Origin of the sequence: Pedobacter nutrimenti (assembly GCF_032678445.1) — a bacterium.
Classification (GTDB): Bacteria; Bacteroidota; Bacteroidia; order Sphingobacteriales; family Sphingobacteriaceae; genus Pedobacter; species Pedobacter nutrimenti_A.
In genome coordinates this window covers 1-57,671 of sequence record NZ_JAVTSQ010000023.1, presented here as the reverse complement: position 1 = coordinate 57,671, position 57,671 = coordinate 1, and the positions used below count along the sequence as shown (strand labels likewise).

Here is a 57,671-nt window from a genome sequence, read left to right as displayed (position 1 = left end):
GCCTTCGTCTTGGACTGTCCTAAAGCCAATCTGTTTGGTATAAGTGATTAAACTGTCATGAACGCCGCTCCAGGCAACATCAGGGCGGTTATTGGTGGGGTCTTTAATCCATTTTTTGTTGTCTTTAATATATGGTAAGCCCTCGGTTTTTACAATATCTTCAATAACAGAAAGCCCTAATTTATCGGGGCAAGCATATAATGCCACCGCCGAATTCATTAAATCAACACCTTCCAAACCATCAACTACCTGATGCTGTGGATCGGTTTGAAAAAGAAGTTCTGCCTCTACCGATTTAGAAATTGTATGTGCTTTTCTACGATCTCTCGAATGATAAACAATATATGAACCATAAGAAGGCTCTAATATTGCACCGTTTCCACAAGTCATTCGATAGTATTCTTCAGGATGTGAATAAAAGGCAACGTCATTTACGCCATCCCCTCCAATCCGAAATTTCTGCCCTTCTTTCAGATTAGCGGGAAGAGGATACTTAATAGGGTCGGGAGAGTGAATGTAATAGTGCATCATTTCGAGTCCATCACCGTTGTTTGGTAAGCCTGTAGTCGTATTATCGTTCAAACCAAACATTCCTATAGCAAAATCGTTATCGCGAACTACTCCTATAAGTTCGCCTATAGTTTTAGAAATATTTGTTTTGATTGGTCCCCAAATTAAGTTATCAACTTCGCCACGATTTTTCAAATCAACCAATTCAAATCGAATATATTGTGCTTTCGGATCAACTTTTACTGTTGCCTCCGAACCATTCGCATACTTCAAAACAAAAGTTTGTTTTTCTTTATTATATAAAGCAGACAAAGGTTCAAACGTCTGCTTTTTATACCAAATATGCAATGCCAATAAGGGCGAATTTTGCCCTTTTGCAGCGCATTCTTTACCATGTTTCAAATCTTTAAAACTAGTAATAAATCCTTTTTCATTAATTGAAACCGAAGCATACTTTGTTTTTAAGGTAATATCTTTCGAATACCCATATTGGAATAATCCCAAAAACATTAATACAACTAACTTTCTCATTACTTATTTTATACTTAAAAATTTATTTGCTAATACTTACGAAGCGTACATGTTTTAATAACAAAGAACTATATTTTCGGCCAGCAATTTTGCATGAAAATTGACTAATAACGATGGATTTTTCACCTTCATCTAAAGAAACTGAAACTTGTTTCCCATTAACATCTGGATAGGTAAAATTAATCTATACCAGAGCATTAGATTAAATTGAGGGGGAATGATCATCGTTCCCCTCTTTGGCTTTTGAAGACGCAGGAGAAATAGAAAATTTATTGTTGCTGCTGCTGTTGTTGCATAATAGCATCCATATATTGTTGGTAGCTGTTTTTCACAGCAATACTTGGGTTGGCTTTGCTGTAGTTGACCTCTTTCGGCTGAAAGTAATTTTCTACTTCCTGGCCGTCATCATCATCATGCCCTACCGATACCGTTACCTCAAGCACATGCCCGGATGTACCTTTAAAAACCCCTTTTACAGGAGAACAATCACAAAAATTACGGCCTACTGCAAGCCTTACATGATTCTCATTGGCAATGCAATTATTTGTAGGATCAAGACCCAACCAACCATATTCTGGGATATAAGCTTCGGCCCAGGCATGTGTTGCACCCTCGCCTCTCATTCCATCTCTGTTTGGACAGATATAGCCGCTCACGTATCGTGCTGGAATTTGTATAAATCTGAGCATTGTGGTTAAGATGTGGGCAAAATCCTGACAAACACCCGCCTTTAGCCTTAGAATCTCATCTATTGTAGTATCAACCGTTGTTAAGCCTTTAATATATTCAAAATGCGTAAATACATAATTACAGAACTTTACCGCCGTTTGATAGGGTGTGTCATTTTGGTTCCTAAGATCTGTGGCTGTTTGTTTTAACACCTCTCCATTTTCAAAATACTCCTGTTTAAGATAATCAATGAAGGGAACATCATATCTGATCGTATTTAGTGTGTTCCACTGTTCGCCTGCAAAAATATCGTCCAGAGGAACAGGCTTCGCAATGGTCTCCACAGAAATTTTCGAGAATATTTTCAGTTGATTGTGCGGTTCGCTCTGCGTAAAAATTCCCACCTCATTCCCATAATAATCTATAAAGATATCTACATCCGGGCTTCCGGAAATGTTAAGGTCGTGCTTGATTACTTTCTGATATGCATCTTTGATTGGGAACAGGATGATCTGATTGGCACTGTCACGAACTGGAGATTCATATTTATAGTTTGTGATATGTTTTATTTTGAAGATAGGCATGTTATATAGTTTAAAAGTTAAGAGTTGGCAAAATAGTATTCATCTAAAAGACTCCCGATACCGAAAAGTTCATTTCTGACTTTTACCAGGTAGTTATGCAAGCCTTCTTCCTTCATGCTGTAAACAGAGCTGTAGGTGATGTTACTGTTTAACCTGCCTATATTAAAGGAAAGATTACTGTAGTGTTCCAGATTTTTCTCGCTTTTCAGGCGTTCAAAATACCTTTGTATATTGTTTACGGAATAAATAGCGGATCTTGGAAAGTCCTGATTTAGCATAACAAGCTCGAGTATGTTCTCGGCAGGCAGAATGGAGAATCTAAAGGTAAAACCAGCTCCAAAAAATTAGAAGATATAAAATTAAAAAAAGGTGAAGATATTGGGGTTATAGCTCTTAACTAGCCTTCTATAACACCTCATTAAATATCTTTTTGCTGAAAGAACAGGAACGGCTGCTCGTTGAGCTGTTTCTGTTCTTTTAGTTTATATGGTAGTCGTCAGATGAGCCAATTTATTAAGCCATTAGATCGCTTCTTTTGAACAACTGTTTACCTTTTCCATTCCAAGTTCATTCCACTTTTAGCCAGTTTCAGGAAAGTCAACAGGTAGTTCTGCAGATTTCAAATCCCCCCCATTTTAAGACGAGTTCTCCCCTTTTTACATTTTCAATCTAGAAATAAACAATATAGCTAAATATCAGCCTTGTTTAATAAAGTTTAGGAGCGTTGGGATTCTTCATAATTAGGACCGTACATAGATGGCACTTTATTTCCTGTTGCCCTAAGGTGCGAGATAAGCTCCCCACGATGATGATATAAATGATTATAAAGAAATCCCCTGATCACCTGAATCTTCGGCATTGGTGACATAATTGGGTTACCTCCTGCAGACATTGTCCAAGTATTCATATACTGTGATTCATCTGAGTTTTCTATTACTCTGTAATTGACAGGGCCTGACAATTGAATAAAGACGTTGTTGATTACTATTTTTTTTAGTATTTTTACTTCTGTAAATTATCTATTAAGACAACCTATATAGAACTATGTCAGAAATTAGGCTTCGTTAAGGTAGTGGGTCATTCTACATTTAACATCCATTTCCACGCAGGCATTATTTTGATATGCACACCATCTATTGTTAATTCTTCTTCTTCTTCGAGCGTGATAATCCAGGCTTCTTTAACCTTACAATAACTGGTGGCCTTAAGCAATCCTTTTATTTCCCTATTCCTTGTCTCTGGATCAGCGAGTGTCCAGCTTACTTGTATAGGTAGGGCAGTTCCGCCTTCCGGATAGATTACAAAATCACATTCGCCGGAGGCTTCTGCATAATAGTAGATATTATTGGTATAAATACTTCCAAATCTCAGATAAAGCTCCTTAAATAGGAGATTCTCTAACAGCAAACCATTATTGCCTGTATACTGAGCCGTATTGGCATTTAATAGGCCATTATCGAGCCAGTAAATCTTTTTATCTGATTTTTCGCGCTTACTATCCGAATAATCAAAGCGGCTGATTCTTTTAAAAAGATAGGCTTGCTCGGCCATATCCATTGCTTCATAGACACTATTCACTCCAACACTATATTGCTGTGATTTGAGCTGATTATATAATCGTCTGTTACTTATTGTCTTACCTATAGTAGAGGCTGCCTGGCGATACAAGCTTCTTAAATAGGTATAATTGCTTAACTGGTTGTATTCTACAATATCACGGAGCAACATGGCATTATAATATTCCTGTAAATAGGCCAAGCCTACTTGCATGGAAGGAAGATTAATGGTCTCGGGATATCCTCCATGAACCAGATATTTAAGAAACAACGCCATTGTTTTGCTTTTACCCGAGCCGTATTCTGAAGGTTTAAAATTGTTGAATTCGCAATATTCTTTAAAAGAAAGAGGTAGCAATTCGATAGCAATACTCCGCCCCCGTAACACAGATTTAAGTTCTGTATGCAGAACCGAACTATTGCTACCGGTAAAGAATATTTTTTTAGACCATGTTTCGTTGATCCGGTTTAAAAAACGCTCCCAGCCCGGTGCGGCTTGTACTTCATCAAAGAAAAACCAGGCATCTTCCAATGTACTTTCCGGATAGAGTTCTTGCCATGCCTGGAGAATTAAATCGAGTTGATGAGGCTCAAATTGTATACGCTCGTCTTCAAAATTGAAATAGATAATCTGCGTTGGAGATATTCCACGGACGGTTTTCAATTCTTCAATAGCTAAAAGCATTGCTGAAGTTTTGCCTACACGACGAGGCCCGATAATAGCCTGTATCTTTTCAAGATCCAAAGACATTCCTGTGTTGCGCACTCTAAGCCCTCTGGAAAGGTTTCTTTCCTGATTTTGAATCAAAATCTCCTTTAAAATCTCTTTCATAATAAATCAAATATACACAATCGTCTTTATACGAAAGACAATTACAAACATAATCATCTTTCGCATAAAGACGATTTACACATCTCATCCTTCTCTTTTCCCATCCTTACCTGTCTGCTTCATGAAAAGGTTAAGTTAAAAAGCTCTGTAATTTGACGGAGCCTGGCGTTCGCATCATTCTGAGTAAAACCGCGTCATTCTGAGTAAAACGAAGAATCTAATAATATTGTTCAGATCGTGTCGTCGGTTCCTCCTCACGATGACGGGTAATGGCCAGCTATTTTCGATTATGCACAAACAGAAATTTTAAGAAGAAATGATGAAATGTTTAGCTTACCTATTTGAATGAATCTATTAATAATACCAATTCTTTAATAAGTGCTTCAAGTTCCATACGTTTGCCTTCGATTTCCTCACTCTTTAAAATTTCACGTATTTTTTCTATAATAGGAGCTGAAGCGCTAAGTAAGCCACTAACTTTTTTTAAGTTCTCTCTATCAGAAAAATTGGTTTGAAATAAAAGAACACTTATATCGATAATTTCATTAAGATGTACTTGCAACTTCTTTTGGGTTTCAAATGCGACATGGTACCTCGTAGCTTTTTTCATGCTATTTAATCAAAAAAAAGAAATCGGTATGACATCCATCATTTCCCATTTCATCGTTATTAAACAAAGTGTTGCGTTAATGAAAGGCTTCTTCATAGCAAATTCCTTTCTGGCACCTACCCCCCCGGTAAGGAAAAATCAGCTACTTTTTACAGGAATAGAAATCTTTAGTAGCGCCGCTACGTCACGTTGCTTCCATCCCTTTTTTTGACGGAGTTGCCTGATGTTATTTGAAACTGTTTTCATAATCTTTTTGTGTTAAATGAATAATCTGCCACCCTTAAAAATAGAGGCTTAAACCCAACTGTACATATTTACTTTTTAATTCTGCACCATTGAATTTTGTTGTTGCAATGCTCCCGTCGGTAAAATAGGCTTGATCCTTTCCGGCAAAACTTGCTCCGTAAGTAAAATTTAGAGCGCTGTTAACTTCTAATTGCTTGTTGATTGAATACGCCAAATGTAAGCTGCCACTATATTTGTAGGCATTTGCTTTGTGCTCAAAGCTTATCGGCTTTTCAAAATTCGGAATGAGGTTCCAGTTTGCACTGGCATAATACTTATAATATCCACTCCTTACTTTTCCGGTGATAGAAAATTTCCCCATCAGGTACTTTAAATTAAAACCAAGCTGTGCACCATACCAATGGTTTTTGTAATAAGAGTTCAAACCTTCAGTTGCTGGGTTTCCGGGGTCTTCCAGTACATAAAGTTCCTGGATTAGATTATCATAGCCGATTAACGCATTTAAGATAAGTTGATCACTTAAATCTTTTTTTAAAAGCAGGTTGAGGTTAATATGCTGAAAATGCCCTTTGTTACTTAGAAAAGTTTCATCAAATACAGATTGCTTCCTGTTGTCCTCTAAATAATCGGCGTCATTGGCTGTACCACTATTTATTTTTCCATATAAGAAATCCGCATTGATGGCTATTTTCGGTGTTAAAAAATATTCAGCAGTGATGTTGTATTGTGTGCCTTTCAGGTTGGTCCATATTAATTCGGATAAGACGTTCGGCGCTTTTCCCTCCATATTTCCTGCTATTGACCAGTTAAAATCTTCATTAAATAAACCCGATCCTAAAGAAATATTGAACTTTTGGTTTTGGGCCAAAGCCGTAACAACTATACAACTGAAGATGATTGATAAGAATATCTTTTTCAAAATCGAGTGTTTAAATAAAACCCCATACAGCAAGTACCCAACTGTATGGGGGTTTTAGTTTAGAATTTGATTAGGTTAAATCTTTGCGCCTGACTGGTGGTATTAGAAGTGCCTACTACCACATTTGTGGCATTCGAGGTACCTCCTCCACTCACTTCCAACCTTAATCCCGGGGCATGTTTTGGGGCAAAGCTGAACCCTTCATTACCCCTGTTATAGAGTTTGAATTTTTGATTGTCCGTATTTGCAATAGTTCTAAACTCCACCAGTGTTCCACTGGCTGTAGCCGCACCGCGTACGGTTAAAACCTTGTTGGTATCTAACAAAGATTTAATCTGATAATAACCATGCACATCTTTCCTGAAGACAAATTTCTGATTATTGTTCGAATGAGAAGGCCAGATGATAATCCTTGTTCCGTCAGCCGGGCTTCCACCAAAAATATCAAGCGATTTTGTACTGACATACACAGGACTGATCCTATAAATACCACTCACAACTACCGGGAAGTATAAACTCTTTAACCCGGCAATGTCTCCTGCAGAGATTCCAGCCCTTTGGCCCGAGAATGTAGTACCATCTAATTTCGTCATCGGGGGTTTTGTCCGGTCTTTAGCAAAATCCCCAGAGCTATAAAGCATCACAGACTGGAAGTCGAAAGTGCCATAACCGGCGTAAGTTGAAAGTATGTTATAATTAAGCTCGTATCCGGGTATCACTTTTGATACATCCACGATAACATACTGATCCCTGTCTGGCCTGCACTGCTCATGCATTACCCCCAGTGAGTGCATAATTTCATGCATGACAATACCAACCATATTGTAGTTATATAAATTAATTGCATTCACTCCACCTTTTCTCCAGCCAAGGGGTGAGTTATTGCCTCCCGATTTCACAAACCTGATATATTCAGGCTGAATAGTTCTTTTTACAAATTTAATTCCAGTAGCATTAGTCAACTTGTTAAATGCATTGTCAATTGTGGCAACAAACGAATTGTATTCGGCTGCCGTCATAGTCGTAGGATCGGGATACTGGTAATAAACCGTTGCATTTGGCCAGGTCGCGGCAAAGTCCTGCGCTATGGTACTTCTTTCCTGTGTAGACAGGTTATTGACCGTGAGCTTTTTCAGGGCATTAAATTGTTCTTGGCTGATGATCAGGTCATCTGAATAATAATATGTTCCGTTAACTTCGACCACATAATTAGGCTGTCCATCAACAACTAATTTATGGATGATCGAATCACCCTTTTTGACTGAACTGATCGCATCGTTTTGTGCGGGATCGGTGGTTTCGAGGTTCTTCTTGCAGGCATTCAGTGCCATAACGAAGCATAATGCCATAAAGGCTTTGAATAATGATTTCATAGAAATGATTTAGTTTTAGGGTAAATTTTATTTTGGTACTTATTAAAGGTGATGTAATAAAGTTTTGAGTTCAGACCGATGAATCTTACATCGTTATTCCGCAATTATATGTACACCTTTTATGTCACTGACAATGGTGTACAATTTCTTACGCCAGGAAACATGCTCTAATTTTCCATTAAACCCTCTTGGTGTATTTGGCAATAATAAAACTGGTTTATCTTTTGATAGATCTGGCCTAAAACCAAAAAAGGAACGAATGATAACTTCTGCAAATGCAGTACCACAGCCTTCATTGGCATCTTGCCCACCGCGATGGGCCACTCTAATGATTGGATCATAACCACGACCATCGGGGCCAAGAAATTCATGTGCCTGAGCCCATGAACCTTGTCTAGTTACCTCTTCGGTTGCACGAAGAAAAGAAATAGCTTTATCAAAATCCCCAAAGCGACACATTACATCCATTGTCATCGGCGGCCATGCATCATAACTACCCATTGGGCCATGATCAGGGCGGTCAGATTTCGCAGCAGCAGGGTCTTTAAGCGACATTGCTCTCATCCAGGTTCTGGTAAGTAATTCGGTTTCTACAAAATTATTCATCTCCGACTTTTGCTTAGATGACAAATCATTCTCGAGTGCCTGACCTATAGTTATATAATCATAACAGTGACGTATTGGAACTTTGTTACCAGTAGAATCCAATGCTTTCCAGACACCTTGCCCCGGCTCGTACAACGACATTACCTGTGGAAGAAGAGCTTTGGCTTTAGATTGAAGCTCTTGAGCCCGTCCATTTTTACCCGAGTTTTCATAATATTTTGCAGTTTTGCGAAGCATGTAGACATTGGCTGCGTTCAAAGATGGAACACCTTGGACGTAGCTTGGTGAACACTCAAGTAGGTTTTGAGGTCCGCCATAGTTGGCAAGTAAGGTTTCTTTTGTGAGCGGCCGGCTCTCATAAAAAGTTGCCAAATCATCAAGATGTTGAAGTATTGTTTTCCCATTGGACAAGCTGTTGAGAAAAGATTTATCTCCTGTTACATCAATATATGCCTCTATACACCGAAAGATAGACCAATCGTTGGCAGCATACCATGGTCCTGCGCCTTCACCAGAAATATAATCAACTGCATAATATTTATGATGATCTGTCGAAAACCATTTTAAGAGTTGTTCCTTCATGGATTTAGGTTCCAGCATGGCCCAGGTATTTGCCCACATTTCGGTATCCCAAAAATAGACCAGTGTATTTGCCCATTCTGGTCCAGCTGTTACGAACGAACGTTGGCTGTAAGGAAGATTTGTACGACAAAGCAGAAGTGGAACCAATGCCCCTTGATAATACACCCTACGTATCTTAGGATCATTTGTAACCAATTTTGGGTAATTTCCGGAAAAATGTTTGTTTCCTGGCTTGAATGAAGCCTGCCAGCGTTCCTCCCATTTTGATTTGGCCATATCAAATTCCATTTTAAAATTTGAAACCCATTTTTCTGCGGTACTAGCTACAGTCTCAACATTACTACCTACTGCATAAGCAAATTCAATAACTTCATTTTTTCCAGGGGCAAGAGTAATTGTCCATTTAATATCACCATGGTCTTCGTTCGCTATTAATGCGGAAGGTTTACGAGAGAAAGCATATACTGAAACAGCTGGAGATGATTTATCTGAAATAATTAACGTCTTTCCTTCCTTAGATACAGATGCAATAAAATTCGAGTCCGTTGGTCTCAAATTACCCCAAGTACGCCATTCCTGAGGGGAATACAACCGGATCCGACCAGTTCCATTCATGGAGAGGTTTAACGTGTGTGTTTTCTTTGTATCATTACTAATAGCAAACCGCAATAGAATACCTTGTCGCTCAAAGGGCATTCGTATTGTAGATTCCAGGTTAACTCCATCCACGCTTGATTTTCTGCGAACCTGATATGGATACCACATTGATTGCTCAGCATTTAATCGTTTGCCATCAAGTAGTAATTCAGCAGATAAGCCACCTTGAGCATATGGTGGAAGTGTTAAGTCTTGAAATGCGGTAAGATTTTGTGACGTTTTAATTCCTCCAACAAAATTCATTACAGAAGGAAAGTTAAGTAATGTATTTACCTCTGTCCATTCTGAAGACAATTCGTCAAGTGAAGGCACTGCGGATTGTTTTATATTTTGCAATTTATTTTTCGTAGTCCTTTGTCCAAATGTGCTAAGGCTATAGAAAAACAACAAAATTAAGGTGGTTTTTTTCATCAGTATATAATTTGATTTTTCGTATTATCTATATGTTTTTATTTGTACTCAAGAGGGCTTCGCCATTTTTAATGGTTATGAACTATCATGAGCATATTCATTGCGTTTTGCTAGCGTTTGCTCATGATGGTTTCATTATTTTATTTTTTGATTACCAGGTCTTGTAATTTCAAAAGATCCAGAAGAAAGAAGGGTTGCCGACGTTACCTTGATTTATAAATAGATTATTACGCAAATTTTAGGGATCGAGTTTACGAAAAAACTTCCTTAGTGAGCAGAATATCTTTGCTTCCATTGAGATTTTAAAATCTAAAAAATTATTTAACATTAATACTAATTTCCGTCCCTGCTTTGACTTCCACTTTTGGCCATTTTGCAAAAGCCACATAACTCATTGGAGTTTGTGCCTGTTTTGAAGTTTCGGCAAACACAGAAACCTTGGCATCGTATGCAGTATTGTTTTTTATCGTTAATACATTACCTTTTAAAGTAGCCTCAACATGGTCAAAAACATAGATTTTTTTGGTATCAGTTTGTACATAAACTCCAGGAAGTTCGAGTGCCATAAAAACACCATCTGTTACACACCAAATATTAAAGCCAGGGTAATAATTCCCAATAACAGATTTCCCTTCGGCATCCGAAAGTTGAATTCGCTCCATTTGTGCTCCAAAACCGGAATTGGTTGTTCTCTTTTCAGGCATATCCAAAGTCTCAACGTTGGCATGTTGAATATCGCGAATCAAATCGGCATATTTTTTATCACCAGTGGCTCGATACAATTTAAACAGATAATCTCCCGAAGTAGTACAAATACCTGGGGCTGCATGCTTGTTTTGTGTACTTGCCCAAACGGATCCTGCCATATTTGATTTATTTTTTCCAATCTGGCTTGCTGCTGGAAAAATTGGATCGTATGAAAATGCCCAAGTCGACCCCAAAGCCGCAGTAACTTTGGCTTTTTCCAACCACTGAACATCTTTAGTCACATTGTAAACCGCTATTAACGATTCCAAAAATCCGAAACAAGAGTCAGCATCAGCATCTTGTGAAATATCACCACTGTGCCCTGTTGTTAGCCCCTGTTTTTCAACATCTCTTTTGTAATAATAAGCTGCTGATGCTTTGGCTACTTCCAAAAATTCTTTGTTGCCAAAATAAAGGTAAGCCACTGCCAAACCAGCCGGTGCGATTGCCCCTGCCGTTGAGTTAAATACGGCAACTTCTCCTGTTTCCGGAACAATGTACTGACCAAATTGGCCATCTTTTTTCCAAGTATTTACAAATGCCTGAGCCAATTTTTTGGTAGCTTCTTCCCATTTTGGTTTGATCTCTTTTCCGTAACCCAGTTCTTTGTACAACATCAACTGTTTGGTCATCCAGAGCAAAACATCACAATTTTTACGAACCATTGCCTGAATTTGTGGATAATCTTTGTGTTGTCTTTCAGGGACAATTTTTCCAGCAGCTGTTATAATTCCATAGAAATAACCACTTTTCCCCTGTAGTTTATCTATAACAAAATCAAATTCAAGACCAACTCTTTCTCTTTCTTTGGCATCGTTCAAGGACAATATTGCAAAAGTATTCATCATACCGCCTACCCATCCTAACTGAAAATTATTTCCACCTTCTGGAGCGTAAAATTTTCCAAACGGAGCTTCAACCCAACGTGATGCTATAAGTCCAGTTCCTACTTCTACCTGCTTACTCATCGGAAGTAAATTTCGTGGATTATTTTCGCCTGATAATGATTTTCTGACTTCCATAAATTTCTTCAACAAATCGGGTATTGAATTGGCGGGAAAAGAAAATAATTTAAAATTCAAGGTTAGTTCATCTCCTGTTTTCCAATCGGCTGCTTTGTCACCGCTTGGCGAAAAATCACCAAATCCAGCTCGCAATTTTCGTACAGAAGGTGCGCTTACCTGAATAGAGGCTACTGAACGATCCGTATTTTCACTAACCGAAATTCCAGAATTCCCAAAGCGCGTTTGCTGTTCTGTCAATAAAATAAATCCTTTTTTTAGCTTCGGCGAATAGAAACAAACGGCCGGTGTGGCCATATTTCCGGTTTGCAAATCAATCAATGATGGTTTTGAAGGATCGGGTGATAATTGCGGATCGTTGGAAAATGTCAAAGGTACATTTGGATTGTAGTACATGTCCTTTGGATAATCTGGCATATAGCCGTTGCCTATCGTACGGTAACGGTTTCCATTGTAAATGATTGCCGGAATCATCACATAATTTTTGGTATTCCATTGACTGAAGTCGAAAGTCGCAGCAACCGCAGTTTCTTTGGCTGTTCCGCTTTGCAATTGGAATGCTACTTTCACGTCTATTACTTCAGGCTTACTATTTTTTTTGGTGGTCACGTTGCATTGCCAATCAGAACCGTTCACTTTCAAAGTACCCTTGTCAATAATTTGGGACTTTTTCAATTCCGTACCAGTATATTCATTTACAGCGGGCTTAAAGGATCCTTTTAATTCTTTAAGAAAATTATCGACTTCCTTGATCTGGTTTTGAGCCGATATTTGTCCTGCAAAAAGAAACAAGACCAAACATAACACTCCAATTTTTTTTCTCATCTTTTTTATTTTTTTTATTTGCCTATTTTTTCAATGGTAAATTTATATATCAACCACGGGTGCATTTATCTCCACCAAAGCCAAAAGACACATTTTCTACAGGAATGCCACTACTATGTACTGAGTCATGTCAACTTCCTGGTTTTCGGTATCTAGCAATTTTGAAAGTACATTAATGAAGGTATATTCGAAAGCGCTAAACTTATGTGCCTGGATCTTCCCATTTTTAAAAAGTTTGATCAGCTTTTCCGAGCCACTTACGATCCTTTTTGTCTATCCTTTATTTGGGGCTTAAAAAATTACTAGTACCCGGTTGCCCTTTTTAACTTCACAAACATTTTTTTATTCGAACCATCTCTACTTGTTTTATATAAATTCCAATGATTGACGTCAACACTTTCCAAATGAAATGATTGCGTAGGGTCTGATAGCTGATCTTTTACCCATCTTGGAAATGCATTGGCAGCTCTTGCATCTTCCCAGGTTCTGATTACTTTGAAAATAGCATCTTTCTGAGGGCAACTTTCAACATCCTTTTGATTTATTCTCAAACTATATGTTGTACCAACCCCTACTGAAATGGCTTGTATATGCTCATATTCTTCAACTTTAGATTTGGCATTGATTGGGAAATTTCCACCCATACCTACAGGAAAATAGTTAGCATAGGTTACATCGCGAAGATCTTTCCCTTGACTGGTCGTACTACCCCATTCGCGTGTTTCAGCATCATACAAATTCTTTCCACCACCAACATTCCAAATGCTTTGATAATGCCATGATCCTTCAGATAAAGTAGCACCTGTGAAGCGGATATAGGGAACGCCTAATTGCGTTGCTTTTTCGAACATTTTATGAAAGAAACGTTTGGCCGAATAATAGCCATGTCCATTATTAAACAAAAATTCCTGTCCATCAAAATCGTAATAAGCAAGGCCATTGATTTTACAAATCTCTGCAAAGTGCTCTGCTATTTTGTCCTGCAATTGCATGTTCGGGATAAGCCCATCGTAACCATAATTAACCGTAACCTGAAGTTTATAAATGGAATCTCTGTTCGCATGATTTGATGGCGTAGTCTTCCAGTATCCCCGCTTTACATTTAAAAGACGATATGGTTTCTCTTTCGACACCCCCATATAATAGATCAGTTCTTTACCGATTTTGATCATATTCAAATTGGCACAATGAGCTTCCCAACTGGAAATTTCATCAAGATGTGTTGGGTCATCAACCAGAATCACCGTATCTGTTGCACTGATACTTTTTACCAGCAAGCGTTTTTGCTGATAACACAAACTATCGCTTGGTATCGGACTGGCATCCATAGTACCCGGGGCCAAAGAATTAGTAATAGGCGTTCTGCCAATCATGATACCATACTTGGCTGCCATCTCTGAAAACTCCTTATGCGAAACATTTCCAGATGTTAATTTTATTGGTTTTTTCTCAAAATTCTTTCCGTCAATATAACCATTGTTGCCACGATCAGCTTTTAAAAAGCCCTGATCATATAAGCTTATTGTTTTAAAACCCAATCTCGAGGTATAAGAGATGATGCTATCGTTTAGATTGCCACTGGTAAGGGCGTCAGGAACAAAAGCCGCAGGATCTTTTATCCATTTTCCGTTAATGGTTGGGTGAGGAAGCTTTTCTGCTAAAACAATTTTTTGAATCACATCCATCAAAGCTGTGCTATCGGGACTTCCCCATAAGGCTACAGATGATCCGATGTAATCCACCGGCAATGGTTGCACTTGTATGTGGTTTGGTTTATTAATCTCCATAATCGGCATAAGTGAAAAATAGATTTCTCTTTCAAAAGACCTGTCTCTTGATTGATAAGCAATGGATATCTGTCCTTTTTTATCAACTAAAGCTGCATTCCCATACATAGTCCTATACCAGGGTTCTTTATGCGCGTAAAAAGCAACATCATTGATACCATTCCCACCCAGCGTAAAAATTTGCCCTTCATGAAGGTTTTTAGGCAAAGGAAAACGCTTGGCATCCGGTGTATGTATGATATATTGAAAAGGAGCCGCATCGCCAACAGTTTCAGCTAACCCGCTTAAGGTTTTGTCATTCAATGCAAGCATACCAATTGCATAGTTAACCGTTTTGCTGGTGTCGCGGGCAACTCCGATAATTTCACCCATTAAATTGGTAATATTGGTATGGTAATTCCCCCACTGGATAACATCGATCCCATTACGGGGCGAGAGTGATTGCAACGTGAGTTTAAAATATTTATTTTTGGGTACGATACTGACTTTGGCAACCGAGCCATTTGGATATTTAAGTACCATGGTCTGGCTGGCCTTGGTATAAGTTGCGCTGGTTGGCTGATAATAAACGTTCTTTTTACTATCGTATAAACTCATCACCGGCGAGGGCTTATCTGTAGGGCTAAATTCTCGGCTAGGCTTAACCGTGATGTTTTTCATACTTGTGATCCAGCCCTTGTTATTGATCTGGATTTTAAAATAATCGGTGCTAAAATTGTGCTGTGCAAAAACCGATATTGGAATTGTAGTAACAAGAAAGGCAAATGTGATTTTAATGAAGTTTAGTCTCATAATGGATTGGTTATTTCAGTTAAAATCATGACCAGAATTTCTTCCGGCCATGATTGGAATCCTAACCTATATTTTTTTTAATATGTTAACTATTTTAAAAAACCTATTGCAATGGATCAAAAGAGCCACCCCATTCCGTATTTTGCGGTAATCGATCAGGTTCAATAGAAATCTGCGCTGGGTTTAAAGAGTTAAACCAGTGATTAAGCGTCAGGTTATACATCTGATTAGTCGAGGCTGTTTTATCCAGATTTTCCACAATAACCGCAGAGAATTTAGTCCTTACAGAAGCCGTCATGATATTATCTGTGTTACCGGGCAGTGCCTGTCCTTTATTTAACATCAGTAATAATCCTCTTCTGGTTGTTTGGGCGTTCAGGATATCGTAACGTTTCCATCTTCTTAAATCATTAAATCTAAATCCTTCAAATGCAAACTCCACCTGACGCTCATTCATAATTGCCATACGAATATCGGATAGTCCAGTTGCGGTAACGCCATAATTTGTGCCTGCACCGGGAGCGATGCCTGCACGTTTGCGAATCGCGTATAAAGCAGTCAATGCCTCGTTACTACGACCTGTTTCATTTGCACATTCGGCAAGGTTTAAGAGTAGTTCGGCATAACGCATTGGTGAGAACCAACTTTTAGAGCCAGATGCTACCCCTACTAAGTTTGTTGAATTTAATGTGGTATCTAAGCCTTTACGTTGGAAAAAACCGGTTACACCATTTTCATCGCCATTTTGGACAATTGGCGAAATACCTGAAAACAGCGCATTACTTTTTGCCGGCACAATAGTGCTTGGCGTTGCTGCATCCTTCCATGTCCAGGCCTGCCAGTAAGTACGGGACCTTGGGCTTGTCATACCCAGCGTATTGACATCAGGTGTAGGGTATACCGTACCGCCACACCAAATCGTTGCATAAAAACGATCGTCGCGATTGGTGTAAAAATCTGTTAAAAACTGTTGATTGTAAGCTGGATTGGACAATTGGTTTTTATCAAACTGCATAGGGCTGCCGTCACGTTTTGGATAGGCGATCAATAATGGCAATATTGGCTGATCGTTATTGGTACTTCCGTTTGTAAACGCTATTGGCCTTATTGGAGCAAAATTCATATAACTATCTGGGTAATAGTACTGCCTGGTCATGATTTGCTCCTTATTTCTCGAATACCAAATTAACCTGTAGTTTTCAAACAGACCAAAACCTGCGGCATCTGCGGCTTGTACTGCAGCTTTAGCTGCGTTGTAGGCATTTTCCCATCTACTCTGATTGTTTGCTGCGTTAAACAATGGGCTTGCATACCATAAAAGAACTCTCGCTTTAAAACCAAGCGCTGCAGCGCGGTTAATTCTTCCGTAATCTGTCCCACTATAATTAGGGGGTAATACGGCGGCAGCTTCGTCCAGATCTTTTACAATTTGTGCAACACACTCAGAAGTTTTATTGCGTGCCACTTTTAATAAGCTCAGGTCGTTTCCATTTTGGGTGTGCAAGATCAATGGTACGCCACCAACCGAACTTACCATTCCCCAATAAGTCCAGGCACGCCAAAATTTGGCCTCGCCTACCAACCTATTTTTTGTACTTGGACTTAACACTGATTCCGATACATTAGCCAATTGATCCATAAAATAATTGGTTTTGTCTATATAGGTATAATTCAGATTAGTGAAATTTGTTGTCACATTGACTATACCCTGCTGAAAGTTGCCTAGGTTTCCTCCTGATCCGTTAATGCCCTCGTCTGCACTGGCTCCACTTCCAAGCGGCCATCCAGGCATAAGGCCACCATAAACATCGTTCAAATAGGCCTTAATTAAGACAGAATCGGTCCATACATTCTTTGGATTTATGGCTCCTGTATTTTCATAATCCAGTCCTTTTTTACAAGATGACCCTAATGCAATCAGGACGACACAAAGGATATAGATATATTTATTTAGATATTTCATTTTGATTTCCTTTTAATGTTAAAATTTAGAACGTTACGCTAACACCTGCATTGAATGATTTAACAATGGGGAATGCAACACCGCTACTCATTTCAGGATCATAGAATTTTTTATTGAATTTGCTGATCACAAAAAGGTTAGATCCAGATGCATAAAAACGGACGTTATTTAAATATTTTTTATACAATTTTTGTGGGAGATTATACCCAATATTCAAAAACTTCAGACGTAAAAAACTTGCGTCGGCCAACCAAAAATTGCTTGCACTGGTATTAACCACACTCGCATCATCAACTGCGCTATTGCGATAAGGTAACCAGGCATTGGGATTTTCCGGGCTCCAGGAGTCATTGGCCCAAGGGCGCCACATTCTGTTCCATTCAACACCTCCCGACAAATCACGGAAAGATTTTTTGTAACCAAATGAACCATTGAAATTAGCAGTAACACTTATCCCTTTCCACTCTGCATTTAAGTTTAGGCCCAATACTTTAGCATTATTGCTCTTATTCAGTACGGTGATATCGAAGTTATTGATGGTGTTGTCTCCATTAAAGTCTTTATAGGCAAATTGCCCAGGTTTGGGAGCAAAACCATTGAAATTATATCCTGGGTGGGCTGCCAGCAATGCATCAACATCAGCCTGTGATCTGAGCATATGATCTACTGTATAGCCTGTAATCATATTAGCAGATCGGCCATCTCCAATTATATTTTGATAATCGTAGGTAAGATTCTGATCCCTTAACACATACCAGGCATTACCATAAGTGACATTCAAACCGATATCATACTTAAATTCACCAACTTTATTGCTGTAGTTCAAACTCAAATCAATACCATTTGCTTTCATTTTGCCATAATTTACTGATGGTAAAGGGCGGCTAAAAGTTGGTGGTGTACTCTGGATCCTTGTACTTAAAATATCATAGGTAAGGGTATTCCAATATTCTGCAGTAGCAGTAAAGTGTTTTAAGAAACTGATATCGACACCGAAATTTTTATTCAGGTATTTTTCCCAGGTAATGTTCAGATTCGGAAATACATTGTATTGTATGCCTGGATTAAGAGAAGCCGTCTCGCCGAAAATTGCATTGTTTCCTGCAATATAATTATCTTCATATTGCCAGCGTTTGGCATTAGAATCATCTTTTGCACCATTTGGATCTATTGCAACAAAGTCATTACCCGTTAGTCCAACTGAAGCCCTTAATTTTAATGATTCAATGCCTTTTACATTTTTAAAGAAATTTTCTTTTGAAATGATCCAGGCTCCTGAGGCCGAAGGGAAGAACCCCCAACGTTTATCTGCTGGAAAATTTACCGAACCGTCGTAGCGATAAGTAAAAGTAGCCACATACTTATCTGAATAATCGTAGGCAAATTGTCCAATATAGGATTTACGACCTGTTGTAGGCAGGAAACCATAGGTGTTACTAATGCCTTTTGTAGGTGTACCATTTACAAGGCCAGCCCCTCCGGTAGACGCCCACCATTGATCGGTCATATAAATAGGGAAACCATTGATGTTGCCATCTATACCGTCATAACTCTTTTCCTGACGCTCGTACACCAATGCTGCATTTACGTGATGCTCACCAAAACTTCTGTCAAAATTTACCTGAAGGTTTAATTGCCCTTCCTGGTTCCAGGCTGATCGCTTTTCTAGGCTAGGCGTTTGGGAACTAAGACGCTGCCCGACAATGGTATTCAAGTCCCAAATTACAGGATCAATCTGTTTCAATTGATAATAGGTAAAAGGGTGCGTATATATTTTTTGATTACTATTTGAAAAAGTTTTTATATACCCAACCTTAGCATTTAATCCTTGCAAAAATGGGGCTTTATAAGTCAAATTTAAATTAGCAACAGATTTAAGGTCTTCTGAGTAGCTATAACCTGACAATCCATTTGCTTCAGCTGATTTATTGGAAATCCAAAAATAATCTACCGGTAAACCAGACGCGGTAAAGGAAGGCATGTAAGGTTGCCATACCAGGAGTTTACCATACATATCTCCTGACCAATCGCCCTGTGGCGCATTAAATTTATTATTATTTAAGCTAAGGCCAGCAAAAACCGTTACATCATTGGTCAGGTTAGCTGTTATATTTGCCCTGACATTGTATTTCTTTTCATCCGTATTCTTGATGAAAGTTTCCTGATTTACATACGAAGCGCCGATAAAATACTGAAGCTTATCTGTTCCTCCAGATGCACTTAAATTGTGTGTTGTAATGGAAGGATTTACATACACATCTTTTAAGAGATCAAAACCGTATCCTTTGCCGCCACCAAAATCGGTATCTTTAAAGTACGCTTTTGCGGCCGGGGTCCAGGGTGTATTTGCCGGCCCCCCAGCCTCACCCCAAATTCTGTTTTGAATAACTCCCCAGTCCATAATACTCGTTAAATCCATATTTTTTCCACGAACATCCCGCCCCGTGTTTATAGAGTAGTTAATACTTGCTTTACCTGCCTTCCCACGTTTGGTCGTAACTAATACTACCCCGGCGCCGGCACGGGCACCATAGGCGGCAGTAGTAGCTGCGTCTTTTAAAATGGTTACTTCTTCAATGTCATTAGGGCTTAAATTGTTGAATTCTGAAGCGTCACTGGTAACTTTTCCGTCCATAACATATAAAGTCGGAGCAGGATTCCACGAACTTGGTGTTCTTATGCTAATACCGGGCTGTGCGCCAGGTACGCCGTTAGGTGTAGAAACAGACAGCCCGGCCATTCTACCTGCCAATAAATTACCAACAGATGTAGTCGGAATCTCAGTGTCTGTTTCTGTAAATTTAACCGAAGCTACGGACCCACTGATAAGTGTTCTCTTCTGGTTTGTGTAACCAACAACCACTATTTCGTCCAACTTGGCATCACTTTGTTGCAGGACAATATTTCCTAAATCTTTACTGGCCTTTATCTCTACACTCGTATATCCTATAAAAGAAATCTCCAGCATTGCACCTTCATCAATCCCTTTCAATTGAAAACTTCCATCGGCAGCAGTAATAGCGGCCTTTTTGACACCTTTCACTTTTACAGATGCACCTGGAATAGGTCCACCTTTCGCATCTATAACTTTACCTCTTATGTCGATATCAGTATAAATATCCTCATTGTTGGGACTCGAAATCCTTTTGGCTTTTGTAACAATGATTGTTTTATTTTCGATTTCATAGAATAAGGGTTGATTTTCGAAAGATTTTTTCAGTACATCATTTAAAGGCGTATTGTTGAAATCGACGTCAATTTTTTTGAAGTTATCTGCTTCAATTCCGATCCACAGTACATTATAGCCCGTTTGTTTTCTTACTGCAGTAAACAGCTGCTCTAGGGAAATCTCTTTTTGTTTTAAGGTTACTTTCTGTGCAAAACCAGTTGCACTTACCTGCATAATAGTTACTATTATTAAAACCATCGTTAGTTTCATAATCAACAGGATTTTTGGTAATAGCCGGTCAGGCCAACATACATTATTGGTGTAATTTTTATACATTTGATTTTCTGTTTAGATTAAAAAAGGAATTCAACACTCATTTTCGGTTTAATCAGATATTTTGATCAGGAGCGCTTGCAACGCTCCTGATTCTTTATATGATCACCGTTCTAGTTGGCTCTAAGGTTCTTTTTTGGATTTTCTCATTTGGTTGGTTTAGTTTGGTCTATTATTAATTATAATCGTTCGCCCCTTTATGGTAAACTGTATATCTCCTGCTTTTTCGAAAAGGCGCAAAATTTCCGAAATTTTATCAAATCTGGAGATACTCCCTCCTACTCCTAACAGTTCAAGACTGCGATCCTGAAACTGGACTTCCACATTATACCAGCGTGCTATCTTATTCATGGCAGTTTTCAGAGACTCATTTTCAAAAACAAATAGACCATTTTTCCAGGCAACAGCACCTTCGGTATCTGCCTTACGAACAGTCAAAGTACCGGATTTGGCCAATACACCTTCTTCTCCTGGCTTGAGTACTACAAAATCATTGATTTTTACGGCTCCTTCCAATAAGGTGGTTTTTGTAATTGTTTCATCCGAATAGCTATTGACATTGAAATGTGTACCCAGTACCTCTACAGACTGTCGATTGGTTGTAACAATAAAGGGATGAGTCTTATCTTTTGCTACCTCGAAATAGGCTTCTCCATTTAATTCGACTCTACGCTCTTTAGTCAGGCCAAAAGAAGCAGGATATCTTAATGATGTAGCTGCGTTTAACCAAACTTTAGTTCCATCAGGTAAACTCACTTGATATTGCTCTCCATTTGCAGTAGAAAGCGTATTCATTCTATGATTATCCTGCTCGTTTTGAGCTTTAATTTCATAAACCAGCATCCCGTTAGCGGCTTTAGTAATTACAACTCCAGCCTCATGAGCAAGCTCTCCTTTTTTAGCCTCTGATAGAACAATCTTTTTTCCGTTCGCCAAGGTTAAAGTAGCTTTATTACTTCCCGGATTAATTTCGTTTTGCTTAGCCAGGTTGGTGGATGAAACTGCGTTCCTGGAATTATTTAAATAATACCCGCCAACTGTACAGATCAGCACTACAGAAGCTACAATAGCAATACGTATCCAAAGTGGTTCAATTTTTCTATCCTTAATTTCAGAGCTTTCAACAAATTTCAATTGCTGTTTCGTCCTGCTCAAAGCCAAATTCACATTTGCATTCGCATAAAGACGTCCCTGATTCACCAAACTGGACTCATCTAACACACTTTCAAATATCTCCATATGCTCAGTAGAGGCATTAGTCCATTCAACCAATTCTTGCAATTCTTTATCATTAAGCTCCTCTAAAAGGTAACCGCTGATTAGATTTGCTATGCGACTGCTTATATTCATATTTGGGAGATTCATCGTTAATATATTTGGTGAATATTTGTACAACCGGATACCCATACGGTTTGTCCAAAAGAATTTCTTTTTTTTTATTTTTATTTCGGGAATAAAATATAATAGTGCTTAAAAACACATGCGCAACAATTGGAGAGCTGCAATAATCAGATTGTTTTTACCTAGTCTTTATCGGATAGTTTTCTTCTCAATAAAATAAGACCTCTCATCTTTTGGCTATTTATTGTGCTTACAGTAAGCCCCAGTTCCTCCGAAATTTCTTTTGGTTTTTTATCTTCTTTGAAGGTCATATAAATAACTTTACGGCATTGTTCAGGCAAAGTATCTACCTGCGAAAAAATCCGGCTGATCACCTCAGCATGAATGATGTCTTTAAGGAGGCTTTGATCATCCAGTGGTTCATTCGTATCGAATGAGGATTCATATTTGCTCCTCACCTTCTCTTTATCTAATTGCTTTAAACATGCGTTACGGACACAAGTATAAAGAAATGCTTTAATTTTATATATACTATCAAAATCTGTCCTACGATTCCATACAGTAATAAGACTTTCCTGTACGAAATCTTGTCCGATATCAGGCTCGCGCAGAATCCGATTGGCATACACACATAATAAAGGATAGAAATGAGTGAAAACCTGATTAAAAGCACGCTCACTTCCCATCTGAAACTCACGTAGTAGCTCTGGATTATCCTCAATATGACAAGATTTCATTGATTTCCCTTTCTTTTTACACTAACTACGATTGTTCATACATAATTACATATAATCTCAATACAATCAAATAATTTAATAAAAAAATATCCATTTCCAATTAATCATTTCAACAATAGCAACGAGAATTATTAATGTAACTATTCAGCTTCAAAGCATCAATTTATTTTGAAAAGACACTTCCAAATCAGGTTTGGGGTATTCAATACACTTGTATTCAAACGGCACGTTGGGCAGCCGAGATATTCGGCCAGCTAAACCAGCATCATTGCGGCCTTCATATACCCTAAAGTATATGCCATTCCTGCAAACCATGCCCCCTCACAACTCATTTGAGGGGTATGATCCGGCATAAGTAAGCCATTAAAGTTTTTACTTTTCAGTATTTTAAGTACGCGAATCATATCTATATCGCCTTCATCGATAAAAACTTCTTTGTAATAAGGAACTTTCCCCTTTACATTTCTAAAATGAATATATGCGATCTGGTCGGCATAAAGGTCAGTTACTTCATACACATCGCCTTTAGTCATCTCCGCAATAGACCCTAAACAAAACTCAAGTGCATTACTTTTGCTCGGCTTTATATTTAGTAACCGGCTGTACATTTCAGGTTGATAAACCAGGCGGGGTGTATTTCTGACCACTGGCATTGGAGGATCATCGGGATGAGCTGCCAGTATAACTCCCGCTTCTTCTGCAACAGGAATAATTTCATTAAGAAAATATTCCAGACGTTGCCACAATGTTTCATGGGAGACATTTTCAACTGTCCCTGCAGGAGCATCCTGGTCATAAACCATATTCCAAACCATACCGTTTGGAATTGGGCAATCATCTACACCATCCATTCCCACCGAAGTCGCGCCGCCACGCGCAAAAGGACCTGAGATTCTGCTGCAAACGCCTGCCAAACTAAAATTGTATCCAATTATAGGGATTCCAGCTTGCCCGACATTTCGAATTAACCGTTTAATTTCTTCAATCTGACTTTCTTTGCGAGGCCCATCCAGCAGAATGTCATACCAGTCGGCAGGATCAAAGTTTTCTATTGCCTCAAGCTCAAGTCCCGCATTGTTGATCTCCATTTTTAGCTTTAACAATTCGTCAACTTCCCATAATTTTTTTGAGTTACCGGCAAGCCCCCATCCATCACCATCTCCCAAAGGTTGATCATTTTTGTTTTTTTGATTCCCTTTATTGAAATAATCTACAAGATGTACAACCACGTGCGTGCAACCGCATTGCTTAGCAAAATCAAAATGCTCTTTTGTAAGCATATGCTGGTATAGTCCTAATCCAAGTTTCATCCGATGCTCCCTAATTTTTTATAAAATACCGTATTTCAAAAATGCTTCCGTAGAGGACATTCCATTTTCTATTTCTTTTCTGACTACTTTTTCTCCTCTTGCTTTCTTTAAAGCGCTCATCACAACCTGCTGTTCAACTTTTTTGGGGATCACCAGTACACCGTCCATATCTCCAAAAACCAAATCACCAGGTGATACCCAAACCCCTTCAATTTCAATATCACATCTATAATCTGCCACTTGTGTTCTGACGCCCGAATCTTGTGCAAATCTTCCACGGCCGAAAACAGGCCAGTCTTGTTCCATTACCATTGGAGTATCCCTATAAAAGCCATTGATTACGGCACCGGCTGCTCCTCTCTTTTTTGCTGTCGCAGTTAGAATTTCCCCCCAATATGCACAACGCATGGCCCCACCACTTGCAATATAAACTTCACCAGGTTCTAGTTGGTCGAGCGCTTCTGTTAACTTACCAAATGGTTTTTTCTGTGGGCCATACACATCAATCATTAACACAGGCATTGCACGGCCAATAATTTTATCGGCAGTTCTCAAAGGTTGGATTGCCTGGGGAAGAAATTGATGATAGTAGCCTAAATCATCCAGAACATCACCCACAACAGGCGTATACAATTCCTTTCTAAGGATCTCAAACAACTCTGTATCATTAGCCCATGTTATGTCTTGTACTTTTATTATTTCTGATTGCATTGTATTTAATTAAAATGTTGATATCTCCTGTTATTATTACAATAATGAACTGATCTTCTTGACAAGATTTTCCTGTTCAGTTTTATCAAGGTGGCGATAGATAAAATCACCCAAATGTGTATTACTCTTTTCAACGATTATGACTTCAGCGTCTGTAGACATTGCAATGTTATGCCATGCATTTACCGGGACATTGTAAGTCACACCGGGCTCCATTTTTGTCAGTTGAAACTGGAGTTCTGTTGCAGTTTCAAGACCTATTATAAGCAGGGCAATGCCTTTAGTCAGTATAAAAATCTCATCTGTCTCCATATGCTTTTCCAGCTTTTCTATAGACCGGAACCCCAGCTCCGGCATATAGTTCAATTGGGCAACCTGCCAGTTATCCTTAATAAAAAAAGGATTGTAGCCGCCCCCTTTGTGATGGTATGTTTCTATAATCATTTGATTCATTTTATGCTCTTTTAGTACGGGGATCATAAGGAATTGTGCTTTCTTTATACCCACCATCAATATAAATTGTAGTTGCAGTAACGTAAGCGGCTTTGTCACTGGCAAGAAAAGCACAGGTCCAGGCTACTTCATCAACGATACCTATTTTCCTCAGCGGAATCCAACTATTAAACTTCTCTCTCCCGAACGTATTTATTTCCTCTTTATTCATTTCAGTTTCAATTGCACCGGGAGAGACTGCCAATACTCTGATGTTATGTTCAGCAAGCTCAAGTGCCAAACATTTGGTCATCATATTCATCGCGGCTTTTGATGCGCAATAGTGAACCAAACCTTTACGCGGTGTTTTATCATGAATGGATGAAATATTGATAATCACCCCTTCATTTATCGCTATCATTCTTTTCCCTGCCTCTTGTGAACAGATAAAAGCTCCTCTCAGGTTAACATTAAAAATCCTATCCCAATCCTCCAGCTTTAAATCAACAGCATGTTCAATAGTTTCGCAGCCGGCATTATTCACCAGAACATTTATACTACCTACAGCCGCATCAGCAAACGAAAACATCTGTAGTACTCTCTCCTGGCTTGAGATATCCGCCTCATATATCCATACCTGAACATGATAAGTTTCACGGATTTCCTCAGCCAGGACTGTAGCATTCAGCTCATCCTCAAAATGATTGATCATAACGTTGGCACCACATGCTGCCATTGTACGAGCTATGCCAGCACCGATACCCCGACTACCGCCGGTAATCAATACATTCTTATTCTTTAGGTTAATATTATTGTCCATAGAATCGTTTTATTTATTTTTGAAATAGCAATATGTGAGTTTATCAGTCGCCTTTCAAGCTTCTGGGGTAAGCAGATAATAACTCATAACCGTCTTTGGTAATTAAAACATTGTCCTCGATCCTCACACCTCCGTTCAGCTCAGCGCCATAAATGCCAGGTTCTATAGTTATTACCATCCCTTCCTGCAAAATCTCGGTAGAATTGGGAGATAGTGTTGCTCCCGGATCATGGTAGCGAAAGCCAACCTGATGTCCAAGGGCATGGTTAAAATATGCACCATACTCTGCCGCTTCAATGTAATTTCGTGATGCGGCATCCACCTCTTTCATTGCCACCCCTGGCTTTAGCATCTCTATGGCAATTCGTTGAGCGTTCTTCACCGTTTCAAAAATCTTGAGTTGTAAATCACTAGCCTCCCCACATATCGCCGTACGGGTAATATCGGCCCAATAGCCATTTACGCATATTGCCATTTCCAACATCACAAGATCTCCCGAGGCGATAATCTTACCGGTAGTCCTATTATATTTCCCACCATTAGCCGTGTTCTCACCAGATAGCACCATTGGCCAGGCCCTTGCGAAACTGATGTTGTGTTGTCCTATCATTTCCTGTACAGCGTACTCAATCAGGGCAGCCAGTTTCGATTCAGTAATTCCTGTATTTACCTGTTGGTAAAATACATGTACAGCGATCGCCGTCACCCTGTGGGTCAGTCTTAAAGCAACTATATCTGCAGCTGTTTTATATGAATACAAGCTTAGTATATCTGTTGTAGTATCTTTAAAACCAGTATCGCTCAGGTTGCATAAACGTTCTGTAAAATCCGCCGGCAATGGAGGCTGTTCTCCAGACATCCTGCAGGGGGCTGTACCCCCAATACTTTTAATAAATGAGACCGGCTTCTTTATCAAATGCTTTTGCTGCAGCAATTCTCTTATATCATTGTACAAAATACCCCAAGGATCCGCACAATCTTTTACACCCCAGGGAAATGTTTTTATGGTAATATTCGATGGCAATAAATCCTGAGGCTCCAACTCCGGAACAAACAGGACCGGTTCATGATCGGCCGAATAAACGAGTACGGACAAACCCCAGAGCGGCATATAACTGAGCATAAGTACAAGCTCATCCGGCCGCCAGAAAATAAGTGCAGAGAGATCATGAGCTTGAATGATACCAGATATCATTTCACTACGTTCCTTATACATAGACTTTCTATTTTATGTTTATATTAAATTGATTTTGGATGATCAGTAGCTGTCTGTTCATATGGCAGCGCGCTTTCCTCATTTTCATCTTTGTGCCTTCCTTCCCAGAAACGTTCAATATCTTCCAGCGACTTTCCTTTTGTTTCAGGCACCAATTTTTTCACAATCCATGCAGCGGGCAATAATGCCAGTCCGTAAAGCATAAATGTTATTCCAATCCCCAAAGACTCCCTTAAAATTGGATAGGTTTGGGTCACAAAAGTAGATCCCAAGAATAGCGAAAGTGTCCCTAAAGACATGGCTCTGCCTCTAATTTTTGTGGGATAAATCTCCGCGAGTATTACCCATATCCCAGGGCCCAGTGTTGCTGCAAAAATTGCGATATAGAAGATAAATGAACCCAATAAAAGAGAGGAACCACCATTAGTATAGAACAACCATCCAATTAACACCAGTGCCACACTGAGTCCCGTGAAGCCCCAGATGAGTAATGGTTTCCTCCCCCATTTGTCTATTTTAGAAATGGCAACGAAGGTAAATACCATGTTAAAAAAACCAATGACAGAGGCGCTACCCATAGCCCAACCCGACTGAAAACCGGCCTTTTCAAAGATTGCGGGTGCATAATACATTACAGTGGTAATTCCCGAAAGCTGGGAAAAAAAAGGAAGAGCCAGTCCAATGATCAATGCAATCCTCATCTTAGGTTCCAATAATTGCCGGAAGCTACCATTTTCAGTTGTGATCGTACTTTTAAGGCCCAGCAATTCAATTGCTGCTTCTACAGAGCCATTAATTCTTTCCAGTATTTTATAGGCCTTTTTGTTTTCGTTTTCCTTTACTAACCAACGTGGACTTTCCGGTATAAACAGAAGACAAAGGAAGAATAAAGCAGAAGGTATCATATTCGACCCTAACATTCCTCTCCATACCTCTTTGACGAGATAATAATTAAGGCCATCGCAATTTTCCAAAACATGTACTGAGGCATATTGTAACAAAAAAGTATTGGATAGGTAAGAGCATAGGATACCCAAGGTAATTGCAAGCTGATAAACAGAAACAAGTCTGCCTCTCCAGTTTGCAGGAGACAGTTCAGCGATAAACATGGGTGCGACCATTGCTGCGAATCCAACACCAATCCCTCCTACAATCCTTGCGACAACAAGGAAAGACGGTGTTCCTGCCACCATACATCCAATTGAAGAAACAATGAAAAGCAATGCAGACACCATTAATATCTTTTTTCTTCCATATTTATCAGCCAGATAACCGGCAAGTGCAGCACCCATTACACACCCCAATAATGCAGAGCTCATTACCCAGCCTTCCATCGCTGGACTTAATTGAAATTGTGTTCTTAAAAAATTGACGGCTCCTGAGATAACAGCAGTATCAAAACCAAAGAGGAAGCCCCCGAGTCCTGCTGTTACACAAATAAGTATTACATATGGTTTACCTTTTAATTTCATCGGGTTATAATTTTATAATTTATATTGGAGTTCTGCCAAATCGGCTACCTGATTGCCGCTGAAGATCAGGGACTAAATCTTGAATACAAAAAATAATCATAGAGGTGTGGTCTTGCAATTCGCTTCTATCATTCCACTTTATTAATAGTTTTTATTCCTTTTTCATTGGCCTGAAGACTTAGTTGTTTCCCTGAAAAATTGATATTAAGCAGCTCTGCTTTAAACGGACGAGGGATTTTAGGATCAATAAGAATTTCTGGACCCAAACTTCCTGGGTCAAAACCAAAAAAAGTATTAATAACCAAATCTGTAAAGGTGGCACCGCCAAGAGCTTCCCGCATATTACCACGGTCACTCGAAATGCGAACCGGGGCATCAAATTTTTCCCAGTTAGGGCCATAAAACTCGTGGGCTTGTGTAAAAGAGCCTTCTCGTGTCACAATTGCTATACGACGATAAAAATCAAAAGCAGCCGTTGGATCTCCCAGTCGCCACATGGTACGAATGGTCAATGCCGGCCAAACATCATAAGAGCCATTAGGCCCGTGATCGGCTCGCCTGGTGGTGGTTGCCGATTCATCACTAAGACTCATTGCCCGCATCCAGTCTCTGGCGAATAACTCACGTTTTACGAAAGCATTCATTTCGTTTTTTTGCACTGGATTTAAATCCTGCGTTAAAGCCATACCTGCATATATGTAATCCATAGCATGCCGTTGGGTTAGCTTTTTTCCATCAGGTTGATAGGAATACCATACGCCGTCCCCAGGCTTGTACAAACGCATTACTTTGGGCAGAAATGCATCAGCTTTTCCACGCAAGGATTTGGCACGAGCAGGGTTACCTTTTAGCGCTTGCCATTTAGCAATATTGCGCAACGTCCACACCACTTGGGCATTTATTGAAGCAACACAATGGGCGTATGCAGGAATACACTCCAGCAAACATTCGTTACCTCCGTAATCTACAAGGCCAAAAGGCCCCTTGGGCAACGTTTCCCAATCGGTGGCCATGGCATCCATACATTCTAGAACAGTTTTACCATTTTCAAGTTTTTCATCTAAAAAAGAGGTATCTCCGGTAATGCGCAGGTAAGCATCGGCAACCCATAAAAAGTTACAGGCATTGCTGGAATAACCGTACATGCGGTCATATTGCTTCGAATCGTACCCCTTGGTTTGTCTTAAGTCTAGCCAAGCAGAATTACGCGGATTTTGAACTAACCAGCGACGCAATGTTGCTTTCATATTACCGGGTTCGAGTAAGGCCCAAACGGTTGGTTCTACGGCAATATCACCATAAAACTGGGTACCATCATCCCGCTCACCATTGGTAACAAAACTTTTAGAATAAAGCGCAAATTGCGTACGTTCCAAAGATAAAATAGTAAAAGCACCCATGTAATAATTTCGCTTCAAAGCCAAATCTTCAGTTTTTAGCACTGGTAAATGACCAGAAAAATGACGATTTCCCGGCGTAAAAGCATCGGCCCAACGGTTTTCCCTGGTTTCTTTAATCTCAGCAAAAGCTTTATCGAAATCATTGGCCCAATCTGCTACACGAGCATCGACCTTATTACCTTTCTGATTGCCAATGTCGCCTTGAATAAAACCATCAGTTTTACCTATGGTTGTCGGTTCATCCCCAGCTGCAAAACCTAGATGACAAGATTCACCGGGGGACAGTGTAATATTCCATGTCCAATCCACAACAATGTAAGCATCAATATCTACTTTGTCGGGTTTACGTGTGGGGCGAATGATGGAAATAACTCCCGCACGCTGAAATTCATTAGCTACGCCAACATGGTCGGGCTGCAAACTACCCGGCATCCTTAATTTTACCCGAAAATTTCGGGGTAGTAATGTAGTATTGGTAAAAGTAATTTGAGAAAGTACACCCCGTTGTTCGTCTACCATTCGTGTATCCGTTTCAACTGCCAGGCCATTACAAGCTAAATTGCGACGAAGGGTACGATAACTACCTTGGCGAGCTTCCTGCGCCATATACTCTTTGTCATCTATAAATAATTTAACTGCAGGATATCCCCTGCGCCAGACACTGGGTTCCTTAGCATCGGCATAAGCCGCCAAATTATATAACCAACCATCAGGACTGAAAAAATAAGACGTAAGATCACGGTCCACGATCAGCATATTGTGACCGTTATGAAGGGATGGAGGATTCACGATATCTGCAAAGGGTATCCATTCACCTGCCATTTCATCCAAAGTTGGGATACCCAAGGTTTTAGCGCGCATTGTAGCTGAAGAAGACGATTCTTGTGCATACACGCTATGACTTGTTAACAGAACACTTACAGTGAACAGGTTAATTGCTAGTATCGAGAAAATCGATCTAAAAAGATTGGTTATAAATACTGTTTTCTGTTCGTTATATTTCATGTTTTCACAGCTTTTTAGTTTTACCAGAATTCCTTTTATTAGCTGGCTGGATCACCTGCCTTAAGCTTTATTGTTTCATTTATCCCTGTATTAAAAGATATCCTATCGCCTGCAACTAATTCGGCCTTTTTGCCATTTCGTATCAATTGAATTTTCTGACCTGGCCATGGATTGACGAGGATACAAGGCCTAGCTTGTTCACTATGTAATTGAACTTCAGAAACAATTCCATGTTTTAACTCCGCAGACACTAAAAATGCACCCCATGCTCTGATGTTTTTGAAACTGGCCGTTTGGTCCCCAGGGAAGCCACTGAATAATCTAATGACGTTTCCAGCACTCATGCAAAGCATTTCATTAAGTGCATTGGCTACGGTGCAGCTGTTTTCTATTCCATGTGGATTATTTAACTGGAAGCCATTTGGGTAGGTGTGCAAAGCATATTTATGCAGCTCATTAAGAACAACAGATGGATGGTACCCAACTCTAATGGCAGCCATAAAGAAACTATTGCTGGTGTTCGTATCCTGCCAGCGTTTCATTTCATCAATTGTATTAAGTGCTACCTGCAGCTCTTCCTCTTTACTATCTAAAGTAATAGCATTAGAAGGGTAAATTTGTTGAATGCCCAAACCGTTTCCATCCGCCCAATCCATGCCTTTTTCTGTATATCGGAAAACTTTTCTGCCATTTCGTATTTGAACGGGAAAATCACTGAGCTTGCTTAAAATATCTTTCCATTTTGTCTGCCTGTTCTTATCCACTTTTAGTGTAGAACTTAAATCAATGATCAGCTCGAAGGCATTCCGAACGAGTCCAAGGGATAAGATTGGGTTCATATCTTGTCCGGAACCTTCATGAATGGCATCTCCGTAAATAATATATCGGCCATTTTCTAACTTTAAGTAATCTTCCCAGAAATTAGCAATTGCCAGAGCATAAGGATAGATCTTTTTACCGTATGCTGGATCATACGTGCAGCGCCAATGCTGGGCGATGTTAATCAGCCCGTAAGAAGCATTGGACCGCTGCTGATAAAATAGCCCCCCAAGTTCAATGTCTGCCTGCTTTTGATAACCGCCCACAGCAAAATTCCGGGTAACTTCAATCCCCAGGGGGCCAATACCTACCGGATATAAAACACCCCGCGTATGGGTTACGTTTTTTGCGTACCATTCCCCTCTCGGCATAAAATCAATCAGCGGGCCATCATGAGGCGCGCCCTGTTGTAAACGATTGGCTGCATACAAAGCATAAAAAGGAGCTTGAAAATTGTAGTTCAAATGATAATCGCCATTCCATGCAGGTTTATCGGTAGTAGTCCAGCCAAATATTCCTGGAGGAAATTTAGGATCCCGGCTACAAGCGGCCATGGTATATAATCCCTGATAATAGGCTTTCATTAATACCGGATCTTCGACAGTAATATTCGATTTGCTCCAATACAATTTCCACCAATTGTTATGTTTGTTCATTAAAGCCGCAACCGATTTTTCGTCAAGTTTGCTTATTCTGTTTAATACAGCATCAAGAGGTTTCGTTTTTTTAAACCTGCTTTCAATAGAAAGTCCTACAATTACCTTCTTTCCTGGCTGTAATACCACAGAACTATCCTTATAATTAAATGTTTTTAAAGCGACAGACACTTCAGTAGGAATATCTACACTATCAGTAAAAGAACGCGTTTGCCAATAAACATTGCCTACCTTTCCGCTTTTTAATTTAGCTTGTCGATTTTCTGGAGCGGTTAGGCGAATCGTTACTTTTGCTGCTTTTCCTGACGTACTAAGTTCTAAAAAGATCAGATTTTCCGTTGCCGATACCCATGATCTTGCCATGATCTTTTGCTCATCCTTTTGCAACAAGCAGGAAGTAATCCCATTCTTAAGCGACTGTTCTGCAGAAAAATTTTCATCATTAAAACCGTTCACCTTTATATCTACAAAACCAACCACACGTGGGCCCGACAAACGATCAGCCTTTGATCGCAACCGCCAGAAATCATTCTTAGATAAATAATAACGTAATTGATCCCCTTTAAAACCCACACTCATGGTCACATCACCATTTCCCATTAATGGAGCATCAATTGAAACATCATTTGGAATGTGCGCTGGTGGCTTAGTCCAAATATTTTGTGACCAACCACTTACGTAACATAGGACTAAAAAAAAACTAAACTTTATTATCTTCATTACTTTTGTTCTACAATTTTGTTCCTATTTTTCTTAACTAATGGCTTAACTGCCAATCTATACTGACAGCTAAGCCAAAATTCAACCAAACTATTTACTGGTAATCAGGGTTCTGAATTAGGACTCCATGACTAATATCTATTTCGCTTTGGGGCAATGGAAGATGATAGTTCTTTTTCAAAAATGTTTTAGAAAATATCGCTTCGGAAGCAGGAATGGTCAAAGCCTGTTCGGCAATTTTCCAGCGTTTTAAGTCATCATACCTGAAACCTTCGAAGGCCAGTTCGATCCTTCTTTCATGGCGTATAGCTACCCTCATCTGATCCTTGCTAAGACCAGCAGGCAAGGCAGGCATATTGATGTCAGCTCTGTTCCTAATCTGATTAACGGCGCTATAAACAAGAGCTGTGGGACCATCAACTTCATTTGCTGCTTCTGCATACATTAAGAGGACTTCTGCATATCGCATGGCCGGCCAATCGCTCCCATCCTTATTTGCATATGGATCTTTTGCATCAGATCCCTGTATATGTTTGTAATAACTATAGCCGGTAGCAGATGGCAAAAGAGTTAATGTGAATCCATTCTCAAAAGTTACACTACCAGAAAAAATAGTTTTTGCCATTCTAGGATCTCTGTTTTTATAAATATTCGATGCATCATATAATGGATTGGTAACAGAAAATGAAGTGCCATTGTTAAATTCAAATTCGTTTGCGAAATTTTTTAATGGCAGCAAAGCCCCTCCCGGAGAACTGGCATCCATCAAATAGACTGCGGATTGACTCCAGCCAAAATTATTCGAATTAAAGTTATTCGGGGCCAAATATTTGACTGAAAAAATAAACTCAGGATTACCCTCTTGTTTACCTAAATCATCGCAAAAAAGGCCTCTGAAACTTGGAGCAATGCTATAGTAATTTTTGCTCATAATTTCGTTGGTTACCGTTTTCACTTGTGCCATCACTTCAGGTTTAGCTGTCCCTCCATCATTATATGCATCGAAAAGCAAAACCCTCGCTTTAAGTACTTGTGCTGAGGCCTTAACAAAATGTCCTCCATTGCTGGCATAAGATTTATCGGGCAGATTGTTGATGGCAAAATCAATATCTGCAAGTATTTGTGCCTGTACTTTGCTTGCGTCTACTTTTGGCTGATATTGATCTGCAATATTAACTTTTTCTAAAACCAGGGGTACTGATCCATAGAATTTGTATAAATCAAAATATTTAATCGCTCTTAATAACCTTGCTTCGGCTTCATAAGTCATTTTTAAAGTTGCATTTACATCTGGTTGATTATAATCAGCCAGTGTTTTAATAAAAATATTATAACGTGCAATCTTTTGGTATGAGCCCGAGTAAACTCCGGTTATATAACCGCCGGATAGTGATGTAATAGGCCCCTGCGAAAGCGTTTTGGTTCCATAGTTATTATTAAAATCGTATCCATTATCTGTCAAACAATCATAAACAGGGTTAGAACTCGTAAATATTTGATCCTGCATGGTTGCATAGCAAGATGCCAGGGCCATATCGATACTATTTTTGGTCGTGTAAAATACGGTTGCCGATAACTGATCGGTAGGGTTCTTGTCAAGAAATTCCTTGGAGCAAGAGCTCATAAAAATCATTAATGATGGTATAATGATGAATCGGATGTGATAAAATGTTGTTTTCATGGCAATTAAAATTTAGCACTTAAACCAAAAGAAATAACTCTGTTCTGAGGATAACTGACATACGTGCCGCTACCCGATCTTTCAGGATCAAGCCCACCATACGGTGTAAATGTAAACAGGTTGTCTCCAGCAAAATAAATTCTTACCGCCTGGAGTCCCAATTTACCAACCCATTTATTAGGCAAAGAGTATCCAACTTGAATAGCCTTTAATCTGAAATATGAATTATCTCGTAATAATAAAGTGGATGGGTGATTAAAAGAAACAGGGTCACCGAGCATCGGGAAGGTATTGGAATGATTTTCTGGAGTCCATGCTTCCGCTAGTTGTTCTTTTGTTGGTGCACTTCCCTGGCTAAAAGGCACTATACCCCAACTGTTGCTACCGCCATTCAACAATACTTTTGAGCCAGCCACTCCTTGGAAAAATCCATAAACATCAAAGTTTTTCCATTCTAAATTAAGATTAAAGCCATAGGTGAATTTAGGAAATACACCATCTTCCATAAGAACCCTATCATTATTATCTATTTTCCCATCCGGTTTTCCATCAGGACCACTTACATCTTTCCATTTCATCATGCCGGGTTTTGTGTTTTCACCAAATTGTTTTGGTGAATTGGCAACTTCTTCAGCGGTTTGGAATATGCCGTCGCTTTGAAGTAGATAAAATGTACCCCAAGGTCTGCCTTCTTCATAAACATTAGATCCATTATCCTGACGTACGCCAAATTTGACCAATTTGTTTTTGAAAGCACTTAATATAACTTTTGCATTTAACTTCAAGTCCTTAAATGGTCCAGATTCAACTTTGTCAGTATATTGCATTTCGAAATCGACACCGGTATTTTGCATTGCGCCACTATTAATAGTGGGTGCATCCAAACCTACAATTCCTGTAACCTGGGCACCTCTCAGTATATCTTTTGTGTATTTTTTATATACATCTGCGGATAATGACAGTTTATTAAAAAGAGTCAAATCTAATCCCAGATTAGAGGAAGTCGTTGTTTCCCATTTTATATCTTCATTGTTCAAAGCCGTCTGAGCTACCCCTTGTGTTAAAGAAGCGTTATCAAATGGATATACACCTGCATAAGTTAACAGTGCCTGATAAGGATAAGTACCAATATTTTGGTTACCCAATCTTCCCCAGGAAGCTCTAATTTTAGCATTTGATAACCACGATCTTGTTGACTGCATAAAAGATTCTTCACTTAATCGCCATGCTGCAGAAAAAGAAGGAAAGGAGCCCCATCTATTTGCAGAAGACAATCTTGAAGTACCGTCATACCTCAAGTTGGTTTCAATTAGATACTTTCCATTAAAATTATAAGAAAAGCGTCCGAAATAGGACTCTATTGCCCAGGCGGAACTGCTTCCTCCGTTGGTTTGACCAGTTTGCGAACCAGCATTTAATTCTGGAGTTGTTGTTGAGGCGAAATTAGAGCGGTAGGCGTCCATAAACTCATAATTATCTTTCTCATTATTGTATCCTGCCATCAAATTAAAATTGTGCAAGCCAATTTTTTTATCGTATGTCAAATAGCTATACAAATTTGTATAAACATCATAATTATCAGATTTAGATAAGCTGGCTATGGGATTTGTATAACCTGGTATAGAGGGATCAAGATAACTGAAGGTTAACATAGGCTTCTGAAAGACGCTTCCTTTGTTAATAATAACATTAGAAGCCGCCTTAACATTCCAGTGTAATCCCTTTAGAATTTCCCAATCAGACCATACTTGAGCGTTCGCAGTATAATTTTTATCCACTTGAGGTTGTTCATTAGCTAACAATAATGGATTCCAGTTGTTTTCTTCAAAAGGATGCGACCTCCATGAGTAACGTCCGCTTCCATCGGGTAAAGTTGGCATTATGGTTGGTGGTTGAGCCAGGATGGTTAAAAATTGATTAGCATCACCGCCACCATTTGAATTTGTAGAATTTGTTATCCCATTTTTAAGTAAAGCAGTAGCGCCTACCTTGAATTTTTTGCTTACCTCAGATACAACATTAACCTGCATGTTAATCCTTCTATAGCGATAAGGACTCATCGTACCCTTTTCATCTATATATCCCAATGCAAGATTATAATGTGTCTGTTGTCCTCCACTGACACTCAAATTATGCATAGTTGTAGGTGCAGGTTTAATCATATAATCTATCCAATTAAAATTAGGATATAGAATGCGATCTGTTGCATTTGCATATTTGTCTATTTCTGTTTGGGGATACTCTCTGGTTGGTATATCTACACCATAATTGGCGTTTCTAATCCTTGTATTCCAAGCCTTCATGTAATCTGCAGAATTGGTTACCATATCCAGCATCTTTGTCGGGCTATGAATGCCATAGTTGAAATCATAGGTTACTCTCACCTTGCCGTCACCGCCTTTTCCATCTTTCGTAGTGACCAAAATAACTCCATTTGCAGCCCTTGAACCATATATGGCCGCAGAAGCTGCGTCCTTTAACACAGTAACCGATTCGATACTGCTGGGATTCAATGACTCCATATTACCTGGAATTCCATCTATCAGAATCAAAGGATTTTCTCCTGCCCCGCTAAAAGTTCCTTTACCTCTAATCTGAATAGATACATTACCCTCACCGGGTTGGCCCTTTGATTGTACGACACCTACTCCCGGCAGTAAACCTTCGAGCATTGCTGCAGCGCTCGCAACAGGTCTCTTTGTCAATACGGCTCCGCTTACTTGAGCAACTGCTCCTGTTAAGTTAACTTTTTTCTGTGTACCATAACCCACAACTACGAGTTCATCCAGTTTTGCATCACTTTGCTTTAATTCGATATTTCCTAAATCTTTACTCGCCTTTATCTCTACACTTGTATATCCTATAAAAGAAATTTCCAGCAAGGATCCATCAGCAATTCCTTTCAATTGAAAGCTTCCGTCTGTATCGGTAATCACAGCCTTTGTTGTACCTTTCACTTTCACAGAAGCACCAGGAATCGGTCTACCTTCCGAATCTATAACTCTACCACGAATGTCAACAGAACTATAAACTTTCTGTTCCATCAAAGTATTTTCTTCTTTCGTAAGAATGTTTTGTTTATTTCTAGCTTTGATTACAAAAGTTCTCCCGTTGAGTACATAATCTAAATTCTGTTCGGGCAAAATCTGATCTAAAACGGATCTAACATCCTGATTAACAAAATTAACCTGAATCGTTCTGGATTGTTTTAACTGGTTTGATTTACAGACTACATCATAGCCGGTTTGGTGTTTAATTTGTTCAAAAACATCTTTTAAAGTGGCGTCTTTCTGCTGCATAGTTATTCTTTGAGCAAACGTGGAAGCGCTGACCTGAACTAATGTTATTAAAATTAGGAATGCTGTGATTCGCATAACTCTGATTATTTGTTGCAGCAAGACCCGATCGGGCATAACTGTCTTGTAAAAAGCATAATAATTCATACTTTTGGGTTGGTTTAGGTTAATAGATAATCTTAGCTGGTTTTTAACCGATCTTGTATCGGTCAAGGTTGGCCTGAACTTTACGCGAAAGTGCTCGATACACTTTCGCGTTTGTTATTTTATGACCACCCTAAATTTTTGTCACGCTGGGTGTAATCGTTTTTTCATTTTTTGGTTTTTTGGTTAATTGATTAATTGTTTTATTTATTCTATTTGTTTTCTTTTTGTACATAAACCTTTCGGTCTTTAATTTCAAAATGTATTTCTCCAGTTAACTGTAGATTTTCCAAAACCTTTGAAATATTAGAAAACCTTGATATTGAGCCCCAAAATTTTTCATTCGGATCGACTCCTTCAAATACTACATCAACATCGTACCAACGAGAAATTTTTCGCATGATAGAAGCGATAGATTCATCGTGAAATACAAACTCGTTATTTTTCCATGCGAGTGCTTCATCTGTATTCGCTTCAGCTATAGTAATGGTATTATTTGCGAAACTGGATTGCTGCCCTGGTTTCAGAATCTTCTGTTCACTATTATTTTTTAATTCCTTACTTATAACACGTACACTTCCTTCCATCAAGGTTGTCTTTATGGCACCCTCATCTTCATAAGAGTTAATATTAAAATGGGTTCCCAGTACCTCTACCTGTTGGCTTTTGCTTTGCACAATAAACGGATGAACTTTATCCTTTGCTACCTCGAAATAAGCTTCCCCTTTAAGCGTTACTATCCTTTGTTTTCCAATAAATTTGGAGGGGAAATTTAGACTTGATGCAGCATTAAGCCAAACTTTTGTGCCATCAGGCAGTATCAGCTGGTAGGTTCCACCACGAGGTGTACTGGCCATTAATTGTACATTTTTCGCAATACTTAGATTGTTTTGTGACGAAATTGACGTTGAGGTCAATGCGCTTCCATCATTGTAAGTTAATTCTGTCGAACCGATAACAAGTCCCGATTTGGTATCACTCAATTCTATAGATTGTCCAGAAGCTAAGGTTAAGGTTGCTTTATTTTTGCCAGGGCGAATGTCGTTTACCTGCAATGAATTTTTAACAGCCTCATTTTTCGTTACCATAAAATAGAACAGGCCAACGCTCAAAACAATTAATATGCTTGCGGCAGCAATGTATTTAATATTTAAAAATCTGAATTTTGATTTAGGGGTAATGCTATGCTGAATCTGTTTTAAGTTCCAAAGTTTGATTTCTTCCAGGCCGGGAATTTCCTGTTCTGTCCCTCTAAAGGTGTCGCACCAAGCATTATACCTGTAAATCTCATCTTCAGTTGCAGTTCCGCCAGCAATTCGCTCAACTAGCTGCAGCAATGCTTCATTGTTCATATTTGGTTAGTTTATAGAAGTTGTTTATCTCTGCCTATATTACTAAGAGACGCGAGGATGGTACATCCCCCAAGTGCAATGAAAATATTTTTTAAATTAATATTAGCCAGAAACTGTTTTTTTCCAAATGATTTTTCAATTTTTTTAATGAAATGGTCATTTGGTTCTCCACGGTTTTTTCAGAAAGTCCCATAAGGGTTGCGATTTCCTTATTATTCAAGTATTGATACCTTGACAATTCAAAGATTTCCCTCGCCTTATTTGGTAAGGTTTCCGTGAAACTTTTGATGAGTTGGGTAAGTTCTTTCAATTCCAGACTGAGATCTTCAAATTCTATCTGGATGGCGGGGGCATTTGCCAGGATCTCAGTTCTTCGATTGCTGCGTTTTATTACACCTACAAGGTTAAATTTGATCGCAGCAAACAAATAGGAAGAAAGTGAATTAATCCTAAGTTTTTCTCTATGCTCCCAAAGCCAAACGAATATGTTTTGAAGGATATCGTTACAATCATCCTCATCATTTAATATCCGGAAAGCAAATTTATACATCGCATCGAAGTGGCGATGATAAATCTGATTAAAAGCAGACATATCACCCTGCGTTAGCAAAGTTACCAACTCCTCATCTGTAAATTTAGTATAGTCAGCCATATTAACGATCTATCACCCTATAGAGACCTGGTTCATATACAATATTATATAAAATTTATTGATTATTTAACAGACTGTTATTCTATGGATACTTTAAAAAAATCCGCAATTTGCCAGAGCCTGGCGTTCGTCGTCATTCTGAGTACAACGAAGAATCTAATAATATTGTTCAGATCGTGTCGTCGTTCCTCCTCACGATGACGGGTGACGATCCGCTACTTCGCGTCGCCCCCCGCGTCATTCTGAGTACAACGAAGAATCTAAGACTGGCTCTCAGATCGTGTCGTCGTTCCTCCTCACGATGACGGGTGCTGGCCAACTATTTTTGAATATGCAGGAACAGAAATTTTAAGAAGAAATGATGAAATGTTTAGCTTAGCTATTTGAATGAATCCATTAATAATATCAATTCATTAATAAGTGCTTCAAGTTCCATATGCTTGCCTTCGATTTCCTCCCTCTTTAAAATTTCACGTATTTTTTCTATTATAAGAGTTGAAGCGCTAAGTAAGCCACTAACTTTTTTTAAATTCTCTTTATCATAAAAAGCGGTTTGAAATAAAAGAACGCTTATATCGATAATTTCATCAAGATGTACTTGCAACTTCTTTTGGGTTTCAAATGCGACTTCGCAACTCGTAGCTTTTTTCATTTATCGTTACCATGTGATGGTTAATGGAGCCCATCTTCAATTCTAGATCTATCGTTAACAGACTCATATAGACATGTCTAATTGAAACGATCTAACCCCTAAAAAGAATAAAAAAAAACGGTGACGAAGTTTAGCCTATCAGTTCTGTCTAAATCAGATTCCAACTCATCGGCGGAATGGTCACAACCGATACAATGATTTAACCTTTTAATCCATATTTGTCAATAATCGGTTGTCTTTTTTCTGAGAATGTGGTTACTCCAAAACGTGCATCAAGATTTTTTAGCCGTTTTTCAATTTCCAGGTCTTTCATTGTTAAGTTATTCTTAATCATATCAGGAAGAATCTTATGAAAGAGTTCTTCTAAAAAATCTTCAAAGTTCTGATTGAAATACATATCTATAAATCGAAGCGGTTTTTCAGAACCATTCCAAAATGTGTGCTCAAGTTTTCGCGGTCTAAAATGCCAGCCGCCAGCTTCAATTTCTTCCACTTTTCCGTCCACAATAACTGTAGCTGTCCCTTCCAGTACGAACATAAGTTCATCCAGATCTTTATGCACATGTGGTGCTGGTCCCATTGTTCGAGAAGCGACCGCTGTTTCTACACAGGAAAACTGGCGGTTTGTTTTAGAACTCCTTACCCAGGTGCGTATGTCAATTCCACCCGGCCCAGGTTGCAAAGGTTCTCGAGGCGGAAGATAAAAAGGAAGAAGTGGGGCTATTCCTTTACTGTCACTTTTATTAAAAACTAACTCTTTGGCTGATACAAATTGCGCCAAACCAATACCTGCAGTAGCCATTGCCAAACTTTGAACCAGCATACGTCTTGACATGCTCATGTTTTTTTTCATTCTTTTAGGATTAGGAAGGTTCGTCCTTTATGGATAAAAACAAGTTACAACAAAAAAAAAACGGCAATCAACACACTTACTTAAAGGTAATTAGCTTACCTTTAAGTAAGAAACAAACTTATGTCAACACAGGAATTATATACTGGCTGTCCCGTGGTATTGAACAGTGGGCCTTTTTTTTATTTTCAATCTACAAATAAACAATGTTGGTGAATATCAGCCTTGTTTAATAAAGCTTAGGAGCGTTGGGATTCTTCATAATTTGGACCGTACATAGATGGCACGTTATTTCCTGTTACCCTAAGGTGCGAGATAAGCTCTCCACGATGATGATACAAATGATTATAAAGAAATCCCCTGATCACCTGAATCTTCGGCATTGGTGGCATAATTGGGCTACCTCCTGCAGACATTGTCCAAGTATTCATATACTGTGATTCATCAGAGTTTTCTATTACGGTCTTTGCCTTTGCAATATTTTCTTCAAACTTCTCCAGGATATTAGAGGCTTTGCTAATATCACCTTTGTCATATTTATAAGACCCCATATCAAATTCATCCTGGGCAAATGTAGGCTCATACCAGTTGTATACTTCGGCAATATGCGAAGCCAGCTGCCCCACTGACCAAAGATGTGGCTGTGGACGGTATTCCAATGCACTGTCCGGAATCATTGATAATAACTTTCTTGTGTTTTCTGCTTCATGCAGGAATTCACCAATTAATGCTTGTTTCATCATTTTTCTTGTAATTTATTCAATATAAAACTAAGGAATGTTTCTGTAAGCTTTCTCTTTGATACAATTTCTAGCTCAATTCTTCAATTTTCAAAAGTATCTTCTGATTTGAGTTATGTAGCGTCGCTTGAAAACATATCAACAATAGATACTTTAAAAAGCTCTGCAATTGACAGGGCCTGACAATTGAATAAAGACGTTGTTGATTACTATTTTTTTTAGTATTTTTACCTATATAAATTATCTATTAAGACAACCCATATAGAATTATGTCAGAAATTAGGGATAACGAATTCACCGTTCTTGAAAATAAAGTCATTGGCAGGAATTTCTTGCGCTTTGGAAAATTCAAAGAAAAGACTGTAATTGAAGCTTATGGAAATTAAAGGAAAACAAACTGGAGTCTTTTCAATGGACAAGTCTCAAGAATATAAAATTTGGTTAACAGAGTTAAAATCTAAAATACGTTTCTCTCAAATCAAAGCTGCGATGACTGTAAATGCAGCACTGATTCGTTTCTATTGGGAATTAGGACAGATGATCAGTGAACAGGAAGTTAAATGGGGTGATAACTTAATTGATGCCGTCGCAAAAGACTTGAGATCTGAATTTCCAGAGATGAAAGGTTTGTCAAGAAGTAACCTATTCTATGCAAGACAGTTTTATTTATTCTATAAAGATGAAACATCCAACAGCTTGTTGGATAATTTGTCCAACAAGCTGTTGGACAAATTACCTTGGGGTCATAATATATTAATCTTTAGCAAATCAAAAGATTCAACGGAAGCCCAATTCTATATTGGACAAGCTATTGAGAACAATTGGAGCCGCAATGTTCTTGCTTTACAAATAAAATCAAAACTTTATCAAAGAAGCGGAAAAGCCATTACGAACTTTAAGCATACATTGCCTGATCCGGCTTCTGACCTGGCACAACAAACCTTAAAAGATCCATACGTATTTGACTTTATGACAATGACCAATCCTTATAAAGAAAGGGACATTGAAGATCAGTTAGTACAGCACATTACAAAGTTTTTACTAGAACTAGGTAAAGGCTTCGCATTTATAGGTCGCCAATATCATTTGGTTGTTGGTGAATCTGACTATTACTTGGATTTATTATTTTACCATACCCGGTTAAAATGTTATACTGTAATAGAGATTAAAAACACATCGTTTATACCTGAATATGCTGGTAAGCTCAATTTTTATCTGTCGGCAGTAGATAGCCTGGTTAAACAGGATGATGACAATCCAACGATAGGTATTTTGTTATGCCGGGATAAGAATAATATTGAAGCCGAATTTGCTTTAAGAGATATGAACAAACCAATGGGGGTAAGTGAATTTGAATTCACGGAAATCTTGCCTGATAATCTAAAAAGTAGCTTGCCAACTGTAGAAGAAATTGAAAATGAGCTTAAAAGTGGAAATGAGTGATTCTATGGTATTTGAAAAAAATTAATAAGCACCACTGTTCAAAAGAGAATCAAACATCTCCTTCAATTTCGGATCGCTTGGCCTTGGGGCATCATTACTTACCAAATCCCCATTTGAGTCTATTAAAATATATCTCGGAATCGTGTTGATTTTAAAGTATCCGGCAAAACCAGAATCGAAGTTGTCAGGAATATGGTAAGTATTAGATACTATATTCAATTCTTTCGCCTTAGCTTTCCAAGCGGTTGAACTTTTATCAAAGGATAAATAAATAAAATTGATTTTCCCTTTAAACTCTTCCTCCAATTGTTTTGAAAAAGGAAACTCACCCAGGCATGGTTTACACCAGGACGCCCAGCAATCGATAAGGGTTGGTTTATGATTAAAAGAATCCTTAAGTACCAAAGGTTTATCATCTAAATCTTTGACAACCATACTTATTACATCCTTGTAAGTTAGCTTAGATAATGCCTTTTTTACTTTAAACAATGAGTCTATATACGATATAGATTTTTCATCCTTACAATCTATTTTATAGGTACTCATATGGGCATCAATATAAGAGCTATATCCAGCACTAATAAAACGCCCCATGTGCCATGTAAGTAAATCATCCCGCAGGTTACTATTATAATTTTCTTTGATTAGATCATAGACATTCATGAAACGGGTTTTATCATAAAAATCAGTAACTTTAAATGGTGTTTTTAGATATAAAAGATATTCATATATCGATTGTAGGGCTGAAACTGTCTTTAAGAAATTTTTGGTCTTTAACTTGTTAAAATCAATCCTGGGCGTTAATAAATACCGTAAGTCATTTGAGCTTTTACTCATCAGTTGGAAAGATTGAAGAAAAGTTATATCCTTGACATATGCTGAATAGATTTCCGAACGGACTAAATTACTGATAGACGGAGGAATACCATATTTTTTACAATATTTATCCAGGTATTTTAAACGATCTGCATATCTATCATCTACCACTTTTAGATATTCATCTATTGTTTTTCCATTTGGGTTCACCATATCCATTTTTACATCTCCGGTACAATAAGCTAATGAATCAAATAACGAATGTATGTATCTGTTAGGCCCTGAAAAAGTAAAACTACGTGTCCAGGGAAGTGGCTTTTTGTTAGAGATATCCTCTTTAATAGAAGCTATCTTAATCGTATCGTTTGGAATTAAGATGATCTCATGTCCAAAACCATCAGCAATAATCGCAAGGCTTGCATCTGATAATTTATAGGTACAAACTGTTTTTCTGTTTTCTCCTGATTTAAAAAATTGTATGCTCTTCACTTTATGGTTTGGCGTCTCACCAGTCAGTGAAGGAAAAAGTGTTTTATTCAACTGGAAATAAAAAGAATCTCTGCTAAAATAGGGTTCACCTGCATTGTATTTATACGAGAGTTCAATAGTTAGGTTTTGGGCTTTTGCACTTATTGCTGAAAAAAATATTAAAATGATGGCTAGCTTTAAATTCATTTGAAGTTTCTGAACATAAGAGTATTGAGATAAGGTATACACTTTCGTGTATACCTTTAAAGTTAGCAAGAAATGCTTCCGCAACATGGCTGAGTGCTGCACCATGTTTGAGCAGCTGCTGCCGAAGCACCTGTATAAGTTGGTCCCGGGCCAGGATAACCAAAACATCCCTCTTTTATTGTTACGTGACATGTAACTCCGGAGCCCCCGCCACTGCCATCGCCTCCCAATACTTTTTTCAATTGACTTCGTGTTAACACTTCTCCTTTGTGAAAAGCCGAAGTATTTAAACTTAATTTTTTCATACTCATGTATAAAATTAATTTCTTATTGGATTTTGTAACCCATTCACGCTGGGTCACTTAAGCGGCATGCCTTTAATAACTTCATGCTGGTTAGGGTACCTTCTCAGCAAGGTACATATTATAGCAAAATCATTTTAAGCCCAGCACCTTGTATTATGAATAACCGGTTTAATATTATGAATTAGTACCATTTCAGCAGGAATTTCCCCATAGGCAAACTCAATTCCAAAGAACCAGGCAGAAACTACACTGCAGGAATATAGAGTCATAATCCGTCACTTTTTTTTAGGGTTTCATCACATTTTATAATTTAAAAGAAAAAGCCTTTGTAGTATTGCTGTATCAAAATTAATCAGCCATCCTTAAATGAAGAACCTAAACGAATCCACAAAAATTGAGCTATGGGTAGCTACGGCGCTCATCGTCATTATTTTTATATTTTCAACAATTCAAGCAGTCAGTATCCATAATTTCCCGAGCTCAATTCCTTATCAACCTAATTTCTGGTTAAATACCTTGTTTAGATATATCATTGTTGCGACCTGCTACTTCCTGCTTGCCTTATTCGTTAAACCTGAGCTGGAAAAAAAAGACACCAGGCCCTCCAATGCTATTTTCTTTGTTTATATATTAATTGAAGTTTGCGTTTTCGCAAACCTTATTGATTCCTATCTGCTGATCTTATTGTCTGTAAAGATGATTGCAAACTATTTCAGCAGAGATCTGCAAAACAAAAAAAACCAGCTTCATAGCGACGTAACGGTGCTAATTGCCATAAGTATGTTTCTTCAGGCTTGCTCGGTACTGCTTAACAATCCCATAGTTCTCCGTGCCGCGTTCAGCTTTATTTTACCCATTGCTATAGCAAATTATGCCATCTTGGTTTTCGCTGTAATTCCAAATCTGATCCATAAAAAATATCGGGTATTAAAATTCATCGGCTATTCATTGTTAACCACGATTCTTTCTATGGGTATATTAGTGCTTTTGTTCGGCATATTCGATTCCATAAACAATGGAAATGTTGTAGAGCTGTTATTGGCTATCAATCCTCCTATCCAACTTTTCCTGGTTCCAATCTTTGCCTGGAACATATACAAATCACGAAACCGAAAAAACATGGAAGAAATTGTCACCTTGAAAACTGAATTGGGCAAATCAGATGCGACACTTCATTTCCTGAAGTCACAGATCAATCCTCACTTCCTGTTTAATGCTTTAAACACGCTATATGGTACAGCACTTCAGGAGCAGGCAGAACGTACCAGCGAAGGGATACAAAAACTTGGAGATATGATGCGTTTTATGCTTCAGGAGAATTTGGAAGATAAAATTCTGCTGTCCAGAGATGTAGAATACTTAAAGAATTACATTGATTTGCAAAAGCTCAGAACCTCGGTTTCAACAGATATTACTATAGAAACCCAGATCGAGGAACAATTAAACGAACTTCAGATCGCTCCGATGTTGCTTATTCCATTCGTAGAAAATGCCTTTAAACATGGAATTAGTCTGCAATATCCTTCACATATCAAAATCACCCTTCAAACCAGTTCAGATAAGTTATATTTTGATGTACATAACAGCATTCACCTAAAATCAATCAATGACCCGGAGCGGTTTAAAAGCGGAATTGGTTTACAGAATGTGAAACAACGCCTGGCACTGCTATACCCCGAAAAACACGAGCTCCTTATCCGAGAAAATGCAAAAGAGTTCTTTATACATCTTACCTTGCAATTATAAAATTTAAACCAATGAATGCTATTGCAATAGATGATGAACCAATTGCCCTTGATGTCGTAAAATCACACGCAGCTAAAGTTCCTTTTATTACCTTACAAGCCACCTTCACAAATGCCTTTGATGCCGTCCGTTACTTACAACAGCATAAAATTGACTTGATTTTTCTGGACATCAAAATGCCAGACATTAATGGCATGGACCTGCTCAACTCTCTAAGTAATCCTCCGATGGTTATTTTTACTACCGCATATTCTGAACATGCGGTAAAAAGTTTTGAGCTTGATGCAATAGATTATTTGTTAAAGCCTTTTTCACTTCCCCGCTTTCTAAAAGCATGCAATAAAGCAATGGAATTGTATGATCTGAGGGCAGGATCTGAAGGTATAAAGCAGCAAAGTTCAATTTTTATTAAAGATGGCTATCAACAGATCAAAACAGAGGTAGAAGAAATCCTCTATCTTGAAGCCTCTGGAAATTATACGATCTTACATCTGGAGAACAATAAATCTTTAAGTACCAGAGTTCCTATTGCTGAAATGTTGAATTTATTGCCGGCAAAATGTTTCATCAGGGTTCATCGTGCCTTTATCATCAATAGAGATAAGGTCAGTAAGTTTGATAAGTTCCAGGTTTGGATAGGCGAAAAGAGCATTCCCATTGGGGCAACATATACTCAATGCTTACAGAACATTCAAAAATGAGAGGGTGTTCCACTTTGCTCTGCTTACATCAGCCATCTGATAAGGTATCCGCAATGTATCAGTAAGTGGTTACAACAGCTGGGCTTATTAACTTTTTTAAATCATTTACTTCGGTAGGCCGGGGGGCATAAATATTTTTAACTATATGATGCTCGTCTAAGAAAATATAACGGGGTATATAAAAAGTTTGTAGAAAAACAGCTAGTGGACTCTTAAGTCCTTCTACAGTTAAATATTGATTCTTTTCTATGCTTTCCTCTTGCACCGCTTTTTTCCATAATTCATCATTTTTATCTACAGAGAAATAAAGATATTCAACTCCTTTCTCTTTGATCAAATCTTTTGCAATAGCCGAATTTTTTATATCTTCTCTACAAGGAATACACCAACTCGCCCAAAAATCAATATAAAGGGCTTTACCGGTGTTTATTTCTAACAATTCCCTAAGGCTTAACCTCCTGCCATCATAGCTTGTTAAAAAGGTTTTGTCCAAAACTAAATCAGGTAGCTTTTTTTCTAAAATCAACAATTTGGCTTCCTTTTTACGGATATAATTAAGGTATGTGGTGTCTTTAATGGTTTCCTTTTCAGCATTGATTATTTTCACTAAATTATCTTTATTCCCTTTTGCAGCTCTTTCAATAAATAAACCAATCATATTTGTAATAAAATAATCTCTTGTTTTACCCTTTAATTTTCTAACTGCATTTGCGTAAACTTCATTACAATGATCGTATGGGTTGTCTACCTCTGTATATAGAAATTTTCTAATAACAGCATCCCTGTAAAATGAATTTCCAAGGAGTAAATGGTCTTTATTAAATTTGGTTGTATCATCTAAATAATCATTTGGTGCATTTTTTTTATTAGCATTGACATCAGCTATCGCACTATTTAAGTAAAAGTTATACTCATACTGAATATTTTCATTAAAGAATTTGATTGCTTGTTTTGATAAGTTATGGGTCTTGCTGTATCTGTTTAAAAAATCGCTCTTCTTGTTAAACCATTCCACTAAATCTGCTTTGTAATTTAATAGATCTGTATATTTCTTAAACGATGGTCTTGTACGATTATCTATTGTACGGGCCATCTCTGCTGAAAAATTATATGAACCTTGGTTTATACCAAAAAACTCTACCCCTTTGTCGTTAAGTATGAAGTTGATTTTATCTCCGGGACTAACAAATATTTCCTGATTAATTCCAGTACCTGAAAAATGAAATGTGATAAGCTTTGCCTTTTTTAAGGGTAAGGTTATGCTTAAACTATCCGTAATTACATCTGAGGAAAAAATTACATCTGGCAAAAAATCTGTTAAAAAGGCGCTATTTTGCTTCAATACTACCTTTCCCGCTTTCGCGTTCACTATTTTACCTGTAATGATCACATCTGCTCTTGCGTGGATGGATACTAAAAATAAAACAAGAAATATCAATTTAAAAAACTTCATGTTTTTAATTTAAAAGGATGAATCATAAAAATATGTTTTATTAGAATGAGGATATACATCCTCATTCCATTTTCTGCGGTTGAACCAGTTTATATCCTTAGCTAGGCACAAACACAAACTGTATTACTTAAATCTGAACCACATCCTGCTTCTGCAGTTGCTCTTGAACAATCAGCTACATCGGTGCCGGAAGTTGAGTTTTGATCGCACCTGAGAAAGCAACTTCCAGAGCCAGTTCCACTTCCATTTCCCCCAATCACTGTTTTCAATTGACTTCTACTCAATACTTCTCCTGTTTGAAGGGCTAAAGCATTCAATTTTAATTTTTTCATAACTTGTGTAAGATTTAATAAATAGATTTTGCATCCCTGCCACGCCGGGATGCTTCAAGCGGCATGTTTTTTTATAACATCATGCTTGTTATTGGGGCTGTTCTGTTGCAACTGGCAGCCCCTTTTTGTACAATTCGAAATATTCGCTTTTGCAGCTTAAGCAAGTTACATATTGTGGCAGGATCATTTTAAGCGTAGTACTTTGTATTACGTGAAATGAAAAAAGTATATAACTGATAGGCTATTTTACCAATTGATCTAACAACTTTAATAACTGTTCACCATGCAAATGACTTGCAATAATTCTTCCATCTGGATCAATTAGAAAATTATCTGGAATCGAATAAATATTATATTTTACAGACACCTCATTTTGAAATTCCTTCAAATCTGACAAATGCGTCCAGTTCAAACCATCTTGCTTTATCGCGTTGATCCAGGCATCTTTTTTACTATCCAGAGAGATGCTTATTGTGGTGAAGTTTTTGCCGCTATATTTGTTCATAGCCTTTACCACATTTGGATTCTCGGCTCTGCAAGGCACACACCATGATGCCCAAAAATCTATAAACACGTATTTTCCCTTAAAACTTTTCAAACTTACCAAACGGCCGCTGGTATCGTTTTGAACAAATTTTGGAGCGTAGCCTCCTATAAGCAGACTATCTACGATGTATTGTAAATCGTCACCGTATCTATTGTTCTTAACACTTTTAGGAAAAGACAGAAATATTTTTTTTACTTCAGCATCTGCCATAGATTTCTGACTATTATATAAAAGAGAAGCATTAATAAAAGAATCGGGATGTTCAAAAATCCATTTCCGACAATCTGTTATATCCTGCTCTACAACTACAACCTTTAATGAATCATACAATTGCTTCTTTTTATTGATTAAGGGAATATCTTTTGTCTCCATAGAGTTGTACCAATTCCGTTTAGCCAGGGCAAAATCCCTATATATTTTACTTCTGGAACCATTGTACATCTTATATTCAAGAGCTGTTTTATTACTGTCGATTTCAATTTTCAGCAAACTGGTATCCGGAATGGTAATCGCTACTTTTCCTGGAGAAAGACATAACCATTCTGATTTCCCTCTATCCAGAGACAAAATAAATATCTCACCATTTCTTATTTTCATCTTGGATTGAAACTTCCCGTTTTTTACAACGAAAGATCCATATTTTCTTATTTCAGCTGTTTCCTTTTCCTGTTGATTTGAAAAACGTCTCGGATAAAAAGGTTCAAAATAAATCAAAGTCCCATCTTTTAATTTGGGTGCGTAGCCATGAATAGTCAACGTATTTTGTGCGTAAGCTGCACAGGACAATAACGGAAATAGTAATAGAGATAAAAACTTCATAAGGTAGAGCTTAGCAATTAACGATAATTTATTTCTTGACATTGAAACAATGAGCATTAGAGAAAGTTCTTCTAATGCTCATTGTTATCAATTAGCTAGGATCACAAAGTAGCACACTTGTTCTACCTGGACATGATCCAATTGGATATATACCATGAGATTTACATGTACCTGCTGTTTGTCCGGGCATCGTACAAGACTTATCTTCTGTAGTACACTCATTGTCGCAAGCTCCACTAGAACTACCACTACCCCCTAATACTTTTTTCAATTGACTTCTACTCAATACTTCTCCTGTTTGAAGGGCTAAAGCATTCAATTTTAATTTTTTCATAACTTGTGTAAGATTTAATAAATAGATTTTGCATCCCTGCCACGCCGGGATGCTTCAAGCGGCATGTTTTTTTATAACATCATGCTTGTTATTGGGGCTGTTCTGTTGCAACTGGCAGCCCCTTTTTGTACAAGGTCTTTAAAAACTATGCGATTAAATAATGTTCGTTTAATACAAAATCGCTTTTGTAGCTTAAGCAAGTTACATATTGTATTAAAATCATTTTAAGCACAGCACTTTGTATTATGAATAATAGGTATAGCATTCTGAATTATCGCCTATTTATCAGGAATTTACCACATGAGAACTGCAGCGGAATATCCACATCCATCAGACTCGACAGATTTATGAATTTCAGAAAAAATATTGGATGCCAATCCGGGAGATTTGACTTATAGGTTAGATTATAATAAACTGCTTTCTTTGAGTTACTGCTTCAATAGGTATTCATGGGCGGGAACGACATGAATAATTTTTCCGTTCTTTTCGAATTGATCTTTTTGCGAAATAGTGACTAAAGTACCTTCCTCAATATTAAATAACTCCAGGGCTTCAATCATACCATTGATTTCTCTATCCAAGTTATCTGAGTTTAATTCATAGCATACTTGAATAGCTTGATGAAAAGCCCCATTTTTAAATGCAATAAAATCGCATTCTCCTTTTTCAGAAAAATAATAGATCTCTTTATAAGTTCGGCGAAGATGCAAAAAGATAAGGTTTTCGAATTTACGCCCGTTGTCTTCGGTAAAAGACCCTGAATTGACATTGACAAGGCCCGTATCAATTGCATATACTTTCCTCGGGTTTGCAATCTGTTTTTTTAAAGAGTAACTAAACTTAGGTACAAAATGCAATAAACAGGCGTATTCCATATGTGATAAATATTCCAATACAGTACTGGTAGCACCCACTTCAAAAATGTTTTTAAGCTTATTGCCCGAAACTGGCTTTCCAACATTTGAGATTAAATATTGGGCCAAACGCTGTAATGTCCTTACATCTTTGATGCTGTATCGAACGGCAATGTCACGGATCAGTATGTCTTCAAAAAGATGATTTAGAATATCATCGGTTCTTTCCTTTATGTACTCTGGAAAGCCACCGATTGTCAGATAATTAATTAATGATTCGGATGAGGGTTTTAATTTCTGGTAAGAAATGAACTCATGATAAGAAAATGGGAATAACTCTTTAGTAATGTGTCGCCCTGTAAGCTTTGTCCCTAATTCTCTGCTCAGCAGCGAAGCGTTTGAGCCAGTAACTACAATCTTATAACCTTCGTCTAATTTCTGTCGTACATATCTTTCCCATTCTGGTATAATTTGGATTTCATCAAACATTAACACTGAAATGTTCTGTGCTCTAATCAAATCATCTAACCTTAAGAAATCCTTGTTTTCAAAGTCATATAATCTGGGGTCTTCAAAATTGAGATATAGTGCACCAGGGTATTTACTGTTTAATAATTGAAATAACAAAGTGCTTTTTCCACATCTCCTTATACCTGATACGATTAAGGCATGTGCAGCTAAATTCGGCAACAACGGAAGCGCGTCTCTTTTTAGCCCCATGTCCTTGTTAGCTATATTGAGGCTTTGCGCCTGAATGATCTGGCTGAGGACGTTTTGTGCTATCATAAAAAGTGTTTGATGCAAACATACAATAGTTTTGTTTTGAAAACAAAACTATTGTATGTTTGCATCAAAAGGTTTGTTTAATTTAAAGATTAACGCCCTGTTGTAACAAGCCCTTCAATGATGATGTCATTGAAGGGCTTGTTAACTTCAGTCGTAATAGTTCATTTTCCGATTTATAGTGATTTCTCTAGAAAAAGCTCCAATCTGTCCTTACTGATATTCCGTTCAATGACTCGGTGATTTTCATCAATCAGGATGTTTTGAGGCAAATAGGTTATAAAAAATTTCTCACTCGCTCTTCCTTTTTCTCCATCAAATTCCACGATATTTTTCCATGGTAAATTTCTCTTCTCTAAAAATCTGCTCCATTCTTCCGGTCTATCCCTATCCAAGGATATCGCAAGCATTTCAAACCCCTTAGTATGGTATTTTTTATACACTTCCTCCCAGGCGGGAAATGCTTCAATACATGGCCTGCAGCCCAATGACCAAAATTCCAACAAAGTAAATTTGTTGTGAAGCGCACTTGAATTAAACAATTTTCCAGATTCATCATGTCCTTCAAAAACGGATAATACATTTCCTGCAGAAACACTTTTAAAAAGATTTAAGGTCGAGATAATTTTCTTTGAGATTGGCAATTTATTATAGTTGAAATTTAAAGTAGCCAATAACTTTTCAATCCTTTTCGCTCCCTTATCATCTTCATAGATATTAATAAGCTTTATATAATTATAAATTACAACCAGCATAAACTGAGAATCGTTATTTTCCTTTACAACCTTAAGAATCCTATTGAAATATCTATCGGCAGCAAGCGCTTTGCTTAGCTCGGGACTATTAATATTTCCTTCATCTACATGATGATCGGATCTTTTTGGCATCCAGACATCATTATACCTTTCAGCTAATTTATCTATGCTGTTTCCAACTATTTGAATCTTCTCTCTTTCGCGGAAATCTCCAGAGATTTTTATTCTGTCATTTTCTACCCAAAAATAATGAGTGTTTAAACCTATTTCCTTACCATGATTGGGAAGGTATATTAAATCAGCAATTTTAAGTTCGTCAATCTTAATGTTATTAAAATTGAAAACACCTCCTTTTATTTCCACAGTATAGGTCTCCTCAAACCTTGATATTGCATTTTTTAGATAAAGGGTTATTTTACCGTCTTCACAGTTGCTTATTTGTCCATTTATCGTTAGACTTTTTCTGGAATTGCATGCCATTGCAATGAATAAGCATACCACTATTAATTTTCTATGCATTTTTTATATACTTTAAGTCTTCGAGTATTACAATAGGCATTCTTTTAAAACATCCTTGTCATTAACGCTCATCCAGATTATATTTAGCGGATTTAGATCAGTTAACAGTCTCTTCTTTTGTTGTCTGATATATTTAACTCTCCTGGAATATTCATTATTCTGTATCGTTTTTATTATGACGTCAGCAGCATCTAGTTCTTTTACGTTAACTCTCACAAAAGCCCTTTCATCAATAAATTTCTCCAAGTCTTTACACCCATCATAGAAACATAGCGTCTCGGCAACAATAGGATCTACAATCTTTTCTGTAAAATAGCCCTGTTCAAAAGAATTTTCGCTGATAAAATGATAATAATAATCCCAAAGCCCATCATATTTTTGGACCAGTTCTCCTTTGTAATTCATTAGCCTGTTGAAGAACATATTTCCATATTCTTTCCCCCATATGTCTAAACCCTCCGTGATTAATTGGTCCAGCATATCTACCACTCTCAATCTGTAAAAATGACCTTCCATAAAATTCAGGTCACTGGTAATGCATGACAGTAGCTTTCTTTTTCGAATGCGGATTCCATCTCCGCCATGCTTGACAGCACCAGATATTTTTGAGGGCCAAAAAGGTGTTGGGAGATACATTATTTCGGTTCGAGCACATGGACTATTATGCCGGTTTGCTGAAGCCGGCGGCTCTGTGAAAAATGTAATAGCCTTTCCAAGATCGTACTCCCCAAAGTCCTTATGTGGTCTAGTCAGGATGATTAATCGGTCATAACTGTTATCGGCCACAAATTCTATATTCTTCCATTGCAAAAGACCTCGACCAAATCGTCTTATTGTATTCAAAAAGCTTTTATCGTCTTGCCAAAAACAGGTCACTCGTACTTTTATTTTCATTAGTATATAATTAATTTTAAAGGTTATGAAGCTATCATAAGCATATTCATTGCTGTTTGTAAGCGGTATGCTTATGATGGTTTCATTAGTATATAATTAATTTTAAAGGTTATGAAGCTATCATGAGTTTCTACTCATTGTGTTTTGTGATTGTAAACTCATGATGGTTTCATTTATTGATTGGAAGACATGTTTCTGTATTTTTCATAAGTCTTCATTACGCTTGATAGCCGATTGTTCGCACTTTCGAAATATCTGGTGATCTGCCCGCTAAATTCATTATTGATCCTGGTAACATCTGAATATCCAAAGTCTTTTTGAACCGATATAAAAGGATAAAGCACCATCTTGCTACTGGTCATTTCAGAGAATTTACCATCAGCAGTATCTTTACCCGAGAAAGGTTCTTCCAAAATGATTTGAAAGAAATTTTTATAAATCACAATAAATTGCGTACACCAAAAAGAATCTATCCAGCACCGGCTATTGGTAACCGGAATTGCATAATTGAAGCCCCCTATACCCCCACTTAAAATATTGACCCCTTGTTCATTGGCCTCAATAACGTTTTGCAGCAGATGCTCTTTTGAATAGTTTTCGGTAAACTCATGATCATCTTCGCAAATGATAATTACATCATCATCATTGGCAATAGCCAGCTTAATAACTTTGACTATACTATTCCACAAACCAAGGGTACCTGCTTCATGCTTACATGCTTCTACAAGAATCAATTCAAATTCTTTCTTATGCTCAAATTGTTTCCGGATATGTGCTAATCTATCTGTTCTTTCGGAAAGATTAATGACATAGGTGGGTATAACCATATCATTATATAAGTCTGTTTCTCTCACAATTTTATCATTTAGCAACATCTAATTCATAAAACAAGGCGATATCATTCAGCACTTTGAGTATTGCAGAAGAATCGTTCGGTATTTGAGTAACATGACCCCCATTATTATTTTTTGGGGTAATATCAGAGTGACCAAATTCCTTTTGTGCTGACATAAATGGATATATCAGTAATTTATCTTCTGTAAGCCCAAATATTTTATAATCTGCGACATCATTAGGTCCAAAGTCAGCTTCCAAAATGGCATTGAAAAATTTACGGTAGATTACTGCAAATTGTAAACCCAAGAATTTATCAATCACAAATAAACCAGGTGAAATTTGTAATGCAGTATCAAACCAACTTACTCCCCCAATTAAAACTGCTGCTTCTTTTTTTTGAGCATCTATTATAGCTTTAATAAGTGATTCTTCATTGTAGCTTTCGGTAAATACATGATCGTCTGCACAAATAATAATATATTCTTCTTCTGACGGAACTAAATTCTGAAGAATGTATTTTATCGTATTCCATAAGTCAATAGCGCCAGTTTCACATTCTTCTGCAGCAATAATATTGATAGAGAATTCAGCTCGGCCAGCAAATTCTTTTAAAATGTGGTGCTTTTTATCAGTTCTATTTTCTAAATTAAGGATATAGGTGGGGATAGTTTTCATAAAATCTATCTGTTTGATTTAAGCAAAACTATAGGATTCAAAATAAATTAAGCCCTCATTATCTATTGGTTATGAATTATGGCCATTTGGTTAAGAATTCCATATATTTCAAATAGGTTTTAAGGAAAAATCAACAAGTTTCCTCAAAGTTTAGTCTTTCTCCAAAGTACTTATTTTCCCGATTTTCCTGTTCGGGTACCACCTATTTTCGGCCTCCATTTAAAAGAGTTAATAGTCAATTCCCGATAAAAAAGTCCCGATTCATAAAAGAATTCAGGTTATTCATAATATAGAGTGTTGTGCCCAAGCGGATTTGACAACAACTATGTAAATTGCTTCTAATTCAAGAGCGCCATTTTTATTACTAATAATGGAAAGTACAGAACTAAGCCTAAGATAAAGGGTAGCATATTCCCAAATATAACATTTATCAAAATTGGGACATTTTTAATT

The 57,671-nt window shown here is 37.9% G+C and carries 45 protein-coding genes (1 of these 45 running past the window's edge); 3 read left to right on the top strand and 42 right to left on the bottom strand.

Annotated elements, in window-relative coordinates:
* The 31 genes from R2S08_RS28090 to R2S08_RS27940 all read right to left on the bottom strand — a co-directional run.
* Window positions 1-1,041 carry the beginning of a hypothetical protein gene (locus R2S08_RS28090; protein WP_316838217.1) on the bottom strand. 1,152 nt of this gene lie to the left of the window's left edge, so only the first 1,041 of its 2,193 coding nucleotides appear in the window; its start codon is at window positions 1,039-1,041; its stop codon lies beyond the left edge, outside the window.
* A 269-nt stretch (window positions 1,042-1,310) separates the two neighbouring features.
* A complete protein-coding gene (locus tag R2S08_RS28085) occupies window positions 1,311-2,294 on the bottom strand; it encodes a transglutaminase family protein (RefSeq protein ID WP_316838216.1) in 984 nt (327 codons plus the stop codon).
* Between the two features lie 17 nt (window positions 2,295-2,311).
* On the bottom strand, window positions 2,312-2,587 hold the full coding sequence (locus R2S08_RS28080; protein ID WP_316838233.1) for an alpha-E domain-containing protein: 276 nt from the start codon (window positions 2,585-2,587) through the stop codon (window positions 2,312-2,314).
* Between the two features lie 422 nt (window positions 2,588-3,009).
* Window positions 3,010-3,153, bottom strand: coding sequence for a DinB family protein (locus tag R2S08_RS28075; RefSeq protein ID WP_316838232.1), 144 nt, complete (start codon window positions 3,151-3,153; stop codon window positions 3,010-3,012).
* 218 nt (window positions 3,154-3,371) lie between these two features.
* Entirely contained in the window at window positions 3,372-4,682 is a 1,311-nt protein-coding gene (locus tag R2S08_RS28070) for an ATP-binding protein (RefSeq protein ID WP_316838215.1), read from the bottom strand.
* 337 nt (window positions 4,683-5,019) lie between these two features.
* On the bottom strand, window positions 5,020-5,292 hold the full coding sequence (locus tag R2S08_RS28065; protein WP_316838214.1) for a hypothetical protein: 273 nt from the start codon (window positions 5,290-5,292) through the stop codon (window positions 5,020-5,022).
* Window positions 5,293-5,430: 138 nt separating this feature from the next.
* Entirely contained in the window at window positions 5,431-5,538 is a 108-nt protein-coding gene (locus tag R2S08_RS28060) for a helix-turn-helix domain-containing protein (protein WP_133781974.1), read from the bottom strand.
* A 34-nt stretch (window positions 5,539-5,572) separates the two neighbouring features.
* Window positions 5,573-6,457, bottom strand: a complete 885-nt coding sequence (locus R2S08_RS28055; RefSeq protein WP_316838213.1) for a hypothetical protein — start codon at window positions 6,455-6,457, stop codon at window positions 5,573-5,575.
* 59 nt (window positions 6,458-6,516) lie between these two features.
* Entirely contained in the window at window positions 6,517-7,830 is a 1,314-nt protein-coding gene (locus R2S08_RS28050) for a M12 family metallopeptidase (RefSeq protein ID WP_316838212.1), read from the bottom strand.
* A 93-nt stretch (window positions 7,831-7,923) separates the two neighbouring features.
* On the bottom strand, window positions 7,924-10,086 hold the full coding sequence (locus R2S08_RS28045) for a hypothetical protein (protein ID WP_316838211.1): 2,163 nt from the start codon (window positions 10,084-10,086) through the stop codon (window positions 7,924-7,926).
* A gap of 317 nt (window positions 10,087-10,403) precedes the next feature.
* Entirely contained in the window at window positions 10,404-12,272 is a 1,869-nt protein-coding gene (locus R2S08_RS28040) for a hypothetical protein (protein ID WP_316838210.1), read from the bottom strand.
* Window positions 12,273-12,982: 710 nt separating this feature from the next.
* Window positions 12,983-15,259: a hypothetical protein gene (locus R2S08_RS28035; protein ID WP_316838209.1), complete on the bottom strand. Its 2,277-nt coding sequence runs from the start codon at window positions 15,257-15,259 to the stop codon at window positions 12,983-12,985.
* Window positions 15,260-15,362: 103 nt separating this feature from the next.
* Window positions 15,363-17,222, bottom strand: a complete 1,860-nt coding sequence (locus R2S08_RS28030) for a RagB/SusD family nutrient uptake outer membrane protein (protein WP_316838208.1) — start codon at window positions 17,220-17,222, stop codon at window positions 15,363-15,365.
* 25 nt (window positions 17,223-17,247) lie between these two features.
* Complete coding sequence (locus R2S08_RS28025; RefSeq protein ID WP_316838207.1) at window positions 17,248-20,661, bottom strand: SusC/RagA family TonB-linked outer membrane protein; 3,414 nt, start codon at window positions 20,659-20,661, stop codon at window positions 17,248-17,250.
* Window positions 20,662-20,883: 222 nt separating this feature from the next.
* Complete coding sequence (locus tag R2S08_RS28020) at window positions 20,884-22,074, bottom strand: FecR family protein (RefSeq protein WP_316838206.1); 1,191 nt, start codon at window positions 22,072-22,074, stop codon at window positions 20,884-20,886.
* Between the two features lie 173 nt (window positions 22,075-22,247).
* Window positions 22,248-22,802, bottom strand: a complete 555-nt coding sequence (locus tag R2S08_RS28015; RefSeq protein WP_316838205.1) for an RNA polymerase sigma-70 factor — start codon at window positions 22,800-22,802, stop codon at window positions 22,248-22,250.
* Window positions 22,803-23,056: 254 nt separating this feature from the next.
* The gene (locus tag R2S08_RS28010; RefSeq protein WP_316838204.1) at window positions 23,057-24,112 is read right to left on the bottom strand and encodes a mannonate dehydratase; all 1,056 of its coding nucleotides are present in this window, start codon (window positions 24,110-24,112) and stop codon (window positions 23,057-23,059) included.
* Between the two features lie 18 nt (window positions 24,113-24,130).
* Entirely contained in the window at window positions 24,131-24,823 is a 693-nt protein-coding gene (locus tag R2S08_RS28005; RefSeq protein WP_316838203.1) for an RraA family protein, read from the bottom strand.
* Between the two features lie 36 nt (window positions 24,824-24,859).
* Window positions 24,860-25,267 (bottom strand): hypothetical protein, encoded by a 408-nt coding sequence (locus R2S08_RS28000; RefSeq protein WP_316838202.1) that lies wholly within the window; start codon window positions 25,265-25,267, stop codon window positions 24,860-24,862.
* A gap of 10 nt (window positions 25,268-25,277) precedes the next feature.
* A complete protein-coding gene (locus R2S08_RS27995; protein WP_316838201.1) occupies window positions 25,278-26,075 on the bottom strand; it encodes a glucose 1-dehydrogenase in 798 nt (265 codons plus the stop codon).
* A 43-nt stretch (window positions 26,076-26,118) separates the two neighbouring features.
* A complete protein-coding gene (locus R2S08_RS27990) occupies window positions 26,119-27,291 on the bottom strand; it encodes a Xaa-Pro peptidase family protein (RefSeq protein WP_316838200.1) in 1,173 nt (390 codons plus the stop codon).
* A 23-nt stretch (window positions 27,292-27,314) separates the two neighbouring features.
* Window positions 27,315-28,763, bottom strand: a complete 1,449-nt coding sequence (locus tag R2S08_RS27985) for a sugar porter family MFS transporter (protein ID WP_316838199.1) — start codon at window positions 28,761-28,763, stop codon at window positions 27,315-27,317.
* 128 nt (window positions 28,764-28,891) lie between these two features.
* Window positions 28,892-31,168 (bottom strand): hypothetical protein, encoded by a 2,277-nt coding sequence (locus R2S08_RS27980; RefSeq protein WP_316838198.1) that lies wholly within the window; start codon window positions 31,166-31,168, stop codon window positions 28,892-28,894.
* A 38-nt stretch (window positions 31,169-31,206) separates the two neighbouring features.
* Entirely contained in the window at window positions 31,207-33,363 is a 2,157-nt protein-coding gene (locus R2S08_RS27975) for a glycosyl hydrolase family 95 catalytic domain-containing protein (protein ID WP_316838197.1), read from the bottom strand.
* A 94-nt stretch (window positions 33,364-33,457) separates the two neighbouring features.
* Window positions 33,458-35,044: a RagB/SusD family nutrient uptake outer membrane protein gene (locus R2S08_RS27970; protein WP_316838196.1), complete on the bottom strand. Its 1,587-nt coding sequence runs from the start codon at window positions 35,042-35,044 to the stop codon at window positions 33,458-33,460.
* 5 nt (window positions 35,045-35,049) lie between these two features.
* On the bottom strand, window positions 35,050-38,343 hold the full coding sequence (locus tag R2S08_RS27965; protein ID WP_316838195.1) for a TonB-dependent receptor: 3,294 nt from the start codon (window positions 38,341-38,343) through the stop codon (window positions 35,050-35,052).
* Between the two features lie 353 nt (window positions 38,344-38,696).
* Window positions 38,697-39,836 (bottom strand): FecR family protein, encoded by a 1,140-nt coding sequence (locus R2S08_RS27960; RefSeq protein WP_316838194.1) that lies wholly within the window; start codon window positions 39,834-39,836, stop codon window positions 38,697-38,699.
* 91 nt (window positions 39,837-39,927) lie between these two features.
* Complete coding sequence (locus tag R2S08_RS27955; RefSeq protein WP_316838193.1) at window positions 39,928-40,488, bottom strand: RNA polymerase sigma-70 factor; 561 nt, start codon at window positions 40,486-40,488, stop codon at window positions 39,928-39,930.
* A 379-nt stretch (window positions 40,489-40,867) separates the two neighbouring features.
* Entirely contained in the window at window positions 40,868-41,140 is a 273-nt protein-coding gene (locus tag R2S08_RS27950; RefSeq protein ID WP_316838192.1) for a hypothetical protein, read from the bottom strand.
* Between the two features lie 199 nt (window positions 41,141-41,339).
* Window positions 41,340-41,993, bottom strand: coding sequence for a cupin domain-containing protein (locus tag R2S08_RS27945; protein ID WP_316838191.1), 654 nt, complete (start codon window positions 41,991-41,993; stop codon window positions 41,340-41,342).
* A 236-nt stretch (window positions 41,994-42,229) separates the two neighbouring features.
* Window positions 42,230-42,730 carry a DinB family protein gene (locus tag R2S08_RS27940; RefSeq protein WP_316838190.1) on the bottom strand — a complete coding sequence of 167 codons (501 nt, stop codon included), beginning with the start codon at window positions 42,728-42,730 and terminating at the stop codon, window positions 42,230-42,232.
* Between the two features lie 375 nt (window positions 42,731-43,105).
* Between R2S08_RS27940 and R2S08_RS27935 the strand changes: the two genes are divergently transcribed.
* Window positions 43,106-44,173 (top strand): YhcG family protein, encoded by a 1,068-nt coding sequence (locus tag R2S08_RS27935; protein WP_316838189.1) that lies wholly within the window; start codon window positions 43,106-43,108, stop codon window positions 44,171-44,173.
* A gap of 21 nt (window positions 44,174-44,194) precedes the next feature.
* Here R2S08_RS27935 and R2S08_RS27930 read toward each other — a convergent pair whose 3' ends face one another.
* Window positions 44,195-45,529, bottom strand: a complete 1,335-nt coding sequence (locus R2S08_RS27930; RefSeq protein ID WP_316838188.1) for a TlpA disulfide reductase family protein — start codon at window positions 45,527-45,529, stop codon at window positions 44,195-44,197.
* Window positions 45,530-45,726: 197 nt separating this feature from the next.
* Entirely contained in the window at window positions 45,727-45,969 is a 243-nt protein-coding gene (locus R2S08_RS27925) for a hypothetical protein (protein WP_316838187.1), read from the bottom strand.
* Window positions 45,970-46,335: 366 nt separating this feature from the next.
* On the opposite strand from R2S08_RS27925, the gene R2S08_RS27920 reads away from it, so the two are divergent.
* Together R2S08_RS27920 and R2S08_RS27915 are read left to right on the top strand one after the other, a co-directional pair.
* Window positions 46,336-47,715 carry a sensor histidine kinase gene (locus R2S08_RS27920; protein ID WP_316838186.1) on the top strand — a complete coding sequence of 460 codons (1,380 nt, stop codon included), beginning with the start codon at window positions 46,336-46,338 and terminating at the stop codon, window positions 47,713-47,715.
* 11 nt (window positions 47,716-47,726) lie between these two features.
* Window positions 47,727-48,416 (top strand): LytTR family DNA-binding domain-containing protein, encoded by a 690-nt coding sequence (locus R2S08_RS27915; RefSeq protein WP_316838185.1) that lies wholly within the window; start codon window positions 47,727-47,729, stop codon window positions 48,414-48,416.
* Between the two features lie 58 nt (window positions 48,417-48,474).
* Here R2S08_RS27915 and R2S08_RS27910 read toward each other — a convergent pair whose 3' ends face one another.
* From R2S08_RS27910 to R2S08_RS27870, 9 genes are all read right to left on the bottom strand, one after another.
* On the bottom strand, window positions 48,475-49,869 hold the full coding sequence (locus tag R2S08_RS27910; protein ID WP_316838183.1) for a TlpA disulfide reductase family protein: 1,395 nt from the start codon (window positions 49,867-49,869) through the stop codon (window positions 48,475-48,477).
* 101 nt (window positions 49,870-49,970) lie between these two features.
* Window positions 49,971-50,201, bottom strand: coding sequence for a hypothetical protein (locus R2S08_RS27905; RefSeq protein WP_316838182.1), 231 nt, complete (start codon window positions 50,199-50,201; stop codon window positions 49,971-49,973).
* Window positions 50,202-50,442: 241 nt separating this feature from the next.
* Window positions 50,443-51,567: a TlpA disulfide reductase family protein gene (locus tag R2S08_RS27900; protein ID WP_316838181.1), complete on the bottom strand. Its 1,125-nt coding sequence runs from the start codon at window positions 51,565-51,567 to the stop codon at window positions 50,443-50,445.
* A gap of 91 nt (window positions 51,568-51,658) precedes the next feature.
* Window positions 51,659-51,901 (bottom strand): hypothetical protein, encoded by a 243-nt coding sequence (locus R2S08_RS27895; RefSeq protein WP_316838180.1) that lies wholly within the window; start codon window positions 51,899-51,901, stop codon window positions 51,659-51,661.
* A gap of 428 nt (window positions 51,902-52,329) precedes the next feature.
* Window positions 52,330-53,541, bottom strand: a complete 1,212-nt coding sequence (locus R2S08_RS27890) for an ATP-binding protein (RefSeq protein WP_316838179.1) — start codon at window positions 53,539-53,541, stop codon at window positions 52,330-52,332.
* Window positions 53,542-53,714: 173 nt separating this feature from the next.
* Window positions 53,715-54,812 carry a TlpA disulfide reductase family protein gene (locus tag R2S08_RS27885; protein WP_316838178.1) on the bottom strand — a complete coding sequence of 366 codons (1,098 nt, stop codon included), beginning with the start codon at window positions 54,810-54,812 and terminating at the stop codon, window positions 53,715-53,717.
* A 27-nt stretch (window positions 54,813-54,839) separates the two neighbouring features.
* The gene (locus R2S08_RS27880) at window positions 54,840-55,706 is read right to left on the bottom strand and encodes a hypothetical protein (protein WP_316838177.1); all 867 of its coding nucleotides are present in this window, start codon (window positions 55,704-55,706) and stop codon (window positions 54,840-54,842) included.
* 173 nt (window positions 55,707-55,879) lie between these two features.
* Window positions 55,880-56,560: a hypothetical protein gene (locus R2S08_RS27875; protein ID WP_316838176.1), complete on the bottom strand. Its 681-nt coding sequence runs from the start codon at window positions 56,558-56,560 to the stop codon at window positions 55,880-55,882.
* A 7-nt stretch (window positions 56,561-56,567) separates the two neighbouring features.
* Window positions 56,568-57,218: a hypothetical protein gene (locus R2S08_RS27870; RefSeq protein WP_316838175.1), complete on the bottom strand. Its 651-nt coding sequence runs from the start codon at window positions 57,216-57,218 to the stop codon at window positions 56,568-56,570.
* Window positions 57,219-57,671: the final 453 nt, after the last annotated feature.

Bases quoted from the DNA above. Each gene is read 5' to 3' on its own strand.
- R2S08_RS27890 (WP_316838179.1), bottom strand. From the start codon at position 53,541: ATGATAGCACAAAACGTCCTCAGCCAGATCATTCAGGCGCAAAGCCTC.
- R2S08_RS28065 (WP_316838214.1), bottom strand. From the start codon at position 5,292: ATGAAAAAAGCTACGAGGTACCATGTCGCATTTGAAACCCAAAAGAAG.
- R2S08_RS27955 (WP_316838193.1), bottom strand. From the start codon at position 40,488: ATGGCTGACTATACTAAATTTACAGATGAGGAGTTGGTAACTTTGCTA.
- R2S08_RS27945 (WP_316838191.1), bottom strand. From the start codon at position 41,993: ATGAAAAAAAACATGAGCATGTCAAGACGTATGCTGGTTCAAAGTTTG.
- R2S08_RS27995 (WP_316838201.1), bottom strand. From the start codon at position 26,075: ATGGACAATAATATTAACCTAAAGAATAAGAATGTATTGATTACCGGC.
- R2S08_RS27950 (WP_316838192.1), bottom strand. From the start codon at position 41,140: ATGAAAAAAGCTACGAGTTGCGAAGTCGCATTTGAAACCCAAAAGAAG.
- R2S08_RS28020 (WP_316838206.1), bottom strand. From the start codon at position 22,074: ATGAATATAAGCAGTCGCATAGCAAATCTAATCAGCGGTTACCTTTTA.
- R2S08_RS27970 (WP_316838196.1), bottom strand. From the start codon at position 35,044: ATGAAAACAACATTTTATCACATCCGATTCATCATTATACCATCATTA.
- R2S08_RS27925 (WP_316838187.1), bottom strand. From the start codon at position 45,969: ATGAAAAAATTAAGTTTAAATACTTCGGCTTTTCACAAAGGAGAAGTG.
- R2S08_RS27870 (WP_316838175.1), bottom strand. From the start codon at position 57,218: ATGAAAACTATCCCCACCTATATCCTTAATTTAGAAAATAGAACTGAT.
- R2S08_RS27980 (WP_316838198.1), bottom strand. From the start codon at position 31,168: ATGAAATATAACGAACAGAAAACAGTATTTATAACCAATCTTTTTAGA.
- R2S08_RS27935 (WP_316838189.1), top strand. From the start codon at position 43,106: ATGGAAATTAAAGGAAAACAAACTGGAGTCTTTTCAATGGACAAGTCT.
- R2S08_RS28000 (WP_316838202.1), bottom strand. From the start codon at position 25,267: ATGATTATAGAAACATACCATCACAAAGGGGGCGGCTACAATCCTTTT.
- R2S08_RS27940 (WP_316838190.1), bottom strand. From the start codon at position 42,730: ATGAAACAAGCATTAATTGGTGAATTCCTGCATGAAGCAGAAAACACA.
- R2S08_RS27990 (WP_316838200.1), bottom strand. From the start codon at position 27,291: ATGTATAAGGAACGTAGTGAAATGATATCTGGTATCATTCAAGCTCAT.
- R2S08_RS28075 (WP_316838232.1), bottom strand. From the start codon at position 3,153: ATGCCGAAGATTCAGGTGATCAGGGGATTTCTTTATAATCATTTATAT.
- R2S08_RS27915 (WP_316838185.1), top strand. From the start codon at position 47,727: ATGAATGCTATTGCAATAGATGATGAACCAATTGCCCTTGATGTCGTA.
- R2S08_RS28035 (WP_316838209.1), bottom strand. From the start codon at position 15,259: ATGAGACTAAACTTCATTAAAATCACATTTGCCTTTCTTGTTACTACA.
- R2S08_RS27975 (WP_316838197.1), bottom strand. From the start codon at position 33,363: ATGAAGATAATAAAGTTTAGTTTTTTTTTAGTCCTATGTTACGTAAGT.
- R2S08_RS28045 (WP_316838211.1), bottom strand. From the start codon at position 10,086: ATGAAAAAAACCACCTTAATTTTGTTGTTTTTCTATAGCCTTAGCACA.
- R2S08_RS27985 (WP_316838199.1), bottom strand. From the start codon at position 28,763: ATGAAATTAAAAGGTAAACCATATGTAATACTTATTTGTGTAACAGCA.
- R2S08_RS27965 (WP_316838195.1), bottom strand. From the start codon at position 38,343: ATGCAGCAGAAAGACGCCACTTTAAAAGATGTTTTTGAACAAATTAAA.
- R2S08_RS28025 (WP_316838207.1), bottom strand. From the start codon at position 20,661: ATGAAACTAACGATGGTTTTAATAATAGTAACTATTATGCAGGTAAGT.
- R2S08_RS28050 (WP_316838212.1), bottom strand. From the start codon at position 7,830: ATGAAATCATTATTCAAAGCCTTTATGGCATTATGCTTCGTTATGGCA.
- R2S08_RS27895 (WP_316838180.1), bottom strand. From the start codon at position 51,901: ATGAAAAAATTAAAATTGAATGCTTTAGCCCTTCAAACAGGAGAAGTA.
- R2S08_RS27905 (WP_316838182.1), bottom strand. From the start codon at position 50,201: ATGAAAAAATTAAAATTGAATGCTTTAGCCCTTCAAACAGGAGAAGTA.
- R2S08_RS27920 (WP_316838186.1), top strand. From the start codon at position 46,336: ATGAAGAACCTAAACGAATCCACAAAAATTGAGCTATGGGTAGCTACG.
- R2S08_RS28070 (WP_316838215.1), bottom strand. From the start codon at position 4,682: ATGAAAGAGATTTTAAAGGAGATTTTGATTCAAAATCAGGAAAGAAAC.
- R2S08_RS28030 (WP_316838208.1), bottom strand. From the start codon at position 17,222: ATGAAATATCTAAATAAATATATCTATATCCTTTGTGTCGTCCTGATT.
- R2S08_RS27910 (WP_316838183.1), bottom strand. From the start codon at position 49,869: ATGAAGTTTTTTAAATTGATATTTCTTGTTTTATTTTTAGTATCCATC.
- R2S08_RS27960 (WP_316838194.1), bottom strand. From the start codon at position 39,836: ATGAACAATGAAGCATTGCTGCAGCTAGTTGAGCGAATTGCTGGCGGA.
- R2S08_RS28085 (WP_316838216.1), bottom strand. From the start codon at position 2,294: ATGCCTATCTTCAAAATAAAACATATCACAAACTATAAATATGAATCT.
- R2S08_RS28060 (WP_133781974.1), bottom strand. From the start codon at position 5,538: ATGAAAACAGTTTCAAATAACATCAGGCAACTCCGTCAAAAAAAGGGA.
- R2S08_RS27885 (WP_316838178.1), bottom strand. From the start codon at position 54,812: ATGCATAGAAAATTAATAGTGGTATGCTTATTCATTGCAATGGCATGC.
- R2S08_RS27900 (WP_316838181.1), bottom strand. From the start codon at position 51,567: ATGAAGTTTTTATCTCTATTACTATTTCCGTTATTGTCCTGTGCAGCT.
- R2S08_RS28040 (WP_316838210.1), bottom strand. From the start codon at position 12,272: ATGCCAGATTATCCAAAGGACATGTACTACAATCCAAATGTACCTTTG.
- R2S08_RS28005 (WP_316838203.1), bottom strand. From the start codon at position 24,823: ATGCAATCAGAAATAATAAAAGTACAAGACATAACATGGGCTAATGAT.
- R2S08_RS27880 (WP_316838177.1), bottom strand. From the start codon at position 55,706: ATGAAAATAAAAGTACGAGTGACCTGTTTTTGGCAAGACGATAAAAGC.
- R2S08_RS28010 (WP_316838204.1), bottom strand. From the start codon at position 24,112: ATGAAACTTGGATTAGGACTATACCAGCATATGCTTACAAAAGAGCAT.
- R2S08_RS28015 (WP_316838205.1), bottom strand. From the start codon at position 22,802: ATGAAATCTTGTCATATTGAGGATAATCCAGAGCTACTACGTGAGTTT.